Here is a 57671-nt window from a genome sequence, read left to right on the forward strand (position 1 = left end):
GACGTCGTCACCATCGAAACCGACCATGACATCCGCACTCCCGCGGGGTTGACCGCTCTCGAACAGGTCACCAGCGCGATCATGGGGATCTCGGGCGTGCGGATGGTGCAGTCGGCCAGCCACCCCGCGGGGATGGTGTCCAAGCAGGCCGCGTTGACCGCCACCGCCGGCAACGTCGGTGACCGCATCGACGAGTTCTCCGACCGGCTCTCCGCCCGCGACGCGACGTTTGCAAACCTCGACAGCGGGCTGAGCGACCTGTTCAACGGCCTCGACCTCATGCAGTCGGGCACGTTGGCGGGCAGCTACGCGATCGGCGGCGTGAGCCTGGCGGTGCACATCACGCAGCAGGCCGTCAGTAAAATCCGTGCCCGGTCCGGGGATGTCTCCGAAATCTTCGATCCGTTGCGCAGCTTCGTCCGGACGATTACCGATTGCCGCCGGACGCCGGTGTGTTCGGCCGCCCAAGAGGCAACCCAGTGGTCGGCCACCGTCGTCAGCGATTCCACCAAGCTGGTCGATGCCGCGGAGCAACTGGCCAAGGCCGTTGCCGACGCGGCCACCTCGTCCGGTCTAGCCGGCGCCGCCGCCGTGATCAGCGCCGCCGGTGGGCAGATGGCCGAGATCCGGGCCAGGGGTTCGGGCCTGCGCGAGGTGCTGAACAACGTCCGTCCGGTACCCACCCAGGAGCTGCCGGCCTACCTGCACAGTCTGATGTCGGTCTCGCAGGGCAGCCCCGGCGTCAACCTCTACGCGTCCCGGACGATTCTGATCGACCCGACCATGCGGCCCGCGCTGGACGAATTCTTCTCCCAGAACGGGCATGCGACGCGCCTCTACGTCTACGGAAACGGCCACGAGTGGGGCGACGAGGGGGCGATCCGGGCACGCGCGATCTCCGCCGCGGTCGCCGATGCGACGAAAGACGGTGCGCTCAAACCGGCCACCGTGGAACTGACCGGCGTCGGGCCGGTCACTCGCGACCTGCAAGACATCATCGGCGGCGACTTGGCGCTGTTGGCGGTGCTCACCCTCGGCGTCATCCTGGTCATCTCCGCGGCGCTGCTGCGCAGCCCGATCGCGGGACTGGTCGTGCTGGGCACCATCGCGGCGTCCTATGTCTGCGCCCTGGGCGCCAGCGTGCTGTTCTGGCATCGGCTGCTGCACCACGAATTGCACTGGTCGGTCCCGCCGATCGCGTTCGTGTCGATGATCGGCGTGGCGTCCGGCGGTAATCTGCTGTTCGCGCTGCGGATCCGGGAGGGACTGGCCGCCGGGATGCGCACCAGCCTGATCCGGGCCTATGCCGCCACCGGCGGCGTGGTGACCGCCGGCGGCATCGTCGTAGGCATCGCCACGATCGCGCTCTCGGCGAGCCGGGTGTTGAACGTGGCGCAGATCGGCTTCACCGTCGGCGTCGGCCTGCTGCTCAACGCGCTGGTGATGCGCGCGTTCGTGCTGCCCGCCATGATGGTGGTGCTGGACCGTTGGCTGTGGTGGCCGCGGCGCTCGGCCGCAGACGAAGCCGAACTCGAGCCCGTCACCGCTTGATCCGCTGGGTTCCGAATGTGTTTGGGGTTCGCGAGGCTGCGGAGGAATTGCCATGAGCGGTGACCGGTTGCTGGCGGGTCGAGGTGCGGTGGTCGTCGGCGGCAGCCGCGGCATCGGACGGGCCGTTGCTGAGTTGCTTTGCGGCCTGGGCGCTTTCGTTGTGGTCAACGGCCGAGACCCGGAGGTGGTGCAGGGAACCGTTGCCGCGCTGACGAACGCCGGGGGGCAGGCCAGTGCGGTGATCGGCGCGGCCGACGACGAGCGCGTCGCGGCGGCGCTGATCGGGGAGTGCGCGAACGGATTCGGGCGGCTCGACATCCTGGTCAACTGCGCTGGGATCGCCGAACCGCCGCGGTCGTCGATATTGCGGATCACGACGCAGGAGTTCGACCACCTGATCGGATCGCATCTGGGTACGGTGTTCCACACCTGCCGCCTGGCCGCGCCGGTCATGGTGGCGCAGGGTCACGGCGCGATCATCAACACCGGTTCGGCGGCGTTTCTCGGCGACTACGGCGGCACCGGCTATCCCGCTGGCAAGGGCGCCGTCAACGCGTTGACGATGGCGATCGCCGCGGAGCTCAAGGCCGACGGGGTGCGGGCCAATGTGGTGTGCCCCGGAGCCAAGACGCGGCTGTCCACCGGGCCGGAGTATGAGCGGCACATCGCGGATCTGCATCGGCGTGGATTGCTCGACGAGCTGACGATGCGCGCATCGCTGGACGCCGCGCCCGCGGAGTACGTGGCACCGGTCTACGCCTACCTGGCCAGCGACCTGGCCCGCGACGTCACCGGTCAAATCCTGGTTGCCGCAGGCGGTTTCGTCGGACGCTACGACCGGCCGACCCCGAAGTTGCTGGGCTACCGCGACCACCACGACAGCGACCCGTGGTCGGTGGCCGAGTTGCACGCGCTGATCGGCGGTTGATCGGCTGCGGCTCGGCTATGCGAACCCGATGCATTCCAGGTTTACCCGCATGAGCAGGCGGGTAATGAGGTACCGGGGGATTTTGCGCTCGACGGGGAGCCGGGGATCCTGATTTCGAAACACCTTGCACGCCAACAACTCAGGTAGGCGGCCAATGGAACGTTTAAGCGGAATAGACGCATTTTTTCTCTACATGGAGACGCCGACGCAGCCGTTGAATGTGTGCTGCGTGCTGGAATTGGACTCGTCGACCATGCCGGGTGGCTACAACTACGGCCGGCTACGGGCCCTGCTCGCCCAACACGTCCGGGCTGTCCCGGAGTTCCGGATGAAACTCGCCGACAGCCAATTCAACCCCGACCATCCGGTGTGGGTCGACGACGAAGACTTCAAGTTGCGGCGCCACCTGCACCGCGTCGCCGTGCCCGCGCCGGGCGGCCGCCGTGAACTGGCCGAGATCTGCGGGCATATCGCGGCACTGCCGCTGGACCGCGACCACCCGCTGTGGGAGATGTGGGTGATCGAGGGAGGGGCTCGGGAGCATTGCCTGACGGTGCTGCTCAAGGTGCATCACGCGGTGGTCGACGGGGTGGCCGGGGCAAACCTGCTGGCCCAGCTGTGCGGCCGGCAGCCCGACGCGCCGGTGCCCGAACCGGTCACCGGTGCGGGGCGGGCGAGCACCCTGCGGATCGCGGCAACCGGGTTGCTGAACGTCGTGAAACGGCCGCTGCGCCTGGCGACCGTGGTGCCCGCGACACTGGTGACCCTGGCTCAGACGGCGTTGCGCGCCCGGGACGGCCGTACCATGGCGGCTCCGTTCAGTGCGCCCACGACTCCGTTCAACGGTCCGCTGACGCGGCAGCGCAACGTCGCCTACACCCAACTCGACATGCGCGACGTCAAACGGGTCAAGAACGCGTTCGGGGTGACGGTCAACGACGTGGTGGTGGCGCTGTGTGCCGGGGTGTTGCGGCGATACCTGCTCGAACGCGACGCGCTGCCGGATACGCCGCTGGTGGCAACTGTGCCGGTGTCGGTGCGCGACAAATCCGACCGGCCCGGGCGCAACCAGACCACGTGGATGTTCTGCCGGCTGGCCATTCACATCAGCGACCCCGTCGAGCGCCTCCACGCCATTGCGGCGGGCAACGCCGCCGCCAAGGAGCACACCGCGGCCATGGGGCCCAGCCTGCTGCACGACTGGACCGAGTTCGGTGGGCAGACGATGTTCGGCGCGGCGATGCGCATCCTGCCGCGAATTCCGTTGAGTACCAGTCCCGTTTACAACATGATCTTGTCGAACGTGCCCGGGCCGCAGGACAAGTTGTATTTCCTGGGTTGCGGACTCGAGTCGATGTACCCGCTGGGTCCGCTGCTCGGCGGTGCGGGACTCAACATCACCGTGATGTCGCTCAACGGGGCGCTGGGCATCGGCATCATCTCCTGCCCCGACCTGTTGCCGGAATTGTGGGGGATGGCCGACGCGTTTCCCGATGCGCTCAAGGAGCTGCTGGTGTGCAGCGATCGGGTGCAGCGCAGCGCCGCTGCGGAGGATTAAGACCAGTTGCCGGTGCCGGTCGCCAGCGCCTCGACGGCTGCGTTGACATTCGGGATGACGGGGGCGCCGTAGCGGGCCACGATCTGGCCGAGCGCGCGGGCGATGTGCGGTCCGACGGCGTCGGCCAGCAGGGTGTCCTCGGCGATCACGATGCCGTTGACGATGTGCCCGGCCCGCAGCCGGCCGTCGCGGGCCACTTCGTAGCGCCAGTCGCCGATCTGGATGCGCTCCGGATTGGAGGAGAAGAATCCGCGCTTGGCCGGCGTGTGCACCACGCCGGGGAGGCCGGCGAAAATCCGGACCACCAGCGCCACACCGCCGGGCCCCGACAGCGCGCCGGCGATGGTTCGACTGACGCGGTCGGGATCGAATTCGAGCATCAGTTGTCCATCGGCAGCACGAAGGTGGGTTTGATGGTCTCACCGGTTCCGGTGCGCCGCACCGCTGTTCCCGCGGTGTAGAACTCCACGGTGTGGTGACCCCACGCGTAGTTCGAAACGGCGAAGTGCACGCCGACAACGCCGGTGCCGCCGTCGCGCTCCGCCTCGGTCTGCATACGCGACATCGCCAGCTCACGCGCCTGATAGTTGCCCTGCGTCCACTGCGGCATTTCCATGTTGCGGCCCATCTGCTTGAGCGTCTGCATGAAACCCTGCACGGCGATGTGAAATACGCAGTTGCCCATCACGAATGCCACCGGGGTGTGCCCGGAGCGCAGCAGCGTCACCATGTCCTGACCGGACAGGTGACTGGTGAACGCCTGCCCGTTGGGGCGACGGAAGGCGCCCGGCTTCTCGGTGTAACGGACCGCGGTGCCCACCGCCATGAACTCCAGGTGCTCGCCGCCCTCGCCGTGATGGCGCCAATTGAGCCGCACCCCGACGATTCCGTCGGCGTGCAGGGCGTCGGCTTCGGCCTGCATACGCGCCATCGCGTTCCAGCGCGCCCGATAGGTCGCCTCGGTGAGCACGCCCAGTTCCTGCTGCTGGCGCATGCCGGTGAACTGGTAGCCGACGTGATAGACCGAAACCCCCATCACCAACTCGATCGGTTCGAACCCGGCGCCGTGCAGCAGCGCGAACTCGTTGATCGACAAGTCCGACGTCCACGACTTCGACGCGTGCGACAAGCGTTCGCTGGCTACCGGATCGAGCGCGTTTGGCTCCATGTGCGGACGTCCCTCCTGTGGTTTGCGTCAGCGTACCGAGCCTTACGTCACGGTGATCGCGTCCTCCGGACAATCCCGGGCTCCTGTGAGCGCGTGTTGCTCGAGTTCGCCGGACACTTGGGCGACGAGCACGACGGAGTGGCCGAGGTCGTCGCAGTCGTAAACGTCGGGCGCCAGTGAGTAGCAGCGGCCGTGGCCCACACACCGGTCGGGGTCGACGGTGACGTGCTTCATCGCTGCGTCGGGGCGAAGGTCAGCGGCAGCGCCTCCACCGAGCGCAGCGCGGCAGTGTTCTTCAGTTCGGTGCCGGGTGGAATCTCGTAATCCGGTATGCGCCGGTGGAATTCGCGTAGTGCCACCCGCAGCTCCATCCGGGCCAGGTGGGATCCGAGGCAGCGGTGCGGGCCGCCGCCGAACGCCCGGTGACGGTTCGGGCTGCGAGCGAAGTCCACCAGTTCGGGGTCGGGGAATTCGGCCGGGTCGGTGTTGGCGGCGCCCAGCAAGGGGCTGACCCGCTCGCCCTTGCTGATCGGACAGCCCCCGACCTCGACGTCCTGCATCGCTATCCGCACCACCCCGGGAACCGGTGTCTCCCAACGCAACAACTCCTCGACCGCATGCGGCAGGATGTCCGGCTGCTCGACGAGCTGGTGGCGGTGCTCCGGGTGGCGCGCCAGATAGACGAAAAAGCAGTCCAGCGAATCGGTGACCGTGTCCAGCCCGGCGATCAGGAACAGAAAGCAGATGTCGAGCAACTCCTCGCGGGACAGCTTCTCCTGGGCCGCTGCGTCCTCGCCCTTGAAGTGCGTCGCGATCAGCGCGGACAGCACGTCGTCGCGGGGGTTCGCGATGTGGTCGTCGATCGCGCGGTCGAAATACTCGTAAATCTGCTGGGCCACCGGGGCCGAGGCCGAATGCCGATCATCCCAGTCGGTGCTGCCCTCCGGGCGGATGACGCCGTCCTTCCACTCCAGGAACTTGTCCAGGTCTTCCAGCGGCAGACCTAACAGCTGCAGGAACACCGTGCACGGCAACGGCACCGCGAACTCGGCGTGGAAATCGCACGCGCCGCGCTCGGCGAAGGCGTCGATCATCTCGTTGACCAGCGCGCTCACCTGAGGTTCCCGGCGGGCCATCTCGCGCGGGGTGAACAGCGGGTCGAGGACGCGCCGGTACTTGGCATGGTCGGGCGGGTCGATCTGCAGCGGGATCAGCGGCCGCAGGTTGCCGAGATCCACCGCGTCCATGTTCGACGAGAACAGGTCGGTGCGCTTGAGTGCCATCTCGATATCCGACAGCCGGCTGAGCACCACCGCCTGCGGCGACCGGAACACCGGCGCCGACTCCCGCAGCGCCTTGTACATAGGTTGCGGCTCGGCGAGACCCACCACGGCCTGGTCGACGAAGGATTCGGCTTCAGTCATGTAGCCAGACTGGCACCGCGCCGAGCGGTGGGCAATCCTTTGTTGCAAAAATACGTAAGTTAGGGAAGTTATGGGTGTGGTTGCTGTCGCCGGTGCAGGAATGCCGATGCGGCGTGCACCGCTCCGCGCAGGGCGTAAACGGCCGTTACCACCGACAGCACGATCAGCAGGACGAAGGTCGGCAGCCAATTGGCACGACTGTGGTTGACGTCCCACCAGATGACCGTGAACAGCAGTACGCAGATCAGCAGCACGACGTCGCGCCAGTTGCCCTGATACGTCGCCGCGGCCTGACGCAGTCGACGGCCCCGGTCCGTCGCCTCCACCAGGTCGTCGATGCGGGCGTCGATGGTGCGCTGAAGTTCGGCTCGTCTTCGGGTCGCCTCCGGGGGGAGGCGGTCGAGCAGGTCCATGTCCTGTTTGATCAGGCCGCGAAAGTCCGGGCCGCGGAATTGGCCGGCCGCCACGGCCAGCATGACGCCACCGAGGATCGGTGCACTGTTGAGCGCGATCTGTCCCACACCAGCCACGGCCGGCCCTCCTTTGCCCACGACGTTGTGTCGAGGATCGCCGACGCGGGGGAGCGGATCAACTGATTGCGGTGCGGCGAACCCGCCGCTGTACTCGAGAGGGATGGGCTCCTGGACATCCGTCGAGCCGGCCGACCCGCCAGCGGCGATGGACACCTGTCCAGCATTGTCCGGTTTGCCGATCGTTATCTCCTCTCGAGAGACCAATCCCGCGTCATGAACTCGAGCTGTCGAGACCGTTCTTGCTTGCGGTATGGCGTCCTTGCCCGAGGCTGGACGAAGGACTAAAGTTCAAGACGAAACCAGACACGTGTCCATAATCGACGGCATTGGCAGCCCGCTTGAGCCGTGCGCCGCGACGGTGTCGCCACTCGGAGGACCTTCCATGACCAGCAGGTACGCCGGCCTCAGCCGGGACCAGCTCGCCACCCTGGTACCGGAGCTGCTGTTGATCGGCCAGATGATCGACCGCTCCGGAATGGCCTGGTGCATCCAGCAATTCGGCCGGCCGGCCATGTTGCAGATCGCCATCGACGAATGGGCCGGCGCCAGCCCGCTGTACACCAAACGCATGCAGCGCGCGCTGCGCTTCGAGGGCGACGACGTGGTCACCATCTTCAAAGGCCTGCAGCTCGACATCGGTGCTCCACCGCAGTTCATGGACTTTCGCTACACCGTGCACGATCGCTGGCACGGCGAGTTCCACCTCGACCACTGCGGGGCACTGCTGGATGTGGAACCGATGGGCGAAGAGTACGTGCGTGGCATGTGCCACGACATCGAGGACCCCACGTTCGACGCCACCGCACTGGCCACCAACCGCAAGGCCCAGGTCCGGCCGATTCACCGGCCGCCCCGGGTACCCTCCGACCGCAACCCGCACTGCGCCTGGACGGTGATCATCGACGACTCCCACCCGGAGGTCGGTTTCATCCCCGCCCTCGACATCGTCGGCCGGACCCGGGCCGCCACGACTGAACTGGACGACATCGACGAAACCGAGCCGGGGCAGTCCGACTACTCCGGCCCGCTGGTGTCCGACTTCGATTTCGGCGCGTTCTCGCATTCGGCGCTGGTGCGCCTCGCCGACGAGGTGTGCCTGCAGATGCACCTGCTGCACCTCTCGTTCGTCCTCGCGGTGAACGAGCACGCCGGCGACGACGCGGAGCTCACCCGCTCGATAGCCACCAAGCAGCTGATCGGGGTGGCGGGCCTGGCGGCCGAGCGGATCCACCGGGCGCTGGACCTGCCGGCCGGCGTCGAGGGTGCGGTCCGGGTGCTGGAATTGCACCCGTTGTTCAATCCCGCCGCGTATGTGTCGGCTGACTTCGAAGCCGACCGGATGCACCTGCACCCGTCACCGGCCCACGAGGACGACGCGTGGCCGGCGCTGGTCTCGCCAAGCTCCATCGAGCCGTTGCAGGCGATCGTGGCCGCGGTCGACCCGCATCTGAGCGTCGAAGTCAGCGGCACGCCGACGGACTGGACCGCGATTGTGATCGAAACCGACACGGCGGCAAAGGAATTCTCCGAGGTCGCGGTCACCAAGTTCAGTGGCGGGTCGACGTTCGTCTTTCAGCCGCGCAAGTCGTTGCCCCTGACCCCGGTGTAACGCGCGGCAGTCCGTCCCGACCTTGCAGGGGCGGTTGTTGTCGGTGGGTCTTCGTAGAATTCGGGTATGTCGTCGAGCACGTGTGGGGAGATCGCCGCGGTGCTCGACGGGCTCGATGGGGGCTCGATGGCGAGGCGGATCGCTTGTGTGAGTTGAGCTTTGAGGCCTCGACCACTGCGGAGCTGCTGGGTGTGATCGACCGGGTGGAACGCATCGTGCGCAAGCTGGCGGTGCCCGGGCATGCGGTGATCAACCAACTCTCGCGGCGGCCACCAATGCTGAGCTGTGCGGCACCCTGGCCCAGGCGTTGTCGAATCGGTTGCGGATCAACAAAAGTGACGCCAACCAACGCATCACCCAGGCCGCCGATCTGGGGCCGCGCCGGGCGATCACCGGCCAGCCGCTGGGCCCGGCGCTGCCCCAGACCGCGGCCGCCCAACGCGACGGGCTGATCGGGGCCGAGCACGTCAACATCATTCAGGGGTTCTTCAACAAGCTGCCCGACACCGTCGATGCGCCTGCCCGCGCCGAAGCCGAAGCCAAACTGGCGTTGATCGCCGGGGGGTATCGCCCCGACCAACTCGCCGACTACGCCCAGGTCTACAAAGACTGCCTCAAACCCGACGGCGACTTTAGGCCCGACGAACCCGAACACACCCGCAAACGCGGCATCACCCTGGGCCGCCCAGCAACCCGACGGAATGACCAAGATCAGCGGCTGGCTGACCCCCCAATGCCGCGCCACCGTCGAACCGGTGCTGGCCAAACTCGCCGCCCCCGGCATGGCCAACCCCGACGACGACCACCCCATCCTCGACGGGCGCGCCGCCCAAGACGCCGTGGACCGCGACACCCGCACCGCCGAGCAGCGCACCCACGACGCCCTGATGGGCGCCCTGCGCGTCCTGCTGCAGTCCGGCACACTCGGCCAACACCACGGCCTGCCCACCACCCTCATCGTGACCACCACCCTGGCCGAACTCGAAGCCGGCGCCGGCCGCGCCCTGACCGCCGGTGGCACCCTGCTGCCCATGACCGACGTGATCGGCCTGGCCGCCCGCGCGCACCACTACCTGGCCGTCTTCGACCACGACAAAACCCTGGCCCTCTACCACGGCAAACGCCTGGCCACCCCCGAACAACGCCTGGTCCTGCTGGGCAAGACCGCGGCTGCACCAAACCGGGCTGCACCGTGCCCGGCTACTGGACCCAGGTCCACCACCTCGAAGGCTGGTTCGCCACACAACGCACCCACATCGACGAACTCACCCTGGCCTGCGGACCCGACAACCGCTTGGTCGAACTGCGCAACTACATCACCCGCCGCAACGCCCACGGCCTCACCGAATGGATCCCCCCGAACACCTCGACCACGGCCAACCCCGCACCAACTGCATGCACCACCCCGAACGACCACTGCAACCCGACCCCAAACCCGAGGACGACCCCTAGCGGCCCGGGGTGTGACGCCTCAGGCGACCGATGCGCCCAGGATGAGATTGACCGCTTCGTCGAGTTGACCGGCGACCTCCTGGTAGGTGAGGAAGCGGGCGGTCATCAGCGCGCCCGCGAAAGTCATCTGCAGCGTGGACTTCACCGAACGCGGCCAACCGGGCCCCAGCGCGGCACCGATCCGCCGCGATACCTCCTCGGCGATCTGTTGACGCAACGGCGCAACGGCGGGGTCGTCGGCCATCAGGGCCGCTCCGCAGCCGGCGGTGAGTTCGGGCTCGTCGGCAACCACCAGCGCCATGTCCCGCATGGTCGCGCTCACCCGCGTCTTGGTGGTGTCGTTGACGTCGGTGTGCAGCGGCAGCTCACGCAACAACCGCAGGTAGACCGCCGCAACCAGAGCGCTTTTCGACGAAAAGTAGGTATAGGCGCTGGCCGGTGACACACCCGCGCGCTGCGCCACCGCGCGCATCGTCAGGTCGGCATACGAGGATTCCCGCAATTCCTCCAGGCCGGCGTCGAGGACTTTGCGAATCGTCTGCCCCGGCCGCCGATCCGACCGGCGAGCTGCCGCTCCTTGGCCCGCGGCGCCGACATGACCGGTCGTCGGCAGCGCCGCGTCTCTAGACACCCGTCCAGTGTAGGAAAGGACGACTGTCAGCCACAACTAGCCGACAAATACGTTCTGATCAGGCCAGAACCACGTCAGGTAAGCAATCGGCGACCCTGGCCAACCTTGCCGGATGGCGACAATGCCGATAGCGTCGCGAGAAGATAACAGACAGCTGTCCAGAAATTTGCGGGAGGGATCGGACGTGGCCGACGATCGTGTGCTGGTGACCGGAGCGTTCGGACTCGTCGGGTCCGCGGTGGTGGCCCAGTTGGCCGGCGAAGGCCGCAGCGTCGTTGCCACCGACCTCGACGCGCCCGCGCACCGCAAACGCGCGCGGGAACTCACTGCGCATCCGTCGGTGCAGGTCAGCTGGGCCGACCTCACTTCACCGTCGGACGTTAAGGCACTGCTCGAGACGGCCGCCCCCACCGTCGTCATCCATCTGGCCGCGATCATCCCGCCGTTCTGTTACGCGCGTCGGCAGCTCGCATACGCCGTCAACGTGGCGGCCACCGCGACCTTGGTCAGGGCCGCCGAACAGATGCCGACGCCGCCCCGATTCGTGCAGGCATCCAGCATCGCGGTCTACGGTGCGCGCAATCCCCACCGCGGCGACTCGTTGTTAACCGCGTCGACCCCGCTGCATCCCACCGACCTCTATGGCCAACACAAGGCTTTGGCTGAGCAGTGCGTGACCTCGTCGGACCTGGACTGGGTGGTGTTGCGCCTCGGCGGGGTGCTCACCGCGCAGCCGCGCTTCGAGATCGACCGCGACCTGGTGTTCTTCGAGGCGGTATTGCCTTGCGACGGAAGGATTCACACCGTCGACGTGCGCGACGTCGCGCACGCGTTCAGCGCTGCGACCCGTACCGACCGGGTCCGCGAGGTCTTCCTGATCGGCGGCGACCGCACCCACCGGATCACCCAGGCCAGAATCGGTGTGGAATACGCCGCGGCCATGGGTCTGCCCGGCGCCATCCCGCCCGGGCGGCCCGGTGATCCCGACGACGACCTGTCCTGGTACGCCACCGACTGGATCGACACCGAACCTGCTCAGAAAGTTCTTGCATTCCAACATCATTCGTTACCGCAGCTGCTGGCCGAGACGCGTGCCAAGGTGGGCTGGCTGCGGTTCCCGTTGCGGCTCGCCGCTCCGCTGGTGCGCTGGTACCTGCGGCGGAAGTCCCCCTACCGCGGATTCCCCGGCGCCACAGCAGATCCCATGCGCGCAATCGCGCGGCGCTTCGGCGATCCGGCACCCTCGGAGTCAGCGGATTCCGTGTCGCTGCGCCCTTAGCTCGAGCAGCACCCCGATGGCCGAACAAGACCGGCGCCGGTGGGACGAGCGCTATACGCGGCTCGACCCGGTACCGGACGAGCTTCCCCAGGCGCCGGGTTTCCTTGCCCCCCATATGAACCTGCTGCCGACCGCCGGGCAGGCGCTGGACCTGGCTTGCGGCCGCGGCCAGGACTCGGTGTGGCTGGCCCGCCGGGGGCTGTACGTCTGGGGACTGGATATCTCCGCGGTCGCCATCGGCCTGGCGCGAGAGCTGGCTCAGCACAACAACGTTGGCGACCGCTGCCGATTCGACGTCGTCGACCTCGACGACGGTCTGCCACCCGGCGAACCCGTCCAGCTGATCCTGTGCCACAGGTTTCGCGATAGCCGCCTGGACCGGGCGCTGATCGATCGACTGGCGCCGGGAGGTGTGCTGGCGATCGCCACCCTCAGCGAGGTGGACGCCGCGCCGGGGCCATTCCGGGCCAGGCCGGGTGAACTGACCGCCGCATTCGCCGAACTGGACCTGCTGGCGGCCGGCGAGGGCGACGGAACAGCGTGGTTGGTGGCACGTCGCTGACGCTCAGGTTTCCCGGAGGGTCACCGACAACTGCGGCGTTGGACCGTCGCCGCGACGCGCGACCCGCTCCCATGTGGCATCGACCAGCGGCTGCAGCAGCAACTCGCCCAGTTGCCGCACCAACACGGCGACGACCTGCGTCGCCTCCCGGCGCCGGGTGGATGCCAGACCCGCTTCCCGCAAGCCCACGACCTCGCTGCGGGTGAGGTCGACCAGCACATCCAGCAGATGCATACGGTCAGCAGAAGATTCGAGCACCGAACGCCGGATGTAGCTCACCACAACCGGATTGGCGATCAGCATGCGTCGCACCGCTTCGTCACGCGCGGCCGCCAACTCCGCAGGGTCGTCGTGCGCGGAGACTTCGGCGATGGCCAGCGCGAAATGGTCCACCACGAGCTGGTCGACCGCATCGCGCAGGCCCGCTTTGGTCTTGAAGTGATGCTGGACGAGCCCGAGCGTGACGCCGGCCTCGGCAGCGACTGCGCGTAAGGAGACCCGGTCCGCGCCGTACTGGGCGTACATGTCCAGGGCGGTGTTACGGATGCGTGCCTTGGCGGTCAGGTCCTGTTCGGTCGCCCGCGGGTGGGGCGGTGGGTGGGTCATAGCCGGGGGCTTCCTGGTCGTTTGACTAGTACACGGTACATTTGTACCGTCAGCGGCGAAACTCTGGGGCCGGCCGCGGTGGCCGACCTTTCGCCGCGCGAAGGTGAGGCAACGTGTCCGAACTCTTTCCCGCCTACCGGGCCAGTTGGGAGACCGATCAACACCGAGAACTGCGCAAACACGCGGCCGCGTTCCTGCGCAAGGAGTCCACTCCCAACCAGGAGCGGTGGGCCCGCCAGCACCAGGTCGATCGTGAGTTCTGGAACAAGCTGGGCGACGCCGGACTACTGGGTCTCGACCTGCCCGAACGATATGGCGGGACCGGCGGCGACTTCGGCCATTCGGCGGTGGTGGCAGAAGAAATGGCGCTGGCGCACGACAGTGCCTCCGGCTGGATCGTGCACTCGCCGATCGTGGCGCACTACATCGCCAGCTACGGCGACCAAACGCAGAAAGAGCGGTGGCTACCCGGAATCATCAGCGGCGACAACGTATTGGCCATCGCGATGACCGAGCCCGGCACCGGATCCGACCTGCAGGCGGTACGCACCACCGCGGTGCGCGACGGCGAACACTACGTGATCAACGGGTCAAAGACGTTCATCTCCAACGGAACTCACTGTGACCTGCTGGTCATCGTCGCCAAGACCGATCCGGCCCAGGGGGCCGGCGGCATCTCGCTGATCGTCGCCGAAACCAGCGACGACTTGGCCGGCTTCGAGCGGGGCCGGGTGCTGGAGAAAGTCGGCCAGCACGGCCAGGACACCCGTGAACTGTTCTTCTCGGACATGCGCGTCCCCACCGCGAACCTGCTGGGAGACAACGAGGGTCTGGGTTTTTTCCAGCTGATGGAACAGTTGGCCCGGGAGCGCCTGATCATCGCCGCCGTCTGCGCGGGCATGGCCGAGGCAGCCGTGCTGGAAGCCATCGCCTACACCAAACAGCGCGAAGCCTTCGGACGTACGCTGATCAAGTTTCAGCACAACAGGTTTGAACTCGCCGAACTCAAGGCCGAGACGTTGTCGATCAAGACCACCGTCGACTACTGCATCCAGCAGTACATCGACGGCAACAACCATCCCGCGACGGCATCGATGGCCAAGCTGATCGCGGCGGACAAGGCGGTCGAGGTCGTCGACCGGTGCGTGCAGTTCTTCGGCGGCTACGGGTACATGATGGAATACCCGATCGCACGCGCCTACGCGGCGGCCCGGGTGAACAAGATCTACGGCGGCACAAGCGAAATCATGAAGGAAATCATCAGTCGCTCCCTGTGAGTCGACACCGAAATCCGGTAGTGTCACCGCAATGGAGCGTCGCGTCCTCGAAGCGGTCATCTACGAGCGCGAACCACCGATCGCGCGGATCATCCTCAACCGGGTCGACAAGGCCAACACCAAGGACGCGGTGCTGGTGACCGAAGTCGACACGTGCCTGCGCGAGGCGGACCGCGACAAAGAAATCAAAGTCGTCATCCTCAAAGCCAACGGCAAAGGCTTCTGCGGTGGACATGTCGCCCGCTGGGGCCCCGACGAAAACCCTTATCCAGACTTCGGTGACACGTTCGAAGACCTCTACAAGGGCACCGCGGACCTGTTCCTGTGGCCGACGCTCTATCTCTGGGAGTTCCCGAAGCCGACCATCTCCCAGATTCACGGTTACTGCATGGGCGGCGGCATCTACCTCGGCCTGCTGACCGACTTCTGCGTCGCCTCCGAGGACGCGTATTTCCAGATGCCACTTGCCCAAAGCCTCGGCGAGCCCGGCGGTCACACCATGATCGAGCCCTGGCTGATGATGAACTGGCACCGCACCATGGACTGGCTGCTGCTGGCTCCCACGCTGTCGGCCCAGCAAGCCCTGGACTGGGGGCTGCTCAACCGGGTGGTGCCGCGCGAGGACCTCGAAGACACCGTGGAGGAGATGGCGCGCAAGATCGCGCAGATCCCGCTCACCACGCTGATGGCGGTGAAGAGCAACGTGAAGCGGGCGTGGGAATTGATGGGCATGCGGGTGCACCTGCAGGTCAGCCACATCCTGACCAACATGGTCGGCGCCGCCAGCGACGTGCAGGCCCGCCGTGCCGAACTCATGCAGTCGGGGATGAAGCCGCGGGATTTCGTCGACCGCGACGAGTAGCGCTGCGGTCAGCGGCTCTTCTCCCCGGCGATCTTTCGCCCGGCGGCATGTCGTGCCGCGACGTAGCCGAACACCATCGAGCTGGCGATGCTCGCCCCGGCACCCGGATAGGTTCGGCCCATCACCGTGGCGGTGGTGTTACCGGTCGCGTAGAGACCCTCGATGACCCGGTCCTGCTCGTCGAGAACCTGCGCATGCTCGTTGGTGATCACCCCGCCGCAGGTGCCCACGTCGGCGGGCAGCACCCTGGTGGCGTAATACGGCGCCCGATCCAGCGGCCCCAGCGCGGCATTCGGCCGATAGCCCGGATCGCCCAGGCAGTCGTTGTAGGCCGACTGGCCGCGGCCGAAGTCCGGATCCAAACCCTTTGCGGCGAAACCGTTGAACCGCTGCACGGTGCGCACCAGTTCCTCGGCGGGAAGCTCGATCTGGCGGGCCAGCTCGCCGAGGGTAGCGGCCCGCTTGACCGCGCCGCTCTCGATCAGTTCGGCGGGCAGGTGTTGCCGCTTTACCGGGTTGGTGCCTGCCACGTAGCGGCGCACATAGCCGTCGTCGAAAATCATCCAGCACGGCACCGCCTTGTTGGCGTACATCGCCTTGCCCACTTCGACGTACGAGTTCGACTCGTTGCAGAAGCGCCGGCCCGTCGAGTCGACGTAGATGGCGCCGGGCCGCTGCCGTCCCGAGCCCAGTGAAGCGGCGGCCGCCCCGCCGTTGGCGATGAAAACCGACGGCAGCCACCAGGCTTCGTCGAGCAGATCGGTCTTGGCGCCCAACCGCATCGCGGCCTGCAGCACCTCGCCGGTGTCGCCGGCGTTGGCGATCGACCACTGCCCCTCGTTGGGTTGATCGCCGCTGTAGCGGCGGCGCATCTCCGGGTTGTGCCCGAAACCCCCGGCCGCCAACAGAACTCCCTTGCGCGCCTGGACATTCACCGCTCTGCCGCCGTGGCTGATGCGCGCCCCGACCACCCGGCCGTCCTGGACCACCAGGTCCTCCATGGCGGCGTTGACCCACAGCGGGGGCTGGCCGTCGCTGAGGCCGATCAGCACCTTGAGCAGCTGTCCGATCAGCGAGGCGCCGTTGGTGAGGATCTGCCGCCGCGCGATTTTGGCGGCATTGGTGCGGGCGAAGACCTTGGTCGCCACGGCCAGTGCCCGCGGAGAACGATTGAAGTACTGCACCGAACGCAGCTCGTTGGTCAACACGATGTACCCGTAGTTCTTGGCCAGCGACGGCTGCACCTTGTCACGCCATCCGCCCAGTTCGGCGGCGTCGAACGGAATTCCCTCGACCGCCCGGCCGGATTCGTTGCCGCCCTTGTGATTCGGGTAGTAGTCACTCCATCCGGCGCAGCGGATCAGCCGAACACCCTTGCGCATCAGGAAGTTGAGCATCTCATAGCCAGCGGTGAGGAACATCTCGCGGCGCTCCGGTGAGGACGCCGGGCCGACGTCGCCGACCACGTCGGCCAGATAGGCCAAACCGTCCTCGTGCGAGTCGACGATCCCGTCGGCCCGCATCAGCGGATTGTTCGGCATCCAGACGATGCCCCCGGACAACCCCGTCGAACCGCCTACCAGCGCTTGCTTTTCGACGATCAGCGGCTGCAGCCCGGCGTCGAGCGCAGCCAGACCGGCGACCATGCCACCGCCACCGCTGCCCGCGATCAGCAGGTCGACGGACCGATCCCAGTTGACGCTGCTCACCGTGCTCCTCCCGTCGCAGTCGCCGCACCGGAGGTGAAGCCCAGGTCCACCATCGGGACGTCGATGGTCGTATTGGTCTTCTGGATCGCCGGCACCAGCGTTTGATAGGGCAGGCCGGCCAGGAAGCCGTCGATGACGCGTTCGAAGTTCGAGATCAGCCCTTCGATCTGGCTGGACAACCGCATGAACTCGAAACCCTTGGAGTGCAATCCCTTTTGCTGCTTGGGTAGGTTGGCGAAGTCCTGGGCAGGGATCGGTGGCCAGCGTGGGTCGTCGGGTGCCATGGGTTCCGGCGGTGTCGGTTTGCCGGTGATCTGCTCAGGCGGGATGCGGGTGAGCGACCAGATCTCGAACAACGTCTCTTCCGGACCGAGCGGGCGGATGCGGTACGACGAGGCGCTGCTGTACTGCGGTAGCAGGAAGTAATGCGGGAAGCAGAACCCGATCGCGTCGACGATGCCGCGGCGCTGCAGCTCGTTGAGATCGGGGATGTCGCAACCGCGGGCCCGATGCCAGTGCACCACAGCGTCGTTGAGCGTGCGCTTCCACACCGCCATCGCCTCGGCGGCGTCGGCCGGCAGCTCGATGTCCTGCAGGCCCTCGGCGATGCGGACGTCGTTCTCGTGGGTCATGCCGGCCATGCCTGCCCCCAGGGTGCGCATGAAATAGAGGCTGGTCTGGACCAGTCCGGGCGGCTTGCCGGTGGCGGGCTGTGCCGACGGCAGCAGCTGCGGATGGGTCTGCGGCACGTGGTAGCCCTCCATGAAGGCAGCCGTCGCCAGCTTCCAGTTCACCGGCAGCCGGCACGACTGCCACCATTCGGTGCGCAGCGATTCCACCTTCCAGGCGTCATAGATGGTGGCGAACGGTTCGAAGCAGTCCCGCAAGCCGGGTGCCTCGTCGTCGAGGTTGATCCACGCGCAGCCGCCCCAGAGTTCGCAGCGCACGTCCACCAGCGCGAGGTCGTGCGGGTCCAGGTTGTGCTCGTCGAACGCCTCGGGTCGCAGCACGAAGGTGTTGCGGCCGTCGATACTCCAGCACCAGCCGTGGAACGGGCAGACGAAGGTGCGCCGGGATCCGGTCAGCGACCCGGAGCCTTCCACGAGTTTCACCCCGCGGTGCCGGCACGCGTTGTGGTAGGCGCGCACGGTGTCGGCGTCGACCCGCACCACGACGATCGACTGGTCGAGGATCTGGTACTCCACGAAATCGCCCGTCTTGGGAATCTCTTCGAGACGGCACGCCATCTGCCATACCCGGGGCCAGAACCTTTCGTTCTCCAGCGCGTAGAACTGCGGGTCGTAATACCGCTGCTTGGGTATCCGGTCGGCGGCTTGCACCGCCCACGGCACCGGCAGCGGCGTCCAGTTCACGTCCATGTCATTGCTCCGTCGGTTTCGGGTTCACAGGATCCTGGACATCCGGCCCTGCCAATAGCGTTCCCGAATACGCCGCTTGTAGAGCTTGCCGTTGGGGTCGCGGGGCAGTTGCGGGTCGAATTCGATTGTGCGCGGGCACTTGTAGGCGGCCAGGTGGGATCGGCAGTAGGCGATCAACTCCGCCTCCAGCTCGGGCCCGGGGGTGATTCCGGCGGCCGGTTGCACGACGGCCTTGACCTCTTCGCCGTACTCGTCGTTCGGCACGCCGAACACCGCGGCGTCGACCAGTTTGGGGTGCATGACCAACAGGTTCTCCGCCTCCTGTGGGTAGATGTTGACCCCGCCGGAGACGATCGTGAACGTGGACCGGTCGGTGAGGTAGAGGTAGCCGTCCTCGTCGACCCGCCCGACGTCGCCCAGCGTGCGCCAGCCACGTTCGTTGGACACCGATGCGGTCTTGGCGGGGTCCTTGAAGTACTGGAACTCCGGGCCGCCCTCGAAGTACAGCTCGCCGGATTCGCCGACGGGCAGCTCGTTGCCGTCCTCGCCGACGACGTGCACCGGTGTCATCGGAATCCCGACCGAGCCGGGGTGCGCCAGCCACTCGTCGGGGCCGATCGTGGTGCCGGCGAATCCTTCGGTGCCACCGTAATATTCGTGAATGATCGGCCCGAACCCGGCCATCATCCGGTGCTTGACGTCGACCGGGCAGGGTGCGGCGGCATGGATCACGCAGCGCAGGCTCGACACGTCATAGGCGTCGCGGACCGCCGCGGGCAGCTTGAGCAGCCGCACGAACATGGTCGGCACGAACTGTGCGTGCGTCACCCGATGGGTCTCGATGAGCCGCAGCACTTCCTCGGCGTCGAACTTCGGCATGACGATCGACGCCGCGCCCACCCGGTTGACCGCCATCGTGTAATTCACCCCGGCCGCGTGGTAGAGCGGGGCGGGGGACAGGTACACACTCGACGGGGTCATCCCGTACTTGTGTGTCAGCGCCATCTCCAGCACCGCCTGCGCCCAGGAACCGTTGCCGTCCACCGGAAGTGGGCGGCGCACCGCCTTGGGCCGGCCGGTGGTGCCCGACGAGTACAGCATCTCGGACCCGTCGCAGTGCGCTGGCGCCTGGCCCGCTGCGGCCATTGCCCGCTGGTATGACTGCCATTCGGGTAACCCGCGCCCGAGGGCGATACGGGTGCCGGCCCGCGGGTTGGCGCTCGCGACGTGGGCCGCGAGTGCGGTCATCGAAGCATCGACGAAGACCGCCTTGGCGTCGGAATCCTCGATCACGTACGCCACTTCCTCGGGCGTGAAGTGCGTGTTAACAGCGGTGTAGTACAGACCGGAAAGCTGGCAGCCCCAGGTGATTTCGAAGAACTCGGGCCGGTTGGGAAGGATCAGTGCCACCCCGTCGCCGGGGCGTAACCCGGCGTCGTGCAGCATCGCGGCGACCCGCTGGCTGCGCGCGTACAGGTCGCCGAAGGTGATCGCCGCGCCCTCGACGATCAGGGCGGGCGCCTGCGGATTCCGCTGTGCGTGATCGGCGATGTTCACCGGCCGGTCCCCACCATTACGTCGAGGCGGTGGCGCCGTCGGTCGATGCGGCGGCCGCGGCCTGGCGCCGGGCATGCTCGGAGGGCAGCACCTTGTCCTTGAACACGGTCTGGATCAGCTGCTGTACGTCCTTGCTGATCGACGCGAGCGCCACCAGGTCGTTGGAGCTCTGCCAGTGCACCCGCATGCCCATCAGCTCCCAGGCCCGTTTCAGGTTGGCCTTGGTGAGCATCAATGTCGTCAACGGCGCCTGGGCGATGTGCCGGGCGATCGCGTCCACCCGGGCATCGAGGTCCTCCCGTCTGACCACTTCGTTGACCAGGCCGACCTCCAGCGCCTTCTTGGCGTCGATCACCTCGGCGGTGAACAGGTAGTAGGCGGCGCGGCGCCAGTTCATGAAAACCCAAGGCTCGATGGAGCATTCGCCCGAGGGCATGCCGAAGCCCTGCAGCGGGGGATAGGAGAAGTAGGCGTCCTCGGAGGCGATGACGATATCGGTGGTCAGGCCCATGTGCGTGCCGCCGCCCACACAGTAGCCGTGCACCTGGGCAATGGTGGGCTTGGAGAACTCCCACAGGTTCAGCGTCGGCTTGACGAACAAGTCGCTCTGCGCCTTCCACGGGTGGCCGGTCACCATGGCGTTCTCCACGAACGACGGGTAGTCGACGGCGTTGTTGCCGATGGCGTGCCCGGAGCAGAAGCCCTTGCCGTTGGCCTTGAGCACCAGCACCTTGATGTCGTAGTCGCGGTCGGCATCCAGCAGGGCGGCGTCGACCTCCTCGGCGAGCTTTTGGTCCTGGGCGTTGGCCTTCTCGGGCCAGTTCAGCGTGATGCGGGCGATGGGCCCTTCCTTCTGATAGATGATTCGTTCGCGGGTTTCGTTGAGGTCCACGGCTTTTCGATACCTTTCGTGATGGGGGGATGACTCGTTACGGGGTGATGACGCCGATCTGCGCGCCGATGTCATAGGTCGTTCCGATCTGGCCGGTCCACTGCACGGTGCCCGACGCCCCGGCTTCGATCTCCTGTTCCACCTTCTCGGTGGCGATCACGTAGATCGGGGTGCCCTCCTCGACGTAGTCACCACCGTCGACCAGCAGGTCGGTGAGTTCGGCCTCCGACACGGCCACCGATACCCGGGGAATCCGAATCACGAACTCAGCCATGCGCTTTCGCCCTCGCGAGAGTGAGCTGCGCGGCAGCCACGATGCGCGCCGGCGACGGGTACACCTGTGCCTCCAGGGTGGGCGCGGCGGGACTGGGCACGAAGCGGGCGCCGACCCGCTGGATGGGGGCGGCCAGCTCACCGAACAGCTCGGCCTGCAGGATCGCGGCGACCTCGGCGCCGGGCCCGGCGAACTGGACCGCGTCGTGCACGATCACGACTCGCCTGGTGCGGCGGGCGGATTCGACGATCGTCTCGACGTCCAGCGGTACCAGGGTCCGCAGGTCGACCACCTCGGCACTGACGTCCTGCTCCTGCAAGGTCACCGCCGCCGCGAGCGCGTCGTGCACCGCCCGTCCGTAGGCGATCAACGTCACGTCGGTACCGGGCCGCTTGATGTCGGCCTGGCCCAACGGAATCGAGAATCCCTGCGCGACGGGGACGGGTCCCTTGCGGCTCTGCAGCCGGATCGTCTCGACGAACAGGCACGGATCCTCGTCGAAAATCGCCGAGGTCAGCAACCCCTTGCCGTCCCGGGGAGTGGACGGGACGATCACCTTCATCCCCGGAATGTGCATGAACCAGGCCTCCAGCGACTGCGAATGCGTCGCGCCGGTCGCCAGGCCCGCGTACACCTGGGTGCGGATGGTGATCGGCGCGGTGGTACGTCCGGCGGTCATGAACCGCAGTTTCGCGGCGCTGTTGATCAGCTGGTCAGCGGCGATACCGATGAAGTCCATGATCATGATCTCGGCGACCGGCAGCAGGCCGTCGATCGCCGCACCGATCGCCGCACCGACGATCGCGGCCTCCGATATCGGCGTGTCCAGCACCCGATCGTGGCCGTACTTGGTGGACAACCCGGCGGTGGGGCCGGAGGCGCCGGGATCGGCGATGTCCTCGCCGAGCAGGAAGACCCGTTCGTCGGCTGCCAGCGCCTGATCCAGCGCCAGGTTGAGCGCCTCGCGCATGGTCATCTCTTTGTCGCTGCCTGGTTGCAGGTCTGGAGGTGTCACGCGGATTCCTTACCGGGGGAAGCTGATCGGCGTCGCGTATACGTCGCGGTCGAGTTCTGCGACCGACGGCGGGTCGGCGCTGAGCACCGCACGCAGTGCTGTCTCCACCGCCGCTGCGGCGTCGGCGTCGATGCGGTCCAATTCCTCGGCGCCGCAGATCCCGTCCTCGGCCAGCCGGGCGCGGAACCGCGGCACCGGGTCGGCGGCCATCGCCGCGGCGAGCTGATCCTTCGGGATGTAGGGCATCCGGTCGCCGAAATAGTGGCCGCGGAAGCGGAAAGTCACACATTCGACCAGGGTGGGCCCGGCCCCGGCGCGCGCCCGTTGCAGCGCCTCCTCGAGTGCGGATTGCACCGCCAGCGGATCGTTGCCGTCGACCCGGACCCCCGGCATGCCGTAGCCGGCGGCGCGGTCGGCGACCCGCTCGATCTTCATCGTGTCCGAGGTCGGCGTCATCTCCGCGTAGAGATTGTTCTGGCACACGAAAACCAGCGGCAGATCCCACAGCGCGGCCATGTTGGCCGCCTCGTGGAACGAGCCGGTGTTGGTGGCGCCGTCGCCGAAGCTGACCACGGTGACCCGATCGGTGCCCCTGCATTTGGCGGACATCGCCAGGCCCACCGCCACCGGTGGCCCGGCCCCGACAATCCCGGTCGAAAACATCACGCCGACAGCGGGATTGGCGATGTGCATGGTGCCGCCCTTGCCGCGCGCGGCGCCGATGACGCGGCCCATCATCTCGCCGTAGATCTCCTCGAGCGGCACCCCCTTGCCGATCAGGTCGTGCAACCCCCGGTAGGTGGTGACCAACTGGTCGTCGGGACGCAACGCCACCGCCATGGCCGCAGCGACGGCTTCCTGACCGCGCGAGGGCCAGTACACACACATGAACTCTCCGGTGCCGATGCCCTTGGACAGCCGGTCATCGGCCGTCTTCATCAGCACCATCAGCTCGTAGAGGCGACGCTCGTTCACCTGAGGAATCCAATTCCGTTGTGCGACATGACTATGACCCCGACCAAGGTTTGACCTTGAGGAAGCCGCCGGCATCCACCCGCAGCTGCTGGCCGGTGATGTAGCGGGCGGCGTCGGAGGCCAGGAACAACACCGCCTCGCTGATGTCCTCCGGTTCCACATAGGGCACCGGCATCGCCTGCACCAGCGGGAAGATCGGTTCGGCGTCCGCGCGGGTCGGATTCGCCAGATCGGGGCGAAACGCCCGGTACATCGGGGCGCTGTGCAGCATGTCGGTGTTGACGTTGGTCGGGTGGATCGCGTTCATCCGGATCGAGAACGGCGCCAGCGCCCGCGCGAAATCGTTCACGTAGTGCGCGGCAGCGATTTTCGCGAATGCATAACCGGCGCCACCGGGCCCACCGTCGATCCCGGTGGTGTTCATCGACGACATGAACGCGGCGTTGGACCCGATCACGACGATCGATGCCCCCGACTGCAGATGCCGCAGGCTGGTGTGCACCAGGTTGAGCACCCCGACCAGGTCGACGTCGACCGCGTCGGCGAACGCCTGCGGCGGCAGGCCCGCGGTGAGCGGGCAGATCCCGGCGTTGGCGACGACGATGTCCAGGCGGCCCAGCTCGGCCACGCCGTCGTCGACGGCGGCCGACACCGCGGCGCGGTCGCGGACGTCGGCGATTGCCGAGAAGACGCGCTGGCCCTCCTTCTCCACCAGGCGTGCGGTTTCTTCCAGATCCTCGGGCCGGGCCAGCGGGTACTCGTTGGTCTCGATGTCGGCGCACAGGTCCAGCGCGATGATGTCGGCGCCTTCGGCGGCCAGCAGTCGCGCGTGCGACCGTCCCTGCCCGCGCGCCGCTCCGCTGATCACCGCCACCTTGCCGGCAACTCGGCCCATCATCCGCCCCCTGCCTCGGTTGACCGAACGGTAGTGTTCGCATCGGAAACGTTGCGGCCCAATGCTTCTCGCGGCATAGCGGAATTCCCGGGACGATCCGCGAACACAAGGTCCCCGATCAGATCAATGGTCGGCTCCATCGCATCTCTTCCACGAGCAGCCGCGGATGGAACTACCTGCGTGGCTGCAGCCGGGCTGTCGATATCCTTACACTAGCTAGAATATCTAAAATAGCAAGAAATGACGTAGCTAACAGAAGGGGCGGCCGATGACCCGGGTGCTCAGCGGTGTTCGAGTGGTGGAACTGGCGTCCTGGACATACGTGCCGTCGGCCGGAGTCGCGTTGGCGGACTGGGGTGCTGACGTGATCAAGGTGGAAGGCGTCGCCTCCGGTGACCCCGGGCGGGCACTGGTCGTCGGTGGTTTCACCCGGGAGGCCGCACGCGCCGACGCCGACTTCATCCTGGAACTGAGCAACCGGGGCAAGCGCAGCGTCGCGATCGACATCAAGTCCGAAACCGGGCGGGAGTTGTTCGGCCGCCTGTTGGCTTCGGCCGATGTGTTCCTCACCAACTGGCTGCCGGGCGCGCTGGAGCGGGCCCGGCTGACCGTCGAGGACATCCGGTCGTTCAACCCGAACATCATCATCGCCCGCGGCACCGGACTCGGGGTGCGCGGGCCGGATCGCGACCGCGGCGGGTTCGACGCCGCCACGTACCTCGCGCGCGGCGGGGTGGCGTACACCCTCACCCCGTTCGGCACCGAGAACCCCGCGGTTCAGGGCCCGGCGTTCGGCGATCTACAGGGCGGCGCGACGCTGGCGGGCGGGGTGTGCGCCGCGCTGTTCCATCGGGAACGCACCGGCGAGCCCAGCATCGTCGACTCCTCGTTGCTGGCGCAGGCGATGTGGGCGATCGCACCGTCCATCTCGGTGGCCGACCTGTTCGACATCGACGGAATCCCCGGCGCGCCGCCCGGATTGGCGATCAACCCGCTGGTAGCCCGATACAAGACCAAGGACGACCGATGGATTCAGCTGGTGTTCCTGCAACCCGACAAATACTGGGCCGGCTTCTGTAAGCGCATGGGTCTGGTCGAACTGGTGAACGACGAACGGTTCGTGCCGTCCGGCAACCTGATCGCCAACGCGGCCGAAGCAACAGCCATCTTCGCGAATGCCTTTGCGGCCCAAGATCTTGCGCATTGGCGGCGGGTACTCCAGGACGAACCGGGTGTCTGGGGCGCGCTGGCCACGCCCAAGGAGACCCTCAACGACCCGCAGGTCGAACCCAACGGATATGTGATCACCAACGTCGACGACCGGGGCGAGAAGTACCGGATCGTGGCGGCACCCGTCCAGTTCGACGAGACCCCGCCGGCGCCCGCGCGGGCGCCCGAACACGGTCAGCACACCGAGGAAGTGCTGCTCGAACTGGATCTGGACTGGGACGAGATCGCTCGCGCGAAGGACAGCAAAGCCATCCTGTGATGGTCGGCGCGCACCGACGCTGACCCGCCCGCCCCGACCTGGATAAGGTGGCGGCGTGCATCAGAATGCTGGTCGTGGGCAGGATTCCGGCGGACCGGCCCGGCTGGATCCGCAGGACCGGTTGCAGCGCTACGAGCAGGCTTTCGCCGGATTCGACACGCCGTTCGCCTTCGTAGACCTCGACGCGATGTGGCACAACGCCGGCCGGTTGCTCGTCCGGGCCGGCGACAAGCCGATCCGGGTTGCCTCGAAGTCGTTGCGGTGCAGGCCATTACAGCGTGAGATCCTGGACTGTGGGCAACGGTTCGACGGGCTGATGACATTCACGCTGGCCGAGACCCTGTGGCTGGCCGGGCACGGCTTCGGCAACCTGCTGCTGGCCTATCCGAGCACCGATCGCGCCGGGCTGCGGCGACTGGGCGAACTGACTACCGAAGACCCCGACGGCGCGCCGATCGTGATGGTCGACAGCGTCGAACATCTGGACCTGATCGCCGGCGCGACAGATCGGCCCATCCGGTTGTGCCTGGACTTCGACGCCGGCTGCTGGCTGGCCGGCGGGCGGCTGAAGATCGGGCCCAAGCGGTCGCCGGTGCACACCCCCGAGCAGGCGCGCGCGCTGGCCGAGGAGATCGCCCGGCGGCCGGCGCTCAAACTGGTCGCGCTGATGTGCTACGAGGGCCATATCGCCGGGCTCGGCGACCGCGTCGCCGGCAAGGTCGCACAGAACGCCATCGTCGGGTGGCTGCAACGCCGGTCGATCGCCGAATTGCGGGACCGTCGCGCTCGGGCGGTCGAACTCGTTCGCGAGGTCGCCGACCTCGAGATCGTCAACGCCGGCGGCACCGGAGACCTGCAACTGGTCGCCCAGGAACCGGCGATGACGGAGGCGACCGCCGGCTCCGGGTTCTACGCACCGACGCTGTTCGACTCCTATTCCACGTTCACGTTGCAGCCCGCCGCCATGTTCGCGCTGCCGATCTGCCGCCGTCCCGACGAGAACACGGTGACCGCGCTCGGCGGCGGCTACCTGGCCAGCGGGGTCGGCGCCAAGGACCGCATGCCCACCCCCTACTTGCCGGCCGGGCTGCAGCTGAACCCGATGGAGGGCGCCGGTGAAGTCCAGACACCGCTGACCGGCGCCGCCGCGCGAGAACTCAAGGTGGGTGACAAGGTGTACTTCCGCCACACCAAAGCGGGGGAATTGTGCGAGCGGTTCGACCGGCTGCACCTGGTTCGCGGCACGGAAATCGTCGACACGGTGCCGACCTACCGCGGTGAGGGGCAGACATTCCTGTGACTGCCAGATGGGTCAACTGGGCCGGCGACCAGGTGTGCGCGCCGGCGGCGATCGAACGCCCCGGATCGGAGGCCGAACTCGTCGACGTCGTCGCCGCGGCCGCCCGCAACGGAGCGCGGGTGCGCGCGGTCGGTACCGGCCACTCGTTCACCGACTGCGCGTGCACCGACGGCGTCCTGGTCGACATGACGGGCCTACAGCGAATCGTCGACGTCGACCCCACCAACGGGCTGGCCACCGTCGAAGGGGGCGCCGAACTCCACGCGCTGCTGGCGCAGTTGGCCGACCGCGGGTTCGGACTCGAGAACCAGGGCGACATCGACAAGCAGTCGATCACCGGGGCGACGGCGACTGCCACGCACGGCACCGGTGCGCGTTTTCGCAACGTGTCGGCCCAGATCGTGGCAGCCCGGCTGGTCACCGCCCAAGGCCGCGTGTTGGAGATCTCGGAAAGCTCGGACTCAGACGCCTATCTGGCGGCGCGGGTATCGCTGGGCGCGCTGGGCGTCATCTCGCAGGTCACCGTCAAGGTGGTGCCGCTGTTCACCCTGCACCGCCGCGACGAGCTGCGACCCCTGGACAAGACGCTGCACCACCTCGACGAATACGTGGACGGCAACGACCATTTCGAGTTCTTCGTCTTCCCCTACGGTGACACCGCACTGACGCGTAGCACCCGCCGCAGCCACGAGCAGCCCCGCCCGCAACCCAGGTGGAAGAAGCGACTCGGTGAGGAACTCGAGAATGCGGGCCTCGACGCCGTGTGCCGCGCCGGACGGCGGTTCCCCGGTGCGGCACCGCAACTCAACCGGCTGCTCACCAACCTGTTGTCACCGTCGACCGTGCAGGACCACGGCTGGAAGGTGTACGCCAGCGCCCGCAAGGTGAAGTTCACCGAGATGGAGTATGCGATCCCCCGCGAACATGCAGCCGCGGCCGTGCCGCGGGTGATCGAGCTGGTACGCCGACGCAAGCTGCCGATCATGTTTCCGCTCGAAGTACGCTTCAGCGCCCCCGACGAGGCGTACCTGTCGACCGCGTACGGCCGCGACACCTGCTACATCGCGGTGCATCAGTTCACCGGGATGGAGTTCGAAAGCTACTTCCGCGCCGTCGAGGAAATCATGGATGAGTATGCGGGACGGCCACATTGGGGCAAACGGCACTACCAGAGCGCCGCCACGTTGCGCAGTCGGTACCCGCAATGGGACCGCTTCGCCGCCGTCCGCGACCGACTCGACCCCGACCGGGTCTTCCTCAACGACTACACGCGGCGCGTGCTGGGCCCCTGATCCGTCCCGACCAAGGACCCGAATCGCAGGGACCAAGGTCCCCGGCTGAGGGCAAGCCGGCGACATCGACGCCGATCGGTCGTAGGTTTGTTTCGTGGGATCAGCGACCGAGTTCATGCGCAACAGCGACGCCTTCACCTGGGGCATGGAAAGCGATCCACGGCTGCGGTCAACCGTTGTCAGTGTCCTCATGCTGGATCGGTCGCCGGACTGGGATCTGCTCCGCGCCCGCTTCGACATACTGAGCCGCAAGATGCCGATGTTCCGTCAATGCGTGGTCGAATCGCCGCTACCCACGCCGCCGCGCTGGGAGTCCGACCGCGACTTCGACCTCGACTACCACATGCGCCGCACCGCGGTCGCCGGCTCCGGAACGCTCGACGACGTCCTGGAAATGGCCCGGCTGGCCCAGATGCAGGATTTCGACCGGGCCCGCGCCCTGTGGGAGACCACGCTGGTCGAGGGACTGCAGGATGGCGGCGCGGCCGTGATCTGCAAATTCCACCACGCGCTCACCGACGGGGTGGGCGGCGTCCAGATCGCGATGACCCTCTTCGACCTGACCGCAGAACACTTCGAAGTCGAGACGTTGCCGCCCGTCCCCGAGGCGGCCAAGCCCGCGCCATTCGGCGGTTACCGGGATGCGTTGCGCTACAACGCTTCCCTGCTGAGCGGTGCGGTGCTGGGTGCGGCGAAGCTGGCGCCGCGACTGGTGTACGACGGCGTCCGGCAGCCGGTCACCACCGTGCGCTCGGCGGTGGCCAACGCGGCCTCGGTCTACCGCACCATCAGGCCGCTCAACCGCACCGGATCCGAACTCGCCAAGGAGCGCAGCCTGATCCGCCACTTGAGCGTGCACGAAGTATCCCGGCCGCAATTGCGTGAAGCCGCCCACCGCGCCGGTGGGGCGCTCAACGACGCGTTCGTCGCCGGGGTTGCCGGCGGACTGCGGCGCTATCACGAGAAGCACGGCGTCGGCGTCGGCGACCTGCACCTGTCGATGCCGATCAGCCTGCGCACCGAGAACGACGGCATGGGCGGCAACCGGATCACGCTGATGCGGTTCGACGTGCCCGTCGGGCAAGCCGACCCGGTGCTGCGCATCAAGGGGATTCACGACCGGGCCAGTGCGGTACGCGGCGAGAAGTCGTTGCCCTACACACAGGCGATCGCCGGCCTGCTCAACCTGATGCCGCGGTGGTACATCGGTTCGGTGCTGCGCCATGTGGACTTCGTGGCCAGCGACGTGCCCGGGGTGCCGATTCCGGTCTTCCTGGGCGGGGCTGCGGTGCGCGGACAGTATGCGTTCGGTCCGACCATCGGGGCGTCGGTCAACGTCACCTTGTTGTCCTACTGCGATACCTGCGCGCTGGGTATCAATGTGGATACCGCAGCCATCCCGGATTACCAGGTCTTCCACGACGCCCTCGTGGCCGGCTTCGACGAAGTGCTCGCGCTGGCGGACTGATTCTGCGCAACCAGCCGGTATCAACCCGCTCACGGGAGGGTATCGATGCCTACGCACGTCTGGCGCGACGGGCGCGATCCGCAAATCATTGCACGGGATGCCAATCGGGACTCGCGGCGGTGAGATGTATTCGGATGCAAGACAATCCTCCGCCCGGCAGACATCGGTAGGAGGTAACCGAGGCATGACGGCAAGCTGGGCGCCTACCCAGGCCTCGCACAGCCCGAGTTCGGGCCGCATTCTCGACACCGCGCAGGGGATCCTGATCGGCCTGCGCCGGTGCCGTTCGGACACGGCGTTCGACGAGCTGCACACCGCCGCACAGCGGCACCGGGTACCCGTGTTCGCGATGGCGTGGGCGCTGGTTCATCTGGCCGGGGAGGGCGAGCAGACGCCCAGCTTCGTCGAGGCTCAGTCCGCGGCCCGCGATGAATGGGGCGATCTGTTCACCGCCGATCACCTGCGCTCGTTGGCGGACGTCGCCGGGATGCGTTGAGCGCGGCCGCGGTAACGGGGAAGTACCGCGGCCCTCGGTCAGTCCCTGGTGATGGGTCGGCAGCGGGAAATTGTTTTGGGTTGCACCCGAAGGTCTTTCGGCTCTCCGGTTTACCCCGGCGGCGGTACCAGACCTCCGGAAACGATGAAAGCCTCGACCGCGGTGGCCTGTTCGAAGCCGTCCACCTCGACCCGCCACTCGTAGATGCCGGGTTCCAACGGGATTCCGCCCGGGATGTTGAGGGTGAGGGGCATGCGCACCGCGGTGCCGTGAATGGCCCCTGGCAGGCGTCCCGCCTCGGCCGCGGCCTCGAACAGGATGCGCTGCGGGCCCTGCGGTCCGTGGACCACCACCGGCTGGCCGTCGGTGTTCAGCAACTGGCAGGTCAGTTTGTGCTGTTTGTTGGTTTCGTCCCAGTCGATATCCAGAAACATCACCAAAGCGAAAGGGGGCGTTGGTGTTTGACACTGTCGCCAGCCCAGCCCCAGCGTGTGGACCTTGCCTGATTGCACGTCGGCCTGGGCCGCGTCCGCCAAAAAGAGGCTGACCTTCATGTGGCCGTCTCGGCGGACTTACCAGATGTCACCGCGCGCTGCCGGCTTGCGGGTGCTGCCGTAACCAGATCCACCAGATCACGTCCTGTTCCCAATCGGAGAAATCGCCAGGCCCTGACCACGCTCCGGCCGAGTCCGGCCCGATAATACGCCGCACCCGCGCCGTCGATTCGTCACCGGTCAGCGACGACCCGCCGCACTCGGGGGCTGCGGCAGCCTACGTGCCGGGCGGCAACTCACGTGGACCCTCGGGTGGACGCAGTTCGCGCGGTCCCTGCCGTTCGGCAAGCTCATGGCGACCCTGCCGGGCGGAGTTGTGCCCGACGGACAGGCTGTCCAGGTCCCGCTGGGGCGCGTAACCCAGGGGCGGGTATTCGCTGCCGGCCGGGCCTTGGAGCTGCTGGTAGTCGGTGGTGTGATGTCCCTCGCCGCGCGAGGATTCGACCCGGCTGCGCCCGGTCGCGGCGTCTTCGGTGCTTTCGGGAGCAGCCGACCGGGGCGCCTGCGGCGGGCTTTCGCCGCCGGAACTCTGCGAGTCGATCGTCACCTTGCGGGTGCGCTTGAGCGAGAAAGCGATCTCCTCGACCTCTTCGAACACTTGGCGGGCGCCGCGCAGCGGGGCCGTGGTGTTGTCGATCACCCGCGCGACGAACGGCGGCACCAGCGGGCGAATCCACCGTGCCGCGGCCTTGGTGGCGTCGGGAATGGACGGAATCAACGGGGTCCCTCGTTCCTCGTCGTTGACGTGCCGCTCGTCGTAGTGCTCGACGACCTGTTCGGCGGCTTCGGAGCGAACCGGCAGGTTCTCGGTGACCTCGGCGTCGTGGACCTCGGTCTGCGGCGGACCGGGCGGCAGCTCGGCCACCGCACGGCTGGCGGCCTCCGCCTCGGCCTCGATCGGCAGGTAGATGTCTTCCTCCACTGTCCGCAACGCCGGCTCCGGGGTGCGTTCCGACGATGCGTGCACCGGGGCTTCCAGGGCCTCGACGATGCGGCGTCGCTGCTGCTCCCGGTCGATTTCGGCCTGGGCCTCGATGGCGAGGCGGGTCTGGGTGAGTTGGTGCTCGGCCCACATGATCTCGGCGGCGCGACGCACCTCGGCCCGTTTGATCGCGATCGCGGTGTCGGCGTCGAGCTCGGCACGTTCGCGTTCGGCGCGTGCCGTCGCATGGCGATCGTGGGTGGTCTCGCCCCGCCACGACCGCAGGATCAGCGGCAGCAGGTAGAGCATGACGCAGAACGCGACGGTCAACAGCCGCAACGCCAACGCGCCGGGGCCGGACATCGTCAGGTCGTTCATGGCCACCCAGCGCGCCCCCAGGCCCTGACCGGCGCCGGCGAGCACCGCGCGCCGGGCCTGGCCGACGGCCTGCTCGTCCCGCGCCACCCTGGCGTCAAGCTCCGGTGCCTGCCGGTCGCGGGCCGCCAGCGCACTGTCCAGTTCGCGCTGCGCCTCGGCGAGCAGCTCATTGGACGAGCGGGTTTCGGGGCCCTGACCGGGAATGCCGGTGATGCGGGTCTGCGGGCACCCCGGGGTGGGGTGGTATTCGCAGCGCGCCACAACCAGAGCCTGGTCGAGGTGTGCGCGCGCCTGCTCCACCGTGGTGTCGAGCGCGGACCGGGCCGCGCGGGCTTGTTGCAACGACGACGAGGCCTGCGTGACCGCCGGGGCACTGTCCGCGGCGCGTGCGGCCCGCTCGGTCAGGCGCTGGTCGATGGCCCCGGAGAACACCACCATCGCCGCGAGTTCGCCGACGACGACGCCGACCGCCACGGCGACCGCCGCCCGACCCGCCACGGCCCCTCGGCCGCGGTCCGGGCCGCCCGCGATCGCGCGGGTCACCGCGCCCACCAGAAGCCCGAACAGCAGCGTCAGCGCGACCACCGCCCACAGCGGCACCGTGGGCACCGCCGAGTGCAGCGCCAGCGCCGCGACCACCCAGGCCAGCGCCGCCCCGAGCGCGACGACCGCGCCCGAGACGGCGTGCATGGACCGCTCGTGGCGCTCGCCGAGTTCACGCCAATGTCCGCCGCCCAACCAGGTCAGCGGCCCCGCGAAACGCGAGATCGAGGGGCGCTGGTCAGGAAGTTCGTCCGCGCGCATGAGAATCCAACACCTCCATTGGTTTCCAGGGTGGCAGCCCGCCGCGCGACACACCGAATCCAACAGCACGCTTGTGGCGTTGTTCACAAACGCGCTACAAGTGATCCAGGTCACGCCGCGGCGACCGGCCAGCCGCCGGCAACGCCGGCGAGCTGCGCGAATTTCTGCGGCGCGAGCGGGTCGGCGATTGAGCGGGCCGCTGACATGAGACGGTAGGAGCTTATGGAAAACCACGAACTGCTCACCTACGAAGAATTCGGCCGCAGGTTCTTCGAGGTCGCCGTCACGCCGGACCGGGTGGCCGCCGCGTTCTCCGAAATCGCGGGCAGTGAGTTTGCCATGGAACCGATCGCCCAGGGCCCCGGTGGTATCGCCAAGGTCAGCGCGAACGTCAAAATTCAGGAGCCTCGAGTCACCCGCAAGCTCGGCGACCTGATCACCTTCGTGATCCACATCCCGCTCTCCATCGACCTGCTGCTGGACCTGCGCCTGGACAAGCAGCGCTTCGTCGTCGCCGGCGATATCGCATTGCGAGCCACCGCCCGGGCCGCCGAACCGCTGCTGATCATCGTCGACGTCTCCAAGCCGCGGCCGTCCGACATCACCGTCAACGTGTCGTCCAAGTCGATCCGCGGCGAGGTGCTGCGCATCCTGGCCGGGGTGGACGGCGAGATCCGGCGTTTCATCGCCCAGTACGTCAAGGAAGAGATCGACTCGCCGAAGTCGCAGGCCGCCCAGGTGATCGACGTCGCCACCCAGGTCGACACGGCGTGGACCGGCATCTGACGTGAGATGCGTCGCATCACCCGCCGGGACGGCCGCCACCAGGTTTTCCGGCGCTGCGCCCCGGGTAGGTAACGCGAAAGCGAACAGCAGCACCGGAAGGGGCGGGTTTTGGCGACGGTAGATGTCTCGACGACCTCGGCAGTATCGCCGGAAGCCGCCTGGAAACTGGCATCCGATCTGAAGCGATTCGACGAGTGGATGACCATTTTCGGCGGATGGCGCGGGGAAGTTCCCGACACGGTCGAGCAGGGCACCTGCGTCTCGTCGCTGATCAAGGTCAAAGGTTTCCGCAACGTCATCCACTGGGAAGTGACCCACTATGACGAGCCGAATTCCATTGAGTTGCAAGGGCGTGGCCGCGGCGGCGTCCGACTCGCGGTTGCGATGAGCGTCGCACCCGACGACGAAGGATCGACCTTCAATCTGAACGCGGACCTGTCCGGCGGCGTGCTGAGCGGGCCGGTCGGCCGGCTGGTCGCCCGCGTGTTGCGCTCCGACGTGCGCAAATCGGTGCTGAATCTGGCGGAATTACGTTAGCGCACTTGGCGATTGGGCCGCCGCAGGCCCCGCTCGGCGTCTCGTACCCGCCGCCGCTCCATGGACAGCCAGGACAGCCCGGCGCTCAAGATCAACATTCCGGCGCTGGTGGTGGCGATGCCGACGCCCACTTTGCCGAGTGAGAACGCCGCCACCGAGACCACGAAGGCCAGTAGCGCGCCCGCGATCACCAGCATCCCCGGCGCCCGTTGCGCTTCCTCGAGCGAAGGCGGCGAATCATGCTGGTGCGATCGGCTAGCACGCTGGGTGTTTGCGATATCAGCCACGACATCTCCTTTTGCAGCAGTGGGCGAGTCGACCTGCTGCCCGTAGCGGGGCCGCTACCTCTTTGCCTACCCGAACGCCGTTAGGCATAAACGACTTCCGCATCCCGCGCCGCGTCGAAAAGGTACCGCTCGCGCTAGCCGGGCTCGCGCGGCAGCAACCGGCGGGCCGACCGGGTCTCGATGGCGTTGATCGTCAAGGCCCGCACGCTGATTCGCCAACCGTCCTCGCCCAGTTCGTACTGGTCGTCGTAACGCAGGTGCCAGACCAGATCGGAAACCCCGTCCGGGCGCTGAGTCCAATGGTGGGCGATGCACGTGACGCGACCCACGGCGCACCCCTCCCGTGCGCCGGCGCCGTAGACCTCGCCGACGATCGCGTGCTCGGTGCGGGTCACCTCGGTCACCGCCGCCACGGCGGCCGTGATCGCCTGCCGTCCGTGGTGCGCCCGGACCGGCTTCAGCGAAGCCGGCGGGTCCGGTACCGTCAAAGTTGCTTCTACAGTGAAAAGTGTTGCCGCTGAATCGAATTGACGATCATCGAGATAGGCCGCGTAACGATGCACCAAGTCGCTGAGGTCGGCGCGAGGTACCGTCACGCCGGCCCCGCCGACGCCCGGACCGCGTCCAGCAGAGTTGCCGCCCGCTCGTCGGTGAACACGTCCTCCAGCAGCATCGGCCGACCATCCGGCCCGCTCAGCGGTACCCGCCAGTTCGGGTATTCGTCGGTGGTGCCGGGCTGGTTCTGGGTTCGCCGATCACCGACCGCATCGGTGAGCGCGACCCCCAGCAACCGCGACGGGGTGCGCCCCAGGTACCGGTACAGCGCCAGTATCACCTGCTCGGGCCGGTCCTCACCGTCCGCGAGCAGCCCGGTGCGGCGCAACTCGGCCAGCCACGCCGCCCGCTCGGCGGCGGCGAACTCCAGCTCAGCCGCCACCGGCCGGGTCAGCAGGCCCAGGGATTCCCGCAGCCGCACATGCTCGCCGGCCAGGTAGCCGGCCGTCGGCGGCAGGTCATGGGTGGTGACCGAGGACAAGCAGTACTCCCGCCACCGTTCGGCGGGCAGCGGCCCGCCCTGGCCGGAGTCGTCCTGCTCGAACCACAGGATCGACGTGCCCAGCACTCCGCGCAGTAATAAGTAGTCACGCACCCATGGCTCGACGGTGCCCAGATCCTCACCGACGACGACCGCCCCGGCCCGCTGCGCTTCCAGCGCGACGATGCCGATCATCGCCTCGTGGTCATAGCGGATGTAGGTGCCGTCGGTGGGCGGCGCGCCGTCGGGGATCCACCACAGCCGGAACAGCCCGATGATGTGGTCGATGCGTACCCCGCCGGCGTGGCGGAGCACCGCGCGGATCAACGACCGAAACGGCCGGTACTCCGACTCGTCGAGGCGGTCCGGCCGCCACGGCGGCTGCGACCAGTCCTGACCCAGCTGGTTGAACTCGTCGGGGGGCGCACCCGCGGTGACGCCCAGCGCCAGCACGTCCTGTAACGCCCACGCGTCGGCGCCGTTGGGATGCACACCCACCGCCAGGTCGTGCATGATCCCCAGCGCCATGCCGGCCCGCACCGCCTGCGACTGCGCCGCGGCCAGCTGTTCGTCCAGTTGCCACTGCAGCCACCGGTGGAAATCGACCGAGTCGCTGTTCTTCTTGACGAACTTCGCGATCCCCGCGGCAGTTGGATGCTGCAACGACTCCGGCCAGCGATGCCAGTCGGCACCGTACTTCTCGGCCAGCGCGCACCAGGTCGCGAAGTCGTCGAGGTCGCGACCCTCCCGGGCGCGGAATGCGGCGTAGGACAGTTCGCGGCCCGCCGAGCGTGGCACCCGGTGCAACAGCTCCAGTGCCTCCCGTTTGGCGGTCCAGGCACTGTCCCGGTCGATGCTGTCGATCCGTTCGGCGCCGTGCTGCACCCGGGCCCGCAGCAGGCGCACCCTGCCGCGCTTGGGCAGGTCGGCGAGTTCGGTGACGGCTTCCACCCGCAGGTAGAGCGGGTTGACGAAGCGCCGCGAGGTCGGCAGGTACGGCGACGGTTCCATCGGCGCCGTCGGCGCCGCCGCGTGCATGGGGTTGACCAGCACGTAGTCGGCACCGTGCCGCGACGCCGACCACAGCGCGAGATCGGCCAGGTCGGTGAGGTCACCGACACCCCAGGACTGCCTGGACCGCACGCTGTACAGCTGGGTGGCCAGCCCCCAGGCGCGCCGGCCGCCGAGCCGCTCCGGCAGCCCCAGCCAATCCGGCGTCACGATCAGGGCGGTGCTGGTCTGGTAGTCGTCCGAACGCAGGTGCACCCGGTGGTAGCCCAGCGGCAGGTCAGCGGGCAACACAAAGCTGGCCTCGCCGATCCAGCGCCCGTCCAGATCGAACGGCGGCGTGAAGTTGTCGACCTGGACGATTCCGCTGTCCGGGCCGCGGCGCTCGGTGCCGTCCTCGAACTGCAGCCACACTTCGGCGGGAGCGCCGTGCGTCACATGCACCCAGAACCGGGTCTGCGCCCCCGCACGCGCGACGATGGTCGGCGGCATGGGCCGTTGCCAGTAGGAGCGGCGCTCGGCGACCAGCGCGGCATTGCGGTGCTGCTCGGTGTCCGCTGCGACGCCGAGCGCGCCGAGCACCGCAACCAGGGTGGCCTCGGAAACGAGCACGTGCCGGCCCGTCCAATCCTGGTAACCGGTGGCGATGCCGAAGCGCCGGGCGAGTTCGACGAGGGAAGGCGCGAGCTCAGTCATGACGCCAATCTTGCGTGCAGCCGTGCCGATTGGGAGAGCGCGGGGTCTCACAAAACAGCCGCAATCCGGTCCGCCGGCCGTGCAACCCCCGGTGCAGAGGCGCTAACCGCAGCTCAAGTGGTCGATCAAGGGAGTCTGTGACTTAGCGCGCCGAGACGGTCGTAGCCGGTTACCATGCCCAGGGAAGACACGATGGAACCGTGGGAATGCCGCGCGGGCGCTGACGCCTGGCGAGGCCGCTGCGGGTGCCCTACGGTTATCGATGTACCCGGAGGGGCTTCAAATCCAGGCGTTTTGACACAACCGGAAGGTGATCGAACGTGGCTGAACATAGCCGCGGACAGCGGGGGTCGGGTTACGGCCTCGGGTTGTCGACGCGGACCCAGGTAACGGGTTACCAATTCCTGGCGCGCCGCACCGCGATGGCGTTGACCCGTTGGCGGGTCCGGATGGAGATCGAACCGGGCCGGCGCCAGACGCTGGCCGTCGTCGCTTCGGTTTCGGCAGCGCTGGTGATCTGCCTGGGTGCCCTGCTGTACTCGTTCATCAGCCCCGCCGGCCAGATCAACGACGCGCCGATCATCGCCGATCGCGACTCGGGCGCGCTGTACGTCAAGGTGGGCGACCGGCTCTACCCGGCGCTGAACCTGGCGTCGGCGCGATTGATCACCGGGCGCCCCGACAACCCGCACCTGGTCCGGGGCAGCCAGATCGCCAAGATGCCGCACGGACCGCTGGTCGGGATCCCGGGCGCACCCTCGGAATTCGCTCCCAAGAGTCCGCCGGAGTCATCCTGGCTGGTCTGTGACACCGTCGGCGGCACGTCCGCGACAGGCATGCCGTCCCTGGGAGGCGTGACGGTCACCGTCATCGACGGAACTCCCGACATGAGCGGTCATCGCCGCGTCCTGAGCGGATCGGATGCCGTGGTGCTCAACTACGGCGGCAGTGCCTGGGTGATCCGCGAGGGTCGCCGGTCGAGGATCGACGCCACCGACCGGTCGGTGCTGTTGCCGCTGGGCCTGACCCCCGAGCAGGTCAGTCAGGCGAAGCCGATGAGCCACGCGCTGTACGACGCCCTGCCGGTCGGACCCGAACTGCTGGTCCCCGAGGTGCCCAACGCCGGGGCCCCGGCCACCTTCCCCGGTGCGCCCGGCCCCGTCGGCACCATCCTGGTCACCCCGCAAATCAGTGGGCCGCAACAGTATTCGCTGGTTTTGGTGGACGGAGTACAGACCCTGCCGCCGTTGGTGGCCCAGATCCTGCAGAACGCCGGACGACCGGGCAACACCAAGCCGGTGACCGTCGAGCCGTCCGCCCTGGCCAAGATGCCGGTGGTCAACCGGCTGGACCTGTCGGCCTACCCGAACGACCCGCTGAACGTGCTGGACATCCGCGAGAACCCGTCCACCTGCTGGTGGTGGGAGCGGACCGCCGGCGAGAGCCGCGCCCGCATCCAGGTGGTGTCCGGGCCGACCCTGCCGATCAAATCCAGCGAGATGAACCACGTCGTCAACCTGGTTAAGGCCGACCCGACCGGTCACCAGGCCGACCAGATCTACTTCGGCCCCAACTACGCGAACTTCGTGGCCGTCACCGGCAACAACCCCGGCGCTCAGACCACCGAATCACTGTGGTGGCTGACCAATGCGGGGGCCAGGTTCGGCGTCGACGACACCAAGGAAGTCCGAGAAGCGCTGGGACTGAGCTCGCAACCGAGCCTGGCGCCGTGGGTGGCGCTGCGGCTGCTGCCCCAGGGCCCGACGTTGTCGCGGGCTGACGCGCTGGTCGAACACGACACACTCCCGATGGACATGACCCCTGCAGAGTTGGTGGTACCCAAGTGAAACGTGGTTTTGCACGGCCTACGCCGGAAAAGCCGCCGGTAATCAAGCCGGAGAACATCGTCCTACCCACACCACTGAGCATTCCGCCCCCGGAGGGCAAGCCGTGGTACATGATCGTCATCGGCGTCGTGGTGATCGGCCTGCTCGGCGGCATGGTCGCCATGACGTTCGCCAGCGGCTCGCACGTGTTCGGCGGTGTCGGCTCGATCTTCCCGATCTTCATGGTCGGCGGCATGATGATGATGATGTTCGGCGGCCGGTTCGGCGGCGGGGCGCAGCAGATGAGCCGACCCAAGCTGGACGCGATGCGCGCCCAGTTCATGCTGATGCTGGACATGCTGCGGGAGACCGCGCAGGAGTCCGCCGACAGCATGGACGCCAACTACCGCTGGTACCACCCGGCGCCCAACACGTTGTCGGCGGCCGTCGGATCGTCCCGGATGTGGGAACGCAAGCCCGACGGCAAAGACCTCAACTTCGGGGTGGTCCGGGTCGGCGTCGGCATGACGCGCCCCGAGGTGACCTGGGGTGAGCCACAGAACATGCCCACCGACATCGAGCTGGAGCCGGTCACCGGCAAGGCGCTGCAGGAGTTCGGGCGTTACCAGAGCGTCGTCTACAACCTGCCCAAGATGATCTCGGTACTGGTCGAACCGTGGTACGCGCTGGTCGGGGACCGCGAGCAGGTGCTGGGGCTGATGCGCTCGATCATCTGTCAGCTGACCTTCTCGCACGGCCCCGACCACATGCAGTTCATCATCGTCAGCTCCGACCTGGAGGAGTGGGACTGGGTCAAGTGGCTGCCGCACTTCGGTGACTCGCGCCGGCACGACGCCGCGGGCAATGCGCGCATGGTTTACAGCTCGGTTCGCGAGTTCGCCGCCGAGCAGGCCGAACTGTTCGCCGGGCGCGGCTCCTTCACGCCGCGGCACGCCAGCTCGTCGGCGCAGACCCCGACCCCGCACCACGTGATCATCGCCGACGTCGACGACCCGCAGTGGGAATACGTGATCAGCGCGGAGGGGGTCGACGGCGTCACGTTCTTCGACCTCACCGGTTCGTCGATGTGGACCGCAGTGCCCGAGCGCAAGCTGCAGTTCGACGAGATCGGCGTCATCGAGGCACTGCCCCGCGACCGCGACACCTGGATGGTGATCGACGACAAGGCCTGGTTCTTCGCGCTCACCGACCAGATGAGCGCCGCCGAAGCCGAAGAGTTCGCGCAGAAGCTCGCCCAGTGGCGGCTGGCCGAGGCGTACGAAGAGATCGGCCAGCGGGTGGCCCACATCGGCGCCCGAGACATCTTGTCCTACTACGGGATCGACGATCCGGCGTCGATCGACTTCGACGACCTGTGGGGCAGCCGCACCGACACCATGGGCCGTTCGCGGCTGCGGGTGCCGTTCGGCAATCGGTCCGACAACGGCGAGCTGTTGTTCCTGGACATGAAATCGCTGGACGAGGGCGGCGACGGCCCGCACGGCGTCATGTCCGGAACGACCGGTTCCGGTAAGTCGACACTGGTGCGAACCGTGATCGAGTCGCTGATGCTGGGTCACCCCCCCGAGGAGCTGCAGTTCGTGCTGGCCGACCTCAAGGGTGGATCGGCCGTCAAGCCGTTCGCCGGAGTGCCGCACGTGTCGCGCATCATCACCGACCTCGAAGAAGACCAGGCGTTGATGGAGCGCTTCCTGGACGCGCTGTGGGGCGAGATCGCGCGCCGCAAGGCGATCTGCGACAGCGCCGGTGTCGACGATGCCAAGGAATACAACTCGGTGCGGGCCCGGATGCGGGCACGCGGCCAGGACATGGCGCCGCTGCCCATGCTCGTGGTGGTCATCGACGAGTTCTACGAGTGGTTCCGGATCATGCCGACCGCGGTCGACGTGCTCGACTCGATCGGCCGGCAGGGACGTGCCTACTGGATCCACCTGATGATGGCCTCGCAGACCATCGAGAGTCGCGCGGAAAAGCTCATGGAGAACATGGGTTACCGGCTGGTGCTGAAGGCGCGTACCGCGGGTGCCGCCCAGGCCGCCGGTGTGCCCAACGCCGTGAACCTGCCCGCCCAGGCAGGTCTGGGCTACTTCCGCAAGAGCCTCGAGGACATCATCCGATTCCAGGCCGAGTTCCTGTGGCGCGACTACTTCCGGCTGACCAGCGTCGACGGCGACGAAGCGCCGGTGCTGGTGCACAACATCGACTACGTGCGCCCGCAGCTGTTCACCAACTCGTTCACACCCATGGAGGTCAGTGTCGGCGGTCCCACCGTGGAGCCGCCGGCCGGTTTCACCAACGGCGAGCTGCTGGCACCGGTGGGCGAGGAGCCCGACGAGGAAGAAGAGGCGATCCGCACGCCCAAGGTCGGTACGGTGATCATCGACCAGCTGCGCAAGATCAACTTCGAGCCCTACCGGTTGTGGCAGCCGCCGCTGACCCAGCCGATCGCCATCGACGAACTGGTCAACCGCTTCCTCGGTCATCCCTGGCACAAGGACTACGGTTCGGCCCGCAACCTGGTGTTCCCGATCGGGATCATCGACCGTCCGTTCAAGCACGACCAGCCGCCGTGGACGGTCGACACCTCCGGCCCCGGCTCCAACGTGCTGATCCTGGGTGCCGGCGGTTCCGGCAAGACGACGGCGTTGCAGACGCTGATCTGTTCGGCGGCGTTGACCCACACACCCGAGCAGGTGCAGTTCTACTGCCTGGCCTACAGCAGCACCGCCCTGACCACGATCGCGCAGTTGCCGCACGTGGGTGAGGTGGCCGGTCCCACCGATCCGTACGGCGTGCGCCGCACGGTGGCCGAGCTGCTGGCGCTGGTGCGCGAGCGCAAGCGCAGCTTCCTCGAGTACGGCATCGCCTCGATGGAGATGTTCCGGCGCCGCAAGTTCGGCGGCGAGGCGGGCCCGGTCCCCAACGACGGGTTCGGCGACGTCTACCTGGTCATCGACAACTACCGCGCCCTGGCCGAAGAGAACGAGGTGTTGATCGACCAGGTCAACATGATCATCAACCAGGGTCCGTCCTTCGGTGTGCACGTGGTGGTCACCGCCGACCGCGAATCGGAGCTCCGGCCACCGGTGCGCAGCGGTTTCGGTTCCCGCGTCGAGCTGCGGCTGGCCGCGGTGGAGGACGCCAAGCTGGTGCGGTCCCGCTTCGCCAAGGACGTCCCGGTCAAACCGGGCCGCGGCATGGTGGCGGTCAACTACGTGCGGTTGGACAGCGACCCACAGGCGGGCCTGCACACCCTGGTGGCGCGGCCCGCGCTGGCCAACACCGCGAACAACGTCTTCGAGAGTGACAGCGTTGTCGCGGCGGTCAGCCGGCTCACCACTGCGGCCGCCCCGCCGGTGCGCAGGCTGCCGGCGCGGTTCGGTGTGGAGCAGGTGCGCGAACTGGCCGCGCGGGACACCCGTCAGGGCGTCGGCGCGGGCGGAATCGCTTGGGCCATCTCGGAATTGGACCTGCAGCCGGTCTACCTCAACTTCGCCGAGAACTCGCACCTGATGATCACCGGCCGCCGCGAGTGTGGGCGTACCACGACGCTGGCCACCATCATGTCCGAGATCGGGCGGCTGTACGCGCCCGGTGCCAGCAGTGCGCCACCGCCGCCGGCCGGACGGCGGTCCGCGCAGGTGTGGCTGGTCGACCCGCGTCGCCAGCTGCTGACCACGCTGGGCTCGGATTACGTGGAGAAGTTCGCCTACAACCTCGACGGCGTCGTGGCGATGATGGGGGAGTTGGCGGCGACGCTCGCGGGCCGCGAGCCACCGCCGGGGTTGTCCGCGGAGGAGCTGCTGTCCAGGTCGTGGTGGAGCGGTCCGGAGATCTTCCTGATCGTCGACGACATCCAGCAGTTGCCGCCGGGCTTCGACTCGCCGTTGCACAAGGCGGTTCCGTTTGTGAACCGGGCCGCCGACGTCGGTCTGCACGTGATCGTCACCCGAAGCTTCGGGGGTTGGTCGTCGGCGGGCAGCGACCCGATGCTGCGGGCCCTGCACCAGGCGAATGCGCCGCTGCTGGTGATGGACGCGGACCCCGACGAGGGCTTCATCCGCGGCAAGATGAAGGGCGGTCCGCTGCCCCGCGGCCGTGGTCTGCTGATGGCCGAGGACACCGGCGTGTTCGTACAGGTCGCCGCCACCGAGGTGCGCAAGTAGGCGGGTGCCGGACTGCGCCGGGTTTGCTCCTCGATCAAGCCCAGCGCAGCGGCAACGCCTTGAGCGCGAAAGACTTCGACGGGAAATTGATTTCGGGCGTGTAGCCCGAGGGCAGGTCGAAGTCGGGAATCCGGTGCAGCCATTCGGCGATGACCACGGTCAGTTCCATCCGCGCCAGGTGCGACCCCAGGCAGCGGTGCGGTCCACCACCGAATCCCCAGTGCCGGTGCACTTTTCCGTCCATCACCAGCTCGTCGGTCGACCACGCGTCAGCGCCGTCGCGGTTGACCGCGGCCATGCACAACCGCACCTGAGATCCCGGCGGCAGGGTCATGCCGCCCACGTTCACGAACTCGGTGACGATCCGGGGCGCCACCGGCGCCGGCGGTTCCAATCTGATGATTTCTTCGATGAACACCCTGATCTGTCTGGGGTCGTCACGTAGCTGGGCTCGGAGCGCGGGGCGGCGGGCCAGTTCGAACAGGCAGAAGCCGATGATCGCCGTCACGGTATCCAGGCCGGCCAGGATCAGCAGGTGAGTCATGCCGAGCACCTCGAGGTCGGAGAATGCGTCGGGGCCGGTCATCACCCGTGACATCAGGTCCGAACCCGGGTGCTGCCGGCGCTGCAGCACCGCTTGCTGGAGGTATTCGAACAGCGCGACCTGGCCCTCGGCGAGTTCGGCCGGGGTCAGGTTGGGCTTGTCGCCGATGATCACGTCTTTCCAGCCGATCAAGCGGTCACGATCCTGCAGCGGCAGTCCGTACAGGTCGAGAAACACTTGGAAGGGGTACAGCCGGGCGAACTCGGCCATCACTTCGCAGCCACCCCGGGCGGCGATCTCGTCGATCATCTCGACCGCGTGCCGTACCAGCACCGGCCGGGACTTGCTCAGCCCGTACGGGCTGAAATACGGCTGCAGAATTTTCCGGTATCGAGTGTGCTGCGGTGGGTCGAAGGCGAGTGGGAGCACCGGCATCGGGTTACCGGGGGGCTGCAATACCGTCGACGAGAAGACTTTCGGATTGCGCAGTGCGGCAAGCACATCCTCACGCCGGGTCAGATAGTAGTAACCGTTCATGAAAACAACTGGGCCGGCGTCCCGTAGTGTCTTCCATCCGACGCCTCGGTCCTCGGTGAACGGCAACGCCGAATACTCCAGCCGGGGCAAATAGAATCCGCTGGTTTGGCCGTAGCCCGGATTAGTCATTCGGTGGGAATCTTTCTTTTGCGACTGCCCGTTCGGGTCGGTGTCCGCGATCGCCGCCGGAGTCGGCGTCCCGGCGCGGTCAGTCTACGGTTCGCCGGGTAGATCCGAACCGCGTCGAGGTGGTCGCAGGGACACGCACGAAGGTTCGTCCCGGTTATGCCCTCGCCACCGTTGGCGACCGAGAGCGACCCTGCGCCACCTCGCGGACCGGGCGGCCGCGTTTTTGCAGGTGAATTCGCCCGCGCCGAACATCGAATTTAACGGCGTCTTAACAGAAGTTTGCGGGGAATGAATAGTTGGCATCGTCGGCGTCGAGAGCCCCGTGCGCCGATTAGAGTCTCGTATGAGTGCGAGGCCGGACGTGTTAGCAACGGACGAAACCGTGATAAATGGCCGACGACGATCGTCCAATACGCGCGACGGACGATCTGCTACGCGGCAGGGGCGGCGCAACACTCCACGATTTCCCGCAGCAACGTGGCTGCATACGAGCGCGAGATAAGAACAGCCAAGACCGACACGCGTGGCGGTTGAGGAGGGGTTGGTGTTTGACTTCGGCGCGTTGCCGCCCGAGATAAATTCGGGACGGATGTACAGCGGTCCCGGGTCTGCTCCGATGATCGCGGCGGCTTCGGCCTGGGACGGGGTCGCGGCCGAATTGAGCTCGGCCGCTTCCGGATACAACTCGGTGATCACGGAGCTGACCAGCTCGCCGTGGCTGGGGCCGGCTTCGCAGGCAATGATCTCGGCGGTCGTGCCGTATGTCGGCTGGCTCAGCGCGGCAGCGGTGCAGGCCGAGGAGACCGGAAACCAGGCCCGCGCGGCCGCGGCCGCATACGACACGGCGTTCACCATGACGGTGCCGCCGCCGGTGATCGCGGCCAACCGGGTGTTGCTGATGACGCTGGTCGCGACCAACTTCTTCGGGCAGAACACCCCGGCGATCGCCGCGACCGAAGCGCAGTACATCGAGATGTGGGCGCAGGATGCGGCCGCGATGTACGAGTACGCGGCGTCGTCGGCGAGCGCAACCGAGTTGGCGAGTTTTGTCGAACCGCCCAACACGACGACGCCGGACGCGGTGCCCGGCCAAGCCGCTGCGGTCAGTCAGGCCACCGCTACGCCCGCCGCCGACGCGGTGCAGACCACCGCAACGCAGCTGGTGTCCTCCGCCGCGGTACCGCAGGCGCTGCAGCAACTCGCCGCGTCACCGGCTGCGGCCATCGAACCGAACTTCGTCTGGAACACCATTCAGAACTTCCTGACTTATGGCCTTCCGACGCCGTTGAACAACTACACCGGTCTGACCCCCGCCAACTACACCGCGGTGGTCAGAGCGCTGCAGGCCTATTTCGGGGTGGGCCTGGCGGCGTTCGGAACGCAGATCGAGCAGCAGTTGTACAACGGTCTGGGAACCACAGCCGGTGCCAGTGGTGCCTGGTATCCGACACCCCAGTTCGCAGCCCTGGGCGCCGGCGGCTGGCACTTCCACCCGGGCGCCGGACTGTCGGCGAGCGTCGCGTCCTCGGGCAAGATCGGTGGCCTGTCGGTGCCGGTGAGTTGGACCAACAATGCGGGTACCGCCGCAGGGTCCGGCGCGAAGGTGGTCAGCGCCAACTTCACGGCCACACCGGCCGAGGCCGGCCCCGCCGGCGCGGTGAACTCCGGCGCCGGCATCCCGCTTGGCTCGCGCAACGCCCAGCGAGCCGGAAACATGGGCGTACGCTACGGATTCCGCTACAGCGTGGTCACCCGGCCACCGTCCGCAGGTTAAGTCTCGCGACCCGAAACCCGAGTGCCAGAAACTAGTTGAGGAGAAATCGGATGTCCTATGTGACGACGCAACCGGAAGCGCTGTCGGCCGCCGCCGGTACCCTGCAGGGGATCGGCGCCGCGATGAGTTCACAGAACGCCGCGGCCGCCGCGCCCACCACAGGAGTCGTTCCGGCCGCCGCCGACGAGGTGTCGGCACTGACCGCGGCGCAGTTCGCCGCGCATGCCCAGATGTATCAGGCCGTCAGCGCCCAAGCTCAGGCAATACACGAATTGTTCGTCAACACCCTGGGCGTCAGCTCGGGGTCCTACGCGGCGACCGAGGCGGCCAACGCGGCCGCGGCCGGTTAGGAGTCAAGACATGGCAACGGATTTCAGCTTGCTACCGCCGGAGGTCACCTCGGCGCTGATGTATTCCGGCCCGGGTGCGTCGTCGTTCGTGGCAGCGGCCTCGGCGTGGAACGCGCTGGCCACCGAGCTCACCTCGACCGCGCAGGGTTACGAGGCAGTGCTCGACCAGCTGGCCGGCGAAGAATGGCTGGGGCCGGCCTCGTCGACGATGGTGCAGGCCGCGCTGCCCTACGTGTCCTGGCTGACCACCACCGCGTCCTCAGCTGAGAGCGCCGCCGCCCAATCCCAGGCGGTCGCGGCCGCCTTCGAGACGGCATTCGCCTCGATCGTGCCGCCGCCGCTCGTCGCGGCCAATCGGGCCGCGTTGGCCCAGGCTGTGCAGACCAACCTGCTGGGTCTGAACAACGGGGTGATCGCTCAGCTCGAAGCCCAATACGCGGACATGTGGGCGCAGAACTCCGCGACCATGCTCAACTACGCCACGGCGTCGCAGGCCGCGAGCAAGCTCACGACGTTCACCGAGGCCCCGACGATCGTGAACCCGGGCGGGGCCGCCAGCCAGGCCACGGCTGTCGCCGCGGCTCAGGCTGCGCCGGCAGCGTCGATCCAGGAGAGTCTGCAAAGCTTCTTCAACCAGGTCACCGCCCAGCTCGGAGCGCTCGGAACCCCGGCCAGCACGACTTCGCTGGTGAACTCGATCGGAACCAGCAACCCGATCCTCACCGAGCTCTGGTTCCTGCTGACCGGGCAGACAACTCTGCCGACGAGCTTGGGCAACTTCCTCAACGGCCTCCAGCCCTACGCCAGCTTCTTCTACAACACCGAAGGTCTGCCGTACTTCAGCGTCGGTATGGGCAACTCCGGTGTGCAGATCGCCAAGTCGGCAGGCCTGCTGACCAGCGCGGCACCGGCCGCGGCGGCCGTCCCGACGCCACCGATCAGCGCAGCTATCGGCGGCGCCGGCGGTCAGGTGGCGGCCGGCCTGGGCAACGGCGCCCACATCGGTCACCTGGCGGTGCCGGCCTCGTGGCCGGGGGCGTCGGCGGCGCCGACGGTGCGTCCGGCTGTGCAGATGGTCAGCGAACCCATCGTCACGGGCGCGTCCGCGGGCGGCAACGGCAATGTGCTCAGCGGCATGCCCGTCTTCGGGGCCGGGAATGGACGCGGCGTCGGCGCCGGTCCCCGGTACGGATTCAAACCGACGGTCATGCCCCGTCCCATGTCGGCCGGCTGAGCGTCCCCGACATCAACACTGCACGCGACCGCCAAACCAGGAGCCAACATTGACCGCCCGCATGCTCGTCGTGGCTGCCGTCCTGCTCGGTTCATTGAGCACGGCTGCCACCGCTCATGCCGACTCACTGGACAACAAGTTCCTCACGTTGCTGCAGAACGAGGGCATCAGCGATCACATATCGCCCAGCCACGCCGTGGAGGCGGGCCACATGGTCTGCACGAAACTGGAGCAGGGGATGACGCCGACCGAGGTGGCCGCCGACGTGTTGAACAGCAGCTCCATGCCGGCCTATCACTCCGGCTACTTCGTGGGGGCCGCCATCGAGGTTTATTGCCCGCAGTTCGACCCGCCAGAGGCCAAAAACTAACCGCCTTTGCGGTAGACGAGCCAACGCAACTCGATCGGTGACTCCTGCGGCGCGACGTCGAAGAGGTCGAGGCCGTTCGCCCAACCCGCGAACCAACCGGTGGGCGGCCAAGCGCCTGCGGGCAGATGGTTTTTCTCGTACTCGGCGGCAGAGTCGTCGGACACCAGCTGCAGCGGCAGCCCGGTAACCGCGCTCGCCATCTCGTCGCGAGTGAAAATCATGGTGTTGCATTGCTGTCCGAGCTGCACAGCGGCGTCGTCGGGAACGTAACCCGGGCGCGGCAGAAACGCGTTGAACACCAGATGCCCGCCGGGGGCCAGGCAATCGGCAGCCAGCTCGAGAACGCCCCGAAGCTCATCGGTGGTCCGGAACTCGGGCACCACCTCGGAGACCACGATCAGCTGATAGTCGGTGCGGACGCCATCCATGGTGTCGAAAGCGTCGCTCTCGATGACGTGTACGTTCAGCGCAGCCCGCTCGGCTTCGGCGCGAATGATCTCGGCGAACTTCGGGGTCATCTCCACCGCATCCACCGGGTGACCGCGCCGGGCCAGGGCGAGCGAGTTGCGGCCGGTGCCCGCCCCCACATCGAGCACCGGGAAGGCCGCCGGATCGGTTGCCCGCCGAGCCAGCTCCGATACCCGCGCGTCGGCTTCAGCCCCGAACAGCGGACCTTCGCGTGAGCCGACCCAGGTGTCGTAATCGCCTGCGACCGTAAGCCATTCGGCCGTCACCCGATAGTTCATACCGATCCCGAACGGGGCGTGGTACGAGATGACGATGTTGGACCGCTGCGAAGCGCTGAAGGCGCGGTCCAGCTCGGTCTGCAGCATGGTCCGCAGTTGTGCGGCTTCTTCTTCCGTCTGCTGCGCGCCCACGCTCGCGAAGATGTTGTTGCACATCTGCACGTACTCGTCGATCAACGCTGGAACTGCCGGCACGCTGATCTGGCCGGCGGCGACCGACCGGCGATGCAACCGTCGCGTCATGGCTGCGCGCAGCACCGCCGGATCGAACGAGCGCTCGGGCGGATCCTCCATGAGACCCTTCTACCCGACCAGATGCGGCGAAACCACTTCTACCGTCCGGGATTACGAGATGGCGTTCACCGCGGTGGACAGCCGCTGCTTGAACGCGTCCGGAATGGGAACGTACCCGTGGTCGGCCAAACCGTTCTGGCCCACGCCGATTGTGCTCTGCAGGAAGGCTTTTACCGCCGCGGCGACCTCATGGTCGGGATACTTCGAGCACACCACCTCGTAGGTCGCCAGCACGATGGGGTAGGAGTCGGGCTGGCTGGGCCGGTAGAACGAGATCGTGTCCAGGACCAGGTCGTTGTTCTTGTTGACGATCCCGGCCGCGGCGATGGTCTTGGCCACCGAGTCCGCGCTGATTGCCACCGGGTTCGGGCCGGCCGATGTGACGATCTTGGCCATGCCGAGCTGGTACGCCTGAGCGAACGACCATTCGTTGTAGCTGATCGCCCCTTCGGTGCGTTTGACGGCGGCCGAGGTGCCGTCGTTGCCCATGGCGCCCTCGCCGACACCACCCAGGAACGTCTTGCCGGCGCCCTTGCCCCAGGCGCCGTCCGAGGCCGTGTCGAGGTAGCGCTGGAAGTTGTCCGACGTGCCCGACTCGTCGCTACGGAACACCACGTGAATTCGCTGCGCGGGCAGCGTCACGCCCGGGTTCAGCGCCGCGATAGCAGGATCGTTCCACTGGCTGATGGTTCCGTTGAAGATTTTGGCCGCCGTCGGGCCGTCCAGCGACAACGAGGTGAGGCCGCTGACGTTGTAGGTGATGGCCACCGGCCCGAACACCACCGGCAGGTTCCACGCGTCGGAGCCGCAGCGTGGCCGTGCGGAGTTGTATTCGTCCGGGGTCAGCGGCGAGTCGGATCCGGCGAAATCGGTTTGGCCGCCGATGAACTCGCGGATGCCGGCGCCCGATCCGTTGGCCGTGTAGTCCAGCGTCTTGTCGCTGCAGGCCTGTTCGTAGGCCTTCACGAACCGAGTCATCGCATTGACCTGGGCCGTGGAACCGCTGGCTTTGAGTGCCTTGCGCCCGCCGCAGTCGACGCCGACCGCGGGTGCATTACTCGATGCGCTGGGCGCGCTCGCCTTGTGGTCACTCCCGCACCCGCAGATCACCAGCGGTGACAACGCCACAGCCACCCAGGCGCCAAAGCTTCTCAGGTTCAATTCAGTTCCTCGAATTCAGTCGACTGGCCGCCCATATCGTCACTGCAGTTCGGTGCCGGTCAGCCCGGTTGAACCATATTTCAACTGTGGTGCACGGAGAATTAACGAGCCATGACATCCAGGAATCGCAAGGGTGAATGGAATCTGAGGGATTCGAGGGTGCCAACCTGCCGCGAAGTGGACGGTGGGTAAACAGCACATGTACAGCTGCCCGTCCCGCTGGAACTGCGGCTCACTACCGGAGAAAATCGGTGGTTGACAGCTCACTCACACGGACGCGGTCCGCTGGGCTGTCGTCAGCATGTCGTCTATCTCTGGAGTCTCCGAAATGTCTTTGCGCCCGCTTAGGGTCGTCGTGATGTTCCTGGCATTGCTCGGCGCTCACACGGTCCCCGTCGCGCACGCTGACTCCGTCGACGACAGATTTCTGGCACAGCTGCGCTCGGAAGGCATCACCGACCACATCTCGAACGCACACGCCATCGAAGCGGGCCACTTCGTGTGCGTGAAACTCGACAACGGAATGTCGCCCAACGACGTGGCCACCGATGTGCTCAACAGCAGCAGCATGCCCGCGTATCACTCCGGATACTTCGTCGGCGCCGCCATCGATGCGTATTGCCCGCGTCACAAGGAGAAATTGGGTTCGTCCTAAAAGGCGACTTTCCAACTGCGAGATTCTTTTCCGGCGGCTCGATTCCAAGAGGCAAAAGTGCACGTCAACCCCACCATCTGGGCAGCTGCGGGGACGCCGTCCGGGGCATTGCGCAACGTGCCTCGGTTGATCGATGCCGAAGTTGGTCGGGCGCTGTTACTGTGTCGTTACAACGGACGTTTTCATATTGCCGTCGAGTGAACAAATCCCGACTATGCAGCGTTGGGGGCGACCTCGCGCCGCGCAGTCCTCTACTCTCTTGCGAGAGAGCGTGCTGGGATGATTTGAGGGAGGAAACAGCATGTCGTTCGTGTCCACACAGCCAGAGGCGCTGGCCGCTGCGGCCGGGAATTTGCAGGGCATCGGCACCACCATGAGTGCCCAGAACGCCGCCGCCGCGGCGCCCACCACCGGAGTGGTTCCCGCTGCCGCCGACGAGGTGTCGGCGCTGACCGCGGCGCAGTTCGCGGCGCACGCGCAGATGTACCAGGCCGTCAGTGCGCAGGCGGCTGCGATTCACGAGATGTTCGTGAACACCCTGACCACCAGTTCGGGTTCGTACGCGGCTACCGAAGCCGCCAACGCAGCCGCAGCCGGCTGACCGATCTGGCAGATGTTGCGAAACGGGTCAGCTTCGGACTCAGGTCCGACAGCGTCGTTTCGCTGGGCGGTGATTCCGGAGTCGAGTGGCTTGGTCGGAGGCCCTCACTGCGGATCACCTGCATACGCCGTCAACGCGAACAACGGGGTTCGGGTTCGACACCTTTCCGGCCGTGACGCAGCCCGGTGGCCGCCGGCTGACGGAAAAGGGGGTTCTCCGTAGTTTTCCCGGTCGGCGGTTACATCCGTGTGGCGCTGATCGGCCATCGCGTTGTTACACATTCAACAAACCACTGAATTAATCAAGGAGACAGCAAGTGGCTACACGCTTCATGACCGACCCGCACTCGATGCGGGCGATGGCAGGCCGTTTCGAGACTCACGCTCAGACCGTCGAGGACGAGGCGCGCCGGATGATGGCGTCCTCGCAGAACATTTCCGGCGCCGGCTGGAGTGGTCTGGCCGAGGCCACCTCGATGGACACCATGACCCAGATGAACCAGGCCTTCCGCAACATCGTCAACATGCTGCACGGCGTTCGCGACGGACTGATCCGGGACGCCAACAACTACGAGCAGCAAGAGCAGGCCTCCCAGCAGATCCTCAGCAGCTAGCCACTCACGCCCTAGCTGCGTAATCTTTCAAACGTTAGGAGAACATCAGAATGACCATCAATTACCAGTTCGGGGATGTCGACGCCCACGGTGCGCTCATCCGCGCGCAGGCCGCCAACCTGGAGGCCGAGCACCAGGCCATCGTTCGCGATGTGCTGGCTGCCGGTGACTTCTGGGGCGGCGCCGGTTCGGTGGCTTGCCAGGAGTTCATCACCCAGTTGGGTCGCAACTTCCAGGTGATCTACGAGCAGGCCAACGCTCACGGCCAGAAGGTTCAGTCCGCCGGCAGCAACATGGCGCAGACCGACAGCGCCGTCGGCTCCAGCTGGGCCTAGATAACCGAAACCTGCGGGCGCGGCAGCACACCAAGCAAGACGGTGTGCTGCCGTGTCCTGCAGTCAACTGGAAGTACCACCGGTAATACAACGGAGGTCGCACAATAAGACCACCGAGGAACGAGAAGGGGCACTGAGTAGGGATGGATCAACAGAGCACCCGCACTGACATCACCGTCAACGTCGATGGCTTCTGGATGCTTCAGGCGCTGCTGGATATCCGGCACGTTGCGCCCGAGCTGCGGTGCCGGCCCTACGTGTCCACCGACAACAACGACTGGCTCAACGAGCACCCGGGCATGGCCGTGATGCGTGAGCAGGGCATCGTCGTGGGCGACGAGGTCAACGAACACGTCGCCGCCCGCATGAAGGTGCTCGCCGCGCCCGACCTCGAGGTGATCGCGCTGTTGTCCCGCGGCAAATTGCTGTACGGCATCGTCGAAGACGAGAACCAGCCGCCCGGGTCGCGCGACATCCCCGACAACGAATTCCGGGTGGTGCTGGCCCGGCGGGCACAGCACTGGGTCTCGGCGGTCCGGGTTGGCAACGACATCACCGTCGACGACGTCGTCGTCTCCGACAGCGCCTCGATCGCGTCGCTGGTGCTCGACGGCCTCGAATCGATCCACCACGCCGACCCGGCGGCGATCAACGCGGTCAACGTGCCGCTGGAGGAAATGCTCGAGGCCACCAAGTCCTGGCAGGAATCCGGATTCAACGTCTTCTCCGGCGGCGACCTGCGCCGCATGGGCATCAGTGCCTCCACCGTGGCCGCGCTGGGGCAGGCCTTGTCCGACCCCGCGGCCGAGGTCGCCGTCTACGCGCGCCAGTACCGCGACGACGCCAAGGGGCCGAGCGCGTCGGTGCTCTCCCTGAAAGACGGATCCGGCGGACGTATCGCGTTGTATCAGCAGGCGCGCACGGCCGGATCGGGTGAAGCGTGGCTAGCTATCTGCCCGGCCACGCCGCAACTGGTCCAGGTGGGAGTGAAGACCGTTTTGGACACCCTGCCGTACGGCGAATGGAAATCGCACAGCAGGGTTTAACAGCGCCGTTACGAAAATCGCAGTACAACAACAACTTTGAACATAAAATGCGAGGTGGATGCCGACACGGCATACTGCTTTCAGCAACGGGTTGCAAAACTAAAAACCAACACGTCAACCACAACTCATACGCGCGAGGCGAGGCAAATGAAATTGGAGTCAGTCCAGCCGAAGCTCCTTAGGGGCGGCGGCGTGACAGGAGCCCCGGCAATCGTGCCGACACAGGCCGGCATGGCAGGGGGTGCAGGACGATGACCGCAGTAGCTGATGCGCCACAGACTGACGTAGAGGGCATCTCGTCGCCCCGGGCCGTCGTCGTCGGGATCATGGCCGGCGAGGGTGTCCAGATCGGTGTGTTGCTGGACGCCAACGCCCCCGTCTCGGTGATGACCGACCCGCTGCTCAAGGTGATCAACAGCCGGCTCCGGGAACTGGGGGAGACGCCGCTGGAAGCCACCGGGCGCGGCCGTTGGGCCCTGTGCATGGTCGACGGCACCCCGCTGCGCGCCGCCCAGTCGTTGACCGAGCAGGACGTCTACGACGGTGACCGGCTGTGGATCCGGTTCATCGCGGACACCGAGCACCGGTCCCAGGTCATCGAGCACATCTCGACGGCGGTGTCGGCGAACCTGAGCAAGCGCTTCGCCGCGATCGACCCGGTCGTCGCCGTGCAGGTCGGCGCGTCGATGGTGGCGACCGGGGTGGTCCTGGCGTCCGGCGTGCTGGGCTGGTGGCGCTGGCACCACAACTCCTGGCTGACCACGATCTTCGCCGCGATCGTCGCCGTACTGGTGCTCACCGTCTCGGTGCTGCTGCTGGTGCGCGCCAAGACCGACGCCGACCGTCGTGTCGGTGACACCCTGCTGATGAGCGGGCTGGTTCCGCTCACCGTCACTGCCGCCGCCGCACCCCCCGGTCCGGTCGGTTCGCCCAACGCCGTGCTGGGCTTCGGCGTCCTGGCCGTCGCTGCGGCCCTGGCGTTGCGCTTCACCGGGCGGCGGTTGGCGATCTACACCGCGATCGTGACCGTCACCGCGCTGGCCACCCTGGCCAGCCTGTCCCGGATGGTGGCGGCCACCAGCGCGGTGACCCTGCTGTCCTGCCTGGTGCTGGCCAGCGTCCTGCTGTACCACGCTGCTCCGGCGCTGGCCCGGCGCCTGGCCGGGATCCGGTTGCCGGTGTTCCCGTCCGCGACCAGCCGCTGGGTGTTCGAGGCGCGGCCCGACCTGCCCACCACGGTGGTGCGGACCGAGGGCGGTCCGCCGACCCTGGAAGGTCCGGCGTCGGTGCGCGACGTGTTGCTGCAGGCGGAGCGTGCGCGGTCGTTCCTGAGCGGTCTGCTGGTGGGGCTCGGTGTCCTGATGGTCGTGTGCCTGAGCGCCCTGTGCAACCCGCACACCAACGAGCGCTGGCTGCCGCTGCTCCTCGCGGGTTTCAGTGCCGGCTTCCTGCTGCTGCGCGGCCGCTCCTACGTCGACCGTTGGCAGGCCATCACGCTGGCCGCGACCGGGGTGATCATCATCGCCGCCGTCGCGGTGCGCTACGCGCTGGTGCTGTCGTCGCCGCTGTCGGTGTCGATCGCCGCCGCGGTCCTGGTCGCGCTGCCGACCGCCGGTCTGACTGCCGCCGCGGTGGTGCCGAACACCATCTACAGTCCGCTGTTCCGCAAGTTCGTGGAGTGGATCGAGTACCTCTGCCTGATCCCGATCTTCCCGCTGGCCTTGTGGTTGATGAACGTCTATGCAGCCATCCGATACCGGTAGGGCCCGTTCGTGGCGGGGCCGCGCAGCCAGCGCGGCCATCGCCGCGACCGTGCTCGCCGGTGGGGCGCTGGCGGGATTGCCACCGGCGTATGCCATCACGCCGCCGCCGTTCGATCCGGGTGCGATACCGCCGGACGGCCCGCCCGGCCCGATCGCGCCGATGAAGCAGAACTCCTACTGCACCGAGGTAGGAGTTCTGCCCGGTACGGACTTCAAGATCCCGCCGAAGTACATGGAGATGCTGAGCCTCAGCGAGGCGTGGCGCTTCGGCCGAGGTGAGGGAATCAAGGTCGCGGTCATCGACACCGGCGTGACGCCGCACCCCAGGTTGCCGCGACTCGCCCCGGGTGGCGACTACGTGATGGCCGGCGACGGGCTGTCGGACTGTGACGCGCACGGCACCCTGGTGGCATCCATGATCGGTGGTGCGCCCGCCAACGGTGCGGCGGCGCCGCCGGCCGCGCCACGCCGACCGATTCCCGTTCCCACTCAGGAGAAGCCGCCGCCGCCACAGACGGTGACGCTCTCACCGGTTCCGGGACCCACCATCACCGTGATCCCCGCGCCGCCCCCGTCCTCCGAAGGGGCGCCGCCCGGCCCGGCACCGGGACCGGGCCAGGCCCCGGCGGCCAGTCACGGCGGCGGCACCATCACCATCCCCGGCTACACCGGTGGTCGACGGATCGCCGGTGTCGGGATGGGCGGGACCAGTCCGCTTCCGCTGGACCCGGCAACCACCACCACGACGACGACCACCACGACGACCCCGACGACGACTACGACGTCTGGTGCGTCACCGACGCCGTCGTCGGCGAGCCCCGCACCGGCCCCGCCGCCCGGCCCCGCTGCGGCGCCGGCGGACGCATTCAGCGGAGTCGCCCCCGGAGTCGACCTGATCTCCATCCGTCAGTCGAGTTCGGCGTTCACCCTCAAGGACGCCTACACCGGCGAGGAAGACCCGCAGACCGCGGCGAAAATCGACAACATCCAGACGATGGCGCGCGCGATCGTCCATGCTGCCAACATGGGCGCTTCGGTGATCAATATCTCCGAGGTGACCTGTATCAGCGCCCGCAATCCGATTGACCAGCGGGTGCTGGGCGCCGCGGTGCACTACGCCGCGGTCGAGAAGAATGCGCTGATCGTCGCTGCTGCCGGGGACAGCAGCAAGAAGGACTGCAAGCAGAACCCGACGTTCGATCCGTTGTCGCCGAAGGACCCGCGCAACTGGAGTGCCGTGACCACTGTGGTGACGCCGTCCTGGTTCAGCGACGACGTCCTCACCGTCGGCGCCGTCGACCCCAACGGGCAACCGATGACCCAGATGAGCATCGCCGGGCCGTGGGTGTCGATCGCGGCGCCGGGAACCGACGTGATGGGTTTCTCCAACCGTGACGACGGTCTGATCAATGCCATCGACGGGCCCGACAACACGCTGCTGACGCCGGCCGGCACCAGTTTCGCCACGGCCATCGTCTCGGGGGTGGCGGCATTGGTGCGCGCCAAGTTCCCCGAACTGTCGGCCTACCAAGTCATGCAGCGGCTGATCCATACGGCCAGGCCGCCCGCTCGAGGAGTGGACAACCAGGTCGGATACGGTGTCGTCGACCCGGTCGCGGCATTGACATGGGATGTCCCTGCGGGGCCGCCCCAGGCACCCAAAGTCCTCTCGGCACCGCTGCAGCTGCCGAAGGCGCCCCCGCCGCGCAACATGGTGCCGGTGTGGGTAGCGACCGGGGGCCTGGCCGCGGCATTACTGATAGGCGGAGCAGTGTTCGGAACAGCGTCATTGATGCGGCGATCGCGGAAGCAACGATGAAAGCTCAGCGTAAATTCGGGTTGTCCTTGACCTGGCCCCGCCTCACCGCGGTGTTCCTGGTCGACGTGCTGATCCTGGTGCTCGCCAGCCACGCCCCCGCGTCCTGGCAGGGCGAGAACCGGGTGGCGTGGTGGATCGGTGTCGCAATTGCGGTCCTGGTGACGCTGCTGTCGATCGTCACCTACCACGGCATCACCGTGACCTCGGGATTGACGGCCTGGTTGTGGGACTGGTCGGCGGACCCCGGCACCGCGCTGGGCGCCGGCTGCACCCCGGCTAACGACTTCAAACGCCGATTCGGCCGCGACACGGTCGGGGTGCGCGAATATCGCGGCCAACTGGTGGCCGTGGTCGAGGTGGACGGCGGCGACGGCGAGCACCCCGGCCGGCATCGCCACCGCCCGACGGGTTCGGCGCCGATCCTGCCGGTGGCAGCGGTCGCGGACGGGTTACGGCAGTTCGATATCCAACTCGACGCCATCGACATCGTCTCGGTCG

At 67.2% G+C, this 57671-nt stretch carries 52 protein-coding genes and 1 pseudogene (2 of these 53 only partly in view); 30 read left to right on the plus strand and 23 right to left on the minus strand.

Annotated elements, in window-relative coordinates:
• The 3 genes from MKCMC460_RS14785 to MKCMC460_RS14795 all read left to right on the plus strand — a co-directional run.
• Positions 1–1551: the 3' portion of an RND family transporter gene (locus MKCMC460_RS14785; protein WP_238304478.1), read on the plus strand. It extends 1278 nt beyond the left edge of the window; the window shows 1551 of its 2829 coding nt (coding positions 1279–2829); the start codon falls outside the window, past its left edge; it ends in the stop codon at positions 1549–1551.
• Between the two features lie 52 nt (positions 1552–1603).
• Positions 1604–2479: an SDR family NAD(P)-dependent oxidoreductase gene (locus MKCMC460_RS14790; protein WP_236983705.1), complete on the plus strand. Its 876-nt coding sequence runs from the start codon at positions 1604–1606 to the stop codon at positions 2477–2479.
• A 154-nt stretch (positions 2480–2633) separates the two neighbouring features.
• Complete coding sequence (locus MKCMC460_RS14795) at positions 2634–4037, plus strand: wax ester/triacylglycerol synthase family O-acyltransferase (RefSeq protein WP_236983704.1); 1404 nt, start codon at positions 2634–2636, stop codon at positions 4035–4037.
• On the opposite strand, the gene MKCMC460_RS14800 is transcribed toward MKCMC460_RS14795, so the two are convergent.
• The 5 genes from MKCMC460_RS14800 to MKCMC460_RS14820 all read right to left on the minus strand — a co-directional run bounded on the left by MKCMC460_RS14800 (position 4034) and on the right by MKCMC460_RS14820 (position 7105).
• A complete protein-coding gene (locus tag MKCMC460_RS14800) occupies positions 4034–4417 on the minus strand; it encodes a DUF5073 family protein (protein WP_236983703.1) in 384 nt (127 codons plus the stop codon). The two genes, MKCMC460_RS14795 and MKCMC460_RS14800, sit on opposite strands and share 4 nt — an antisense overlap.
• A complete protein-coding gene (locus MKCMC460_RS14805; protein ID WP_236983702.1) occupies positions 4417–5205 on the minus strand; it encodes a heavy metal-binding domain-containing protein in 789 nt (262 codons plus the stop codon). The genes MKCMC460_RS14800 and MKCMC460_RS14805 overlap by 1 nt, the downstream gene beginning before the upstream one ends.
• 42 nt (positions 5206–5247) lie before the next feature.
• Positions 5248–5439, minus strand: coding sequence for a ferredoxin (locus tag MKCMC460_RS14810; RefSeq protein WP_236983701.1), 192 nt, complete (start codon positions 5437–5439; stop codon positions 5248–5250).
• On the minus strand, positions 5436–6629 hold the full coding sequence (locus tag MKCMC460_RS14815) for a cytochrome P450 (RefSeq protein WP_238304480.1): 1194 nt from the start codon (positions 6627–6629) through the stop codon (positions 5436–5438). Before MKCMC460_RS14815 ends, MKCMC460_RS14810 begins: the two co-directional genes overlap by 4 nt.
• A gap of 68 nt (positions 6630–6697) precedes the next feature.
• Positions 6698–7105, minus strand: coding sequence for a hypothetical protein (locus tag MKCMC460_RS14820; protein ID WP_236984152.1), 408 nt, complete (start codon positions 7103–7105; stop codon positions 6698–6700).
• A 439-nt stretch (positions 7106–7544) separates the two neighbouring features.
• Between MKCMC460_RS14820 and MKCMC460_RS14825 the strand changes: the two genes are divergently transcribed.
• On the plus strand, positions 7545–8771 hold the full coding sequence (locus MKCMC460_RS14825; RefSeq protein WP_238304482.1) for a hypothetical protein: 1227 nt from the start codon (positions 7545–7547) through the stop codon (positions 8769–8771).
• Between the two features lie 80 nt (positions 8772–8851).
• Positions 8852–10223, plus strand: a pseudogene (locus tag MKCMC460_RS14830) (HNH endonuclease signature motif containing protein).
• Between the two features lie 19 nt (positions 10224–10242).
• Here MKCMC460_RS14830 and MKCMC460_RS14835 read toward each other — a convergent pair.
• Entirely contained in the window at positions 10243–10854 is a 612-nt protein-coding gene (locus tag MKCMC460_RS14835) for a TetR/AcrR family transcriptional regulator (RefSeq protein WP_370652819.1), read from the minus strand.
• Positions 10855–11038: 184 nt separating this feature from the next.
• Here MKCMC460_RS14835 and MKCMC460_RS14840 point away from each other — a divergent pair, with 184 nt between their 5' ends.
• Together MKCMC460_RS14840 and MKCMC460_RS14845 are read left to right on the plus strand one after the other, a co-directional pair.
• Entirely contained in the window at positions 11039–12133 is a 1095-nt protein-coding gene (locus tag MKCMC460_RS14840; RefSeq protein ID WP_236983699.1) for an NAD(P)-dependent oxidoreductase, read from the plus strand.
• Between the two features lie 16 nt (positions 12134–12149).
• Positions 12150–12695, plus strand: a complete 546-nt coding sequence (locus MKCMC460_RS14845) for a bifunctional 2-polyprenyl-6-hydroxyphenol methylase/3-demethylubiquinol 3-O-methyltransferase UbiG (protein WP_238304484.1) — start codon at positions 12150–12152, stop codon at positions 12693–12695.
• A gap of 3 nt (positions 12696–12698) precedes the next feature.
• Here the strand turns inward: MKCMC460_RS14845 and MKCMC460_RS14850 are convergent, their stop codons facing one another.
• Positions 12699–13301 (minus strand): TetR/AcrR family transcriptional regulator, encoded by a 603-nt coding sequence (locus tag MKCMC460_RS14850; RefSeq protein ID WP_236983698.1) that lies wholly within the window; start codon positions 13299–13301, stop codon positions 12699–12701.
• Between the two features lie 113 nt (positions 13302–13414).
• Here MKCMC460_RS14850 and MKCMC460_RS14855 point away from each other — a divergent pair, with 113 nt between their 5' ends.
• A complete protein-coding gene (locus MKCMC460_RS14855) occupies positions 13415–14578 on the plus strand; it encodes an acyl-CoA dehydrogenase family protein (RefSeq protein WP_236983697.1) in 1164 nt (387 codons plus the stop codon).
• Positions 14579–14609: 31 nt separating this feature from the next.
• Positions 14610–15440, plus strand: coding sequence for an enoyl-CoA hydratase-related protein (locus tag MKCMC460_RS14860; protein ID WP_236983696.1), 831 nt, complete (start codon positions 14610–14612; stop codon positions 15438–15440).
• A gap of 8 nt (positions 15441–15448) precedes the next feature.
• On the opposite strand, the gene MKCMC460_RS14865 is transcribed toward MKCMC460_RS14860, so the two are convergent.
• The 8 genes from MKCMC460_RS14865 to MKCMC460_RS14900 are packed head-to-tail and all read right to left on the minus strand — an operon-like array spanning position 15449 to position 24136.
• Positions 15449–17149: an FAD-binding protein gene (locus MKCMC460_RS14865; RefSeq protein ID WP_255731228.1), complete on the minus strand. Its 1701-nt coding sequence runs from the start codon at positions 17147–17149 to the stop codon at positions 15449–15451.
• Entirely contained in the window at positions 17146–18528 is a 1383-nt protein-coding gene (locus tag MKCMC460_RS14870) for an SRPBCC family protein (RefSeq protein WP_236983694.1), read from the minus strand. Before MKCMC460_RS14870 ends, MKCMC460_RS14865 begins: the two co-directional genes overlap by 4 nt.
• 24 nt (positions 18529–18552) lie before the next feature.
• Complete coding sequence (locus MKCMC460_RS14875) at positions 18553–20085, minus strand: acyl-CoA synthetase (protein WP_236983692.1); 1533 nt, start codon at positions 20083–20085, stop codon at positions 18553–18555.
• A gap of 16 nt (positions 20086–20101) precedes the next feature.
• Entirely contained in the window at positions 20102–20977 is an 876-nt protein-coding gene (locus MKCMC460_RS14880; protein WP_236983689.1) for an enoyl-CoA hydratase-related protein, read from the minus strand.
• Between the two features lie 37 nt (positions 20978–21014).
• Positions 21015–21251 (minus strand): lipoyl domain-containing protein, encoded by a 237-nt coding sequence (locus MKCMC460_RS14885; RefSeq protein ID WP_236983687.1) that lies wholly within the window; start codon positions 21249–21251, stop codon positions 21015–21017.
• Complete coding sequence (locus MKCMC460_RS14890; RefSeq protein ID WP_236984145.1) at positions 21244–22227, minus strand: alpha-ketoacid dehydrogenase subunit beta; 984 nt, start codon at positions 22225–22227, stop codon at positions 21244–21246. The genes MKCMC460_RS14885 and MKCMC460_RS14890 overlap by 8 nt, the downstream gene beginning before the upstream one ends.
• A 48-nt stretch (positions 22228–22275) precedes the next feature.
• Complete coding sequence (locus tag MKCMC460_RS14895) at positions 22276–23214, minus strand: thiamine pyrophosphate-dependent dehydrogenase E1 component subunit alpha (protein ID WP_236984143.1); 939 nt, start codon at positions 23212–23214, stop codon at positions 22276–22278.
• A 58-nt stretch (positions 23215–23272) separates the two neighbouring features.
• A complete protein-coding gene (locus MKCMC460_RS14900) occupies positions 23273–24136 on the minus strand; it encodes a mycofactocin-coupled SDR family oxidoreductase (protein ID WP_236984141.1) in 864 nt (287 codons plus the stop codon).
• A gap of 268 nt (positions 24137–24404) precedes the next feature.
• Here MKCMC460_RS14900 and MKCMC460_RS14905 point away from each other — a divergent pair, with 268 nt between their 5' ends.
• The 5 genes from MKCMC460_RS14905 to MKCMC460_RS14925 all read left to right on the plus strand — a co-directional run bounded on the left by MKCMC460_RS14905 (position 24405) and on the right by MKCMC460_RS14925 (position 30181).
• Positions 24405–25625: a CaiB/BaiF CoA-transferase family protein gene (locus tag MKCMC460_RS14905; RefSeq protein WP_236983685.1), complete on the plus strand. Its 1221-nt coding sequence runs from the start codon at positions 24405–24407 to the stop codon at positions 25623–25625.
• 55 nt (positions 25626–25680) lie between these two features.
• Positions 25681–26925, plus strand: a complete 1245-nt coding sequence (locus MKCMC460_RS14910; RefSeq protein WP_236983684.1) for an amino acid deaminase/aldolase — start codon at positions 25681–25683, stop codon at positions 26923–26925.
• Complete coding sequence (locus MKCMC460_RS14915; protein WP_236983683.1) at positions 26922–28217, plus strand: D-arabinono-1,4-lactone oxidase; 1296 nt, start codon at positions 26922–26924, stop codon at positions 28215–28217. The genes MKCMC460_RS14910 and MKCMC460_RS14915 overlap by 4 nt, the downstream gene beginning before the upstream one ends.
• Positions 28218–28332: 115 nt before the next feature.
• On the plus strand, positions 28333–29685 hold the full coding sequence (locus tag MKCMC460_RS14920) for a wax ester/triacylglycerol synthase domain-containing protein (RefSeq protein ID WP_236984139.1): 1353 nt from the start codon (positions 28333–28335) through the stop codon (positions 29683–29685).
• Positions 29686–29869: 184 nt separating this feature from the next.
• Positions 29870–30181 (plus strand): ANTAR domain-containing protein, encoded by a 312-nt coding sequence (locus MKCMC460_RS14925; protein WP_236983682.1) that lies wholly within the window; start codon positions 29870–29872, stop codon positions 30179–30181.
• A 110-nt stretch (positions 30182–30291) separates the two neighbouring features.
• On the opposite strand, the gene MKCMC460_RS14930 is transcribed toward MKCMC460_RS14925, so the two are convergent.
• Positions 30292–30735, minus strand: a complete 444-nt coding sequence (locus MKCMC460_RS14930; protein WP_236983681.1) for a hypothetical protein — start codon at positions 30733–30735, stop codon at positions 30292–30294.
• 217 nt (positions 30736–30952) lie between these two features.
• Positions 30953–32839, minus strand: coding sequence for a DUF4407 domain-containing protein (locus MKCMC460_RS14935; RefSeq protein ID WP_236983680.1), 1887 nt, complete (start codon positions 32837–32839; stop codon positions 30953–30955).
• Between the two features lie 222 nt (positions 32840–33061).
• Between MKCMC460_RS14935 and MKCMC460_RS14940 the strand changes: the two genes are divergently transcribed.
• Both MKCMC460_RS14940 and MKCMC460_RS14945 read left to right on the plus strand, forming a co-directional pair.
• Positions 33062–33625, plus strand: a complete 564-nt coding sequence (locus MKCMC460_RS14940; protein WP_238304486.1) for a hypothetical protein — start codon at positions 33062–33064, stop codon at positions 33623–33625.
• 108 nt (positions 33626–33733) lie between these two features.
• Positions 33734–34162 (plus strand): SRPBCC family protein, encoded by a 429-nt coding sequence (locus MKCMC460_RS14945; protein WP_236983677.1) that lies wholly within the window; start codon positions 33734–33736, stop codon positions 34160–34162.
• On the opposite strand, the gene MKCMC460_RS14950 is transcribed toward MKCMC460_RS14945, so the two are convergent.
• The 3 genes from MKCMC460_RS14950 to malQ all read right to left on the minus strand — a co-directional run bounded on the left by MKCMC460_RS14950 (position 34159) and on the right by malQ (position 37189).
• Entirely contained in the window at positions 34159–34449 is a 291-nt protein-coding gene (locus tag MKCMC460_RS14950; protein WP_236983675.1) for a LapA family protein, read from the minus strand. The two genes, MKCMC460_RS14945 and MKCMC460_RS14950, sit on opposite strands and share 4 nt — an antisense overlap.
• Before the next feature lie 134 nt (positions 34450–34583).
• Entirely contained in the window at positions 34584–35045 is a 462-nt protein-coding gene (locus tag MKCMC460_RS14955) for a nuclear transport factor 2 family protein (RefSeq protein ID WP_236983673.1), read from the minus strand.
• Complete coding sequence (malQ, locus tag MKCMC460_RS14960; protein WP_236983671.1) at positions 35042–37189, minus strand: 4-alpha-glucanotransferase; 2148 nt, start codon at positions 37187–37189, stop codon at positions 35042–35044. The genes MKCMC460_RS14955 and malQ overlap by 4 nt, the downstream gene beginning before the upstream one ends.
• 320 nt (positions 37190–37509) lie before the next feature.
• On the opposite strand from malQ, the gene eccB reads away from it, so the two are divergent.
• A complete protein-coding gene (eccB, locus tag MKCMC460_RS14965; protein WP_236983669.1) occupies positions 37510–39036 on the plus strand; it encodes a type VII secretion protein EccB in 1527 nt (508 codons plus the stop codon).
• On the plus strand, positions 39033–43202 hold the full coding sequence (gene eccCa, locus MKCMC460_RS14970; RefSeq protein WP_238304487.1) for a type VII secretion protein EccCa: 4170 nt from the start codon (positions 39033–39035) through the stop codon (positions 43200–43202). The genes eccB and eccCa overlap by 4 nt, the downstream gene beginning before the upstream one ends.
• A gap of 34 nt (positions 43203–43236) precedes the next feature.
• Here eccCa and MKCMC460_RS14975 read toward each other — a convergent pair whose 3' ends face one another.
• Complete coding sequence (locus tag MKCMC460_RS14975) at positions 43237–44412, minus strand: cytochrome P450 (RefSeq protein WP_236983667.1); 1176 nt, start codon at positions 44410–44412, stop codon at positions 43237–43239.
• A gap of 544 nt (positions 44413–44956) precedes the next feature.
• On the opposite strand from MKCMC460_RS14975, the gene MKCMC460_RS14980 reads away from it, so the two are divergent.
• The 4 genes from MKCMC460_RS14980 to MKCMC460_RS14995 are packed head-to-tail and all read left to right on the plus strand — an operon-like array spanning position 44957 to position 48140.
• Positions 44957–46186: a PPE family protein gene (locus tag MKCMC460_RS14980; RefSeq protein ID WP_289624806.1), complete on the plus strand. Its 1230-nt coding sequence runs from the start codon at positions 44957–44959 to the stop codon at positions 46184–46186.
• Between the two features lie 50 nt (positions 46187–46236).
• Positions 46237–46536, plus strand: a complete 300-nt coding sequence (locus MKCMC460_RS14985; RefSeq protein ID WP_236983665.1) for a PE family protein — start codon at positions 46237–46239, stop codon at positions 46534–46536.
• A gap of 10 nt (positions 46537–46546) precedes the next feature.
• A complete protein-coding gene (locus MKCMC460_RS14990; RefSeq protein ID WP_238304489.1) occupies positions 46547–47770 on the plus strand; it encodes a PPE family protein in 1224 nt (407 codons plus the stop codon).
• A 49-nt stretch (positions 47771–47819) separates the two neighbouring features.
• Complete coding sequence (locus MKCMC460_RS14995; protein WP_236983663.1) at positions 47820–48140, plus strand: DUF732 domain-containing protein; 321 nt, start codon at positions 47820–47822, stop codon at positions 48138–48140.
• Here the strand turns inward: MKCMC460_RS14995 and MKCMC460_RS15000 are convergent.
• Complete coding sequence (locus MKCMC460_RS15000) at positions 48137–49180, minus strand: bifunctional 2-polyprenyl-6-hydroxyphenol methylase/3-demethylubiquinol 3-O-methyltransferase UbiG (protein ID WP_236983661.1); 1044 nt, start codon at positions 49178–49180, stop codon at positions 48137–48139. The two genes, MKCMC460_RS14995 and MKCMC460_RS15000, sit on opposite strands and share 4 nt — an antisense overlap.
• Positions 49181–49231: 51 nt before the next feature.
• Positions 49232–50341, minus strand: a complete 1110-nt coding sequence (pstS, locus tag MKCMC460_RS15005) for a phosphate ABC transporter substrate-binding protein PstS (RefSeq protein ID WP_236983659.1) — start codon at positions 50339–50341, stop codon at positions 49232–49234.
• Positions 50342–50699: 358 nt separating this feature from the next.
• On the opposite strand from pstS, the gene MKCMC460_RS15010 reads away from it, so the two are divergent.
• The 8 genes from MKCMC460_RS15010 to eccE all read left to right on the plus strand — a co-directional run.
• Entirely contained in the window at positions 50700–50996 is a 297-nt protein-coding gene (locus tag MKCMC460_RS15010; RefSeq protein ID WP_236983657.1) for a DUF732 domain-containing protein, read from the plus strand.
• Between the two features lie 301 nt (positions 50997–51297).
• Positions 51298–51597 (plus strand): PE family protein, encoded by a 300-nt coding sequence (locus MKCMC460_RS15015; RefSeq protein ID WP_236983655.1) that lies wholly within the window; start codon positions 51298–51300, stop codon positions 51595–51597.
• Between the two features lie 316 nt (positions 51598–51913).
• On the plus strand, positions 51914–52210 hold the full coding sequence (locus MKCMC460_RS15020; protein WP_180913534.1) for a WXG100 family type VII secretion target: 297 nt from the start codon (positions 51914–51916) through the stop codon (positions 52208–52210).
• A 50-nt stretch (positions 52211–52260) separates the two neighbouring features.
• A complete protein-coding gene (locus MKCMC460_RS15025) occupies positions 52261–52545 on the plus strand; it encodes a WXG100 family type VII secretion target (protein WP_083111340.1) in 285 nt (94 codons plus the stop codon).
• A 143-nt stretch (positions 52546–52688) separates the two neighbouring features.
• Entirely contained in the window at positions 52689–53591 is a 903-nt protein-coding gene (locus MKCMC460_RS15030) for an ESX secretion-associated protein EspG (protein ID WP_236983653.1), read from the plus strand.
• 251 nt (positions 53592–53842) lie between these two features.
• On the plus strand, positions 53843–55354 hold the full coding sequence (gene eccD, locus MKCMC460_RS15035) for a type VII secretion integral membrane protein EccD (RefSeq protein ID WP_236983652.1): 1512 nt from the start codon (positions 53843–53845) through the stop codon (positions 55352–55354).
• Positions 55332–57173, plus strand: coding sequence for a type VII secretion-associated serine protease mycosin (gene mycP / locus MKCMC460_RS15040; protein ID WP_238304491.1), 1842 nt, complete (start codon positions 55332–55334; stop codon positions 57171–57173). The genes eccD and mycP overlap by 23 nt, the downstream gene beginning before the upstream one ends.
• Positions 57170–57671, plus strand: the 5' portion of a protein-coding gene (gene eccE / locus MKCMC460_RS15045) for a type VII secretion protein EccE (RefSeq protein WP_236983650.1). It continues 719 nt past the right edge of the window; the window shows 502 of its 1221 coding nt (coding positions 1–502); the start codon lies at positions 57170–57172; its stop codon lies beyond the right edge, outside the window. The genes mycP and eccE overlap by 4 nt, the downstream gene beginning before the upstream one ends.

Source organism: Mycobacterium sp. 20KCMC460 (assembly GCF_022179425.1).
Lineage (GTDB): Bacteria > Actinomycetota > Actinomycetes > Mycobacteriales > Mycobacteriaceae > Mycobacterium > Mycobacterium kiyosense.

Excerpts from the sequence above, each read along its gene's own strand:
- MKCMC460_RS14920 (WP_236984139.1), top strand. The coding sequence starts at position 28,333 with ATGCGCAACAGCGACGCCTTCACCTGGGGCATGGAAAGCGATCCACGG.
- MKCMC460_RS15010 (WP_236983657.1), top strand. The coding sequence starts at position 50,700 with ATGTTCCTGGCATTGCTCGGCGCTCACACGGTCCCCGTCGCGCACGCT.
- MKCMC460_RS14820 (WP_236984152.1), bottom strand. The coding sequence starts at position 7,105 with ATGCTGGCCGTGGCGGCCGGCCAATTCCGCGGCCCGGACTTTCGCGGC.
- MKCMC460_RS14905 (WP_236983685.1), top strand. The coding sequence starts at position 24,405 with ATGACCCGGGTGCTCAGCGGTGTTCGAGTGGTGGAACTGGCGTCCTGG.
- MKCMC460_RS14845 (WP_238304484.1), top strand. The coding sequence starts at position 12,150 with ATGGCCGAACAAGACCGGCGCCGGTGGGACGAGCGCTATACGCGGCTC.
- MKCMC460_RS14795 (WP_236983704.1), top strand. The coding sequence starts at position 2,634 with ATGGAACGTTTAAGCGGAATAGACGCATTTTTTCTCTACATGGAGACG.
- MKCMC460_RS14930 (WP_236983681.1), bottom strand. The coding sequence starts at position 30,735 with ATGAAGGTCAGCCTCTTTTTGGCGGACGCGGCCCAGGCCGACGTGCAA.
- MKCMC460_RS14990 (WP_238304489.1), top strand. The coding sequence starts at position 46,547 with ATGGCAACGGATTTCAGCTTGCTACCGCCGGAGGTCACCTCGGCGCTG.
- MKCMC460_RS14850 (WP_236983698.1), bottom strand. The coding sequence starts at position 13,301 with ATGACCCACCCACCGCCCCACCCGCGGGCGACCGAACAGGACCTGACC.
- MKCMC460_RS14900 (WP_236984141.1), bottom strand. The coding sequence starts at position 24,136 with ATGGGCCGAGTTGCCGGCAAGGTGGCGGTGATCAGCGGAGCGGCGCGC.
- MKCMC460_RS14895 (WP_236984143.1), bottom strand. The coding sequence starts at position 23,214 with ATGGTGCTGATGAAGACGGCCGATGACCGGCTGTCCAAGGGCATCGGC.
- MKCMC460_RS15030 (WP_236983653.1), top strand. The coding sequence starts at position 52,689 with ATGGATCAACAGAGCACCCGCACTGACATCACCGTCAACGTCGATGGC.
- MKCMC460_RS14870 (WP_236983694.1), bottom strand. The coding sequence starts at position 18,528 with ATGGACGTGAACTGGACGCCGCTGCCGGTGCCGTGGGCGGTGCAAGCC.
- MKCMC460_RS14815 (WP_238304480.1), bottom strand. The coding sequence starts at position 6,629 with ATGACTGAAGCCGAATCCTTCGTCGACCAGGCCGTGGTGGGTCTCGCC.
- MKCMC460_RS14800 (WP_236983703.1), bottom strand. The coding sequence starts at position 4,417 with ATGCTCGAATTCGATCCCGACCGCGTCAGTCGAACCATCGCCGGCGCG.
- MKCMC460_RS14935 (WP_236983680.1), bottom strand. The coding sequence starts at position 32,839 with ATGCGCGCGGACGAACTTCCTGACCAGCGCCCCTCGATCTCGCGTTTC.
- MKCMC460_RS15015 (WP_236983655.1), top strand. The coding sequence starts at position 51,298 with ATGTCGTTCGTGTCCACACAGCCAGAGGCGCTGGCCGCTGCGGCCGGG.
- MKCMC460_RS14890 (WP_236984145.1), bottom strand. The coding sequence starts at position 22,227 with ATGACCATGCGCGAGGCGCTCAACCTGGCGCTGGATCAGGCGCTGGCA.
- eccD (WP_236983652.1), top strand. The coding sequence starts at position 53,843 with ATGACCGCAGTAGCTGATGCGCCACAGACTGACGTAGAGGGCATCTCG.
- MKCMC460_RS14810 (WP_236983701.1), bottom strand. The coding sequence starts at position 5,439 with ATGAAGCACGTCACCGTCGACCCCGACCGGTGTGTGGGCCACGGCCGC.
- MKCMC460_RS14940 (WP_238304486.1), top strand. The coding sequence starts at position 33,062 with ATGGAAAACCACGAACTGCTCACCTACGAAGAATTCGGCCGCAGGTTC.
- MKCMC460_RS15000 (WP_236983661.1), bottom strand. The coding sequence starts at position 49,180 with ATGGAGGATCCGCCCGAGCGCTCGTTCGATCCGGCGGTGCTGCGCGCA.
- MKCMC460_RS14975 (WP_236983667.1), bottom strand. The coding sequence starts at position 44,412 with ATGACTAATCCGGGCTACGGCCAAACCAGCGGATTCTATTTGCCCCGG.
- MKCMC460_RS14985 (WP_236983665.1), top strand. The coding sequence starts at position 46,237 with ATGTCCTATGTGACGACGCAACCGGAAGCGCTGTCGGCCGCCGCCGGT.
- MKCMC460_RS14925 (WP_236983682.1), top strand. The coding sequence starts at position 29,870 with ATGACGGCAAGCTGGGCGCCTACCCAGGCCTCGCACAGCCCGAGTTCG.
- MKCMC460_RS15025 (WP_083111340.1), top strand. The coding sequence starts at position 52,261 with ATGACCATCAATTACCAGTTCGGGGATGTCGACGCCCACGGTGCGCTC.
- malQ (WP_236983671.1), bottom strand. The coding sequence starts at position 37,189 with ATGACTGAGCTCGCGCCTTCCCTCGTCGAACTCGCCCGGCGCTTCGGC.
- MKCMC460_RS14885 (WP_236983687.1), bottom strand. The coding sequence starts at position 21,251 with ATGGCTGAGTTCGTGATTCGGATTCCCCGGGTATCGGTGGCCGTGTCG.
- MKCMC460_RS14805 (WP_236983702.1), bottom strand. The coding sequence starts at position 5,205 with ATGGAGCCAAACGCGCTCGATCCGGTAGCCAGCGAACGCTTGTCGCAC.
- mycP (WP_238304491.1), top strand. The coding sequence starts at position 55,332 with ATGCAGCCATCCGATACCGGTAGGGCCCGTTCGTGGCGGGGCCGCGCA.
- MKCMC460_RS14790 (WP_236983705.1), top strand. The coding sequence starts at position 1,604 with ATGAGCGGTGACCGGTTGCTGGCGGGTCGAGGTGCGGTGGTCGTCGGC.
- MKCMC460_RS14825 (WP_238304482.1), top strand. The coding sequence starts at position 7,545 with ATGACCAGCAGGTACGCCGGCCTCAGCCGGGACCAGCTCGCCACCCTG.
- MKCMC460_RS14860 (WP_236983696.1), top strand. The coding sequence starts at position 14,610 with ATGGAGCGTCGCGTCCTCGAAGCGGTCATCTACGAGCGCGAACCACCG.